Origin of the sequence: Dactylosporangium sp. NPDC006015, assembly GCF_040614215.1 — a bacterium.
Lineage (GTDB): Bacteria > Actinomycetota > Actinomycetes > Mycobacteriales > Micromonosporaceae > Dactylosporangium > Dactylosporangium maewongense.
In genome coordinates this window covers 57,672-102,986 of sequence record NZ_JBEXUD010000045.1, presented here as the reverse complement: position 1 = coordinate 102,986, position 45,315 = coordinate 57,672, and the positions used below count along the sequence as shown (strand labels likewise).

Sequence of the window (45,315 nt, the reverse complement as noted above, 5' to 3'; positions counted from 1 at the left end):
CGGGGGGGGGGGGGGGGGGGGGGGCGGGGGGGGGGGCCCCCCCCCCCCCGGCGCCGCGGTCTGCGCAACTACACGCGGACGTGCAGGGAGGGCCGCCAAGGCCCGACCGTTGACTGCGGGAGCAACGGCCGTGCCCACGACGGACCGGAGCCATGAACTTGGCTCTTTGCTCTTGGCTCTGGCTCCTGGGGCGCTGCTGGGGCGCTGCTGGGGCGCTGCTGGGGTCATGCGAAGCGGGCGGCGCCTCTGCCGAGGTCGCCGCCCGCCGGTGTCGCGGTGTTACAGATATTGGCCGGTGTTGGTGGCGGTCTCTATGGACCGGCCGGCCTCCGCGCCCTTGCCGCCGGAGACGAGCGTGCGGATGTAGACGATCCGCTCGCCCTTCTTGCCGGAGATGCGGGCCCAGTCGTCGGGGTTGGTGGTGTTGGGAAGGTCCTCGTTCTCGCGGAACTCGTCAACGCAGGAGTCGAGCAGGTGCTGGAGGCGCATGCCCTTCTGGCCGTTGCTGAGGAAGTCCTTGATCGCCATCTTCTTGGCCCGGTCGACGATGTTCTGGATCATCGCGCCGGAGTTGAAGTCCTTGAAGTACAGGACCTCCTTGTCGCCGTTGGCGTAGGTCACCTCGAGGAACCGGTTCTCCTCGGTCTCGGAGTACATCCGCAGGACCACCGCGTCGATCATCGCCGCGACCGTCGCCTCGGGCGAGTTGTCGTGCTCGGCGATGTCGTCCTTGTGCAGCGGGACGGTGGTGAGGATGTACTTGGAGAAGATGTCCTTGGCCGCCTCGGCGTCCGGTCGCTCGATCTTGATCTTCACATCGAGCCGGCCGGGGCGCAGGATCGCCGGGTCGATCATGTCTTCCCGGTTGGACGCGCCGATGACGATGACGTTTTCCAGGCCCTCGACGCCGTCGATCTCGCTCAGCAGCTGAGGCACGATCGTGTTTTCGACGTCGGAGGAGACGCCCGAGCCGCGGGTCCGGAACACCGAGTCCATCTCGTCGAAGAACACGATGACCGGGGTGCCCTCGCTCGCCTTCTCACGGGCGCGCTGGAAGATCAGCCGGATGTGCCGCTCGGTCTCGCCGACATACTTGTTGAGCAGCTCGGGACCCTTGATGTTGAGGAAGTAGCTGGTCCTGCGCTCCTCGCCGCGCCGCTCGGCGATCTTCTTCGCCAGCGAGTTGGCGACCGCCTTGGCGATCAGCGTCTTGCCACAGCCGGGAGGGCCGTAGAGCAGGACGCCTTTCGGCGGACGCAACAGGTGCTCGCGGAACAGCTCCGCGTGCAGGAACGGCAGCTCCACGGCGTCGCGGATCTGCTCGATCTGCGAGAAGAGGCCGCCGATGTCGGTGTAGTCGACGTCGGGCACCTCCTCCAGCACCAGCTCCTCAACCTCGCTCTTCGGGATCCGCTCGTAGGCATACGCCGAGCGGGGCTCGATCATGAGCGAGTCGCCGGCGCGCAACGGCGCTTCGGCGAGGGTGTCGGCCAGGTGGACGATCCGCTCCTCGTCGGCGTGCGAGATGACGAGAGCGCGGTCACCACCTTCCAGGATCTCCTTCAACATGACGACCTCGCCGGCCCGCTCGAACCCGAGCGCGTCGACGATGTTCAGGGCGTCGTTGAGCAGGACCTCCTGGCCTCGGCGCAGCTCCTCGACCTCGATGGCCGGGGAAACTGCCACGCGCAGCTTGCGCCCACCGGTGAAGACGTCAACGGAACCGTCTTCGTGGCGGGCGAGGAAGACGCCGTAACCGCTCGGCGGCTGTGCCAGGCGGTCAACTTCCTCCTTCAGCGTCACGATCTGGGCGCGGGCCTCCTTGAGGGTGGCCACGAGCCGCTCGTTGTTTTCGGTCAGCCGGGCAATCTGCGCCTGCGCTGCGGCAAGCCGCTCCTCGAGCTGTCGCACGTGTCGCGGGGTTTCCGTCAGCTTGCGCCGCACCAGGGCGAGTTCCTCCTGGAGGAAAGCGACCTGCGTGGAGAGATCGTGGGCGTCCTTCTCCCATCGTGCGGCGCGCGTCTCCGCGTCGTCGCTGCGTGCCACGTCCCACCTCCCCGGGGGCTTTGAACGTTGTGCTCTAACACTAACTGCTGTTCGCCGGTCTGGGCCCCTTCGAACCCGTGCGCCACAGGGCTTTTACAAATCGTGCGGCCTGGAGGCGCTTTCCACCAGCCCTGTAATGTTGCAGCGTGAGCGCTCTTGAGGTGTGGGTTGACCAGGACCTGTGCACCGGTGACGGCCTGTGTGTGCAGTACGCGCCTGAGGTATTCGAGTTCGACGTCGATGGTCTGGCCTATGTGAAGGGGACCGACGGCGAGCTTCAGCTGGCCCCCGGCACCCGCGTCGACGTGCCCGAACACCTCCGGCTCGAGGTCATCGACGCGGCCAAGGAGTGCCCCGGCGACTGCATCCACGTGCACCGGGCGGCCGACGACGTGCCCGTCGCCGGACCCAACGCCGACTGATTCCTCACAGCATCGGCTTGCCCACGAGAGAAGAGACCAGCCGGGCAAACTCCTCCAAACGGGCGATCTGTCCGGCGCCGCCGTCGTCGAGAGTTTTACCGAAGCGCAACGCGTCGTGGCGGATGATCGAGCCGGCCTCCTCGGCGGCGACGTTCGCCTCGTCGAGCGAGGTCAGCAGCAGGTAGACATCGACGCTGTCTACTCTCGCGTGCCCGTTGGGGTTGCGGCTGAGCCGGCGGCGGCAGCCGACCTCGGTCACCGCCGACAGCGCCACGACCCGCAGCGACGACGTCATCGAGCCCGGCGGCGCCTCCTCAGGCGGGATGTCCTCGCCGTGCCACAGGATGAGCCGGGTGCCGTCGCAGACGACGACCTCCTGCCAGACCCCGTTGACGTCGTTGACGAACCGCTCGAGCGTGAAACCGAGCACACTCTGCCCGCGCAGGACGCCGGCCATCGCGTCGAGCGCGATGTCCGGGTCCCGCAGGTATGCCCTGGCCGCCGACTCGAGGTCCGGATAGGGCGACCAGTCCGGAAATACGGCAGGTAGGTCACTGAAGCTCGGACGGCTCATCCTTTGCCTCCTCCTCCCGTGCGACCGCGGCGGCTGCCAACCGCCGCGCCGCATACGCTTCGGCGCCCTTGCTCGGCTTGCGGCGCCGCGGCGGCGCCGTCACCCCCGGCGCCAGCTTCCGGGCACTGACGAGGAACGCGGTGTGCGCGATCATCCTGTGATCGGGCCGCACCGCGAGACCCTCGACGTGCCAGTCACGCACCAGGCTCTCCCAAGCCCGGGGCTCCGTGTAGCCGCCGTCCTCGCGCAGCGCCTCCACCAGCTCGGACAGCTGCGGCGTGGTCGCCACATAGCCGATGAACACCCCGCCGGGGATCAGCGCCCGCGACACGAGCGGCAGGATCTCCCACGGGGTCAACATGTCTAGGATTATCCGATCAAAACCGACATCTTCGCAGCCCGCTACGTCACCTACCCGCAAGGTCCACCCCGCCTGGGGCCCGCCGAGGAAGGCCTCGACGTTGCGCCTGGCGATCGCTGCGAAGTCTTCGCGCATCTCGTACGACGTGACGCTGCCGCTCGGTCCGACCGCCCGCAGCAGCGAGCAGGTGAGGGCGCCGGAGCCGGCCCCGGCCTCCAGGACCCGGGCACCGGGGAAGATGTCGCCCATGGCGACGATCTGCGCGGCGTCCTTCGGGTAGATGACCTGGGCGCCGCGGGGCATGGACAGCACGTAGTCCGACAGCAGCGGCCGCAGCGCGAGATACGCCGTGCCGCCGGCGCTCGTCACGACGCTGCCGTCGGGCGAGCCGATCAGGTCGTCGTGCGGGAGGGCGCCGCGGTGGGTGTGGAACTCCTTGCCCGGTTCGAGCACGATCGTGTGCATCCGCCCCTTGGGGTCGGTCAACTGGACCCGGTCACCCGGCTGGAAGGGTCCCCGGCGGGTGGTGGGGAGGTCGAGGGACACAGTCACGTGCGATTCCTTCTGCTGGTGGGCCTGCTGGTGGATCTGCGTGTTTCGAGCAACGAGAGCAGCTCGGCGCCGCGCAGGACGCCGTGCACATCCTCACCCGAGACCACCAGGTAGTCGCCGCCCGGGTCGTCCCGGATGGCGTGCAGCAGGTCGGTGCCCCGCAGATCCCCTGCCAGGACGTGGTGCTCGTCGATCCGGCGGGTGACGTCGCCGATCGGCACCCACGGCCGGCGCTCCGCCGGGACCGCCCGTGCCGAGGCGCCGTGCACGAACCCGAGCATCGCCCCGGCCCCGTCCACGACGGCGAGTGGCTGGCCGCCGCTCTGCTGGGCGATCCGCTCCGCCTCCGCCAGCGGCGTGGCCGCGGCGACGGGGATCACCGGCCTGGCCAGCTCCCGCGCGTTGAACGGCGGCAGGCTCGACGCGACCCGCCCGTGCCGGATCGCCTGACCGGCGCCGACCCACATCGTGATGCTGACCAGCAGCGTGAAGAGCAGGCCGAAGATCCTGTCGAGGACGCCCTGGGAGTACAGCACGACCACGGTGGCGGCGGTGGCGACCGCGACCAGCCGCCCCGACCAGCCGGCGACCCGCCGGCCGAGATTCGGGTCACCGCTGATCTTCCAGACGAGGGCCTGCAGCGCCCGCCCACCGTCCAGCGGCAGGCCGGGCAGCGCGTTGAACACCGCCACCACGATGTTGCTCAGTGCCAGCTGGAACGCGAACGTCTCGGCCAGGCTGTGCGCCGGCAGCACCAGCGCGACGCCGCCCGCCAGCAGTCCCAGCAGCAGCGACACGGCCGGCCCGGCGAGCGACACGAACAGCTCCACGCCCGGCCGCGGCGCCTCCCGCTCCATCTCCGTGTAGCCGCCGAGCATCTCCAGCGTGATACCGCTCACACCGATCCCGCTGTGCCGGCTCGTCACTGCGTGGCCGAGCTCGTGCAGCAACACCGACAGCAGCAGGCACACCACGAACCCGAAGCCCAGCACGAACCCGGTCGTCATCGGCAGCGTCCGCTGCGCCGACAGGAACTGGCTATACGTCAGCGTGATCAGCGCGGCGAGCAGCAACCAGGACGGGGCGAGGAAGATCGGGACGCCGAACAGCCGCCCCAGCGGGATCCCGGAGCCGCGCTCCGGCGGCCGGGTCCGGGCAGCCGACGACGCCGGCGCGGGTGCCGAGCGGTAGTCGTCCATTGCCCATGATGCTACGTGTAGTCCGCGCCGAGGGGTCGGTCCGCGAAAACTGTCGTACCCGTGGCCTAACCTTCCACGCATGACGGAGACCATCACCACCCTGCCTACGTTGTCGCCGTCGCGCGCCGCGGACTTCAAGACGTGTCCGCTGCTGTACCGGTTCCGCAGCATCGACAGGCTTCCCGAGCGCCCGACGCCCGACCAGATGCGAGGCACGCTCGTGCACGCCGTGCTGGAGGCGCTGTTCGAGGAGCCGAGCGGCAGCCGCACTCCCGAGCGGGCCGCCGCCCTCGTCGCGCCGCAGTGGCAGCGCCTCGTGGAGACCGAGGAGGGCCTCGCCGACCTGTTCGCGGACACGGAGGCGTTCCTGGAGTCCAGCCGCGAGCTGCTCGGTGGCTACTTCGCCGTGGAGGACCCCAACCGGCTGGAGCCCGCGGAGCGGGAGGCGTTCGTCCAGGCCGAGGTCGACGGCAAGCTCGTCATCCGCGGCTACATCGACCGCCTCGACGTCTCCCCCGCCGGCGACCTCCGCGTCGTGGACTACAAGACCGGCGGCGCGCCCCGCGAGGCCTTCGAGGCGCGCGCCATGTTCCAGCTGAAGTTCTACGCGCTGGTCCTGTGGCGGACCCGCGGCGTGGTGCCCCGCGTGTTACGCCTCATGTACCTCAAGGACCGCGAGGTCTGCGACTTCTCCCCCGACGCCGACGAGCTGGCCAGGTTCGAGCGGACGCTGCTGGCCCTGTGGCAGGCGATCGAGCGGGCGACGGCCGAGCGCGACTTCAGGGCCCAGCCGAGCCGGCTGTGCGGCTGGTGCGCCCACCAGGCGCTGTGCCCGGCGTTCGGCGGGACGCCGCCGCCGTTCCCCGAGCCGGCGACGGCTGCCGCGCTGCCCTTGTCGACGGAGGAGGAGCCCGCCGCGGGCCGCGACGAGTGACCCTTGCCGTTGCTCCCGGTTCGGCCCGGCGCGGTGTGTCGGTCGACCCGTTCGGGGCCGGCACGGCGCGGATGGCACGCCTCCGGATCGAAACCGGACGCGGTGCGGGGCGACAGGGTCGACGCGCAGCGCTCAGAGCACGCACCGTCAGGCCGACGCGGTGAGTCCAGCGCCGTCCCGTGAGGGGTGCCACCCGGCGCGGTGACTTGGTGCGTCGGCACAGCCCCAGGTCTTCCCGCGGGCACGGCGCAGCACGACCCGGGCACCACGCGGTGCCGGGGCGGCGCCGGGTGCAGGCGGGCACGGACGTGACATGGAGCGGGACGGGCGGTGTGTCGCTCGATTCGCCCGGAATCGGCACGGGCCGGATCGAGACCGGACGCGGTGCGGGGTGGCAGGGTCCGAGCGCCGCGCGATGCGCTCAAGGCTCACTCCGTCAGGCCGGTGCGGCGAGCCCAGTGCCGCCCGGCGACGGGTGCCACCCGGCACGATGACCTAGCTCGTCCCGTGAGCCTGGCCGAAGTGCGGCACGCGCATTGCACGGGTGTGGCCACAGCGCGGACGCGGCACAGACACGGCCCGGGTCGACTGTGGGCCGGATGCGGGGGCCTACGCGGGTGCGGACGCGGCACTGCGCGGGTGCGGACACTGAGCAGGTGTGGGCACTGAGCGGGTGTGGGCACGGCACAGGCACGGGCACCGCGCGACGCTGGTGCGGCAGGGCGAGTTCGGACCGTCGCGATCGTGGGTCGGGCGCAGCCGGTGAATGCGGTGGGCAAACCGCAGCCCGGGCGTGGATCAGATGTGGGCGGTCCGGCCGGGCGCGGCGCAGGTGCGACCCGGCACCGCACGGCGCGGGCAGGGGCATGGCACGGGAGTGAGCATCGCACGCGTCTCAGCCAGCAGTCCGCCGCGGTCAGCCGGCCGGCTTCGGTCGTCTCGGCGAGCAGCCCGGCGACGCGTCCGAGTGGCCGGGGTCCGTATCCCAGCCCGGCCGCCCGGTCCGTGCTCGACGAGCCGCTGACCGTGCCACCGCGGCAGGCCGGGGCGGCCCCGCTCCGGCGCCCAACCCGGGCCCGGCACCTGGCCCGACCGCCGTCGACACGCGGATCGGCCTCGAGTTGCCCGAGCCGCCGTGTGCCAGCCGGGTGCCATGCCGCTGCGAGCCCCGGCCTGATTGATCAAAGGACAGGCCCGGCCGCCAGCACGACCAGAACCGGCCTTCGATCTCCAATCACGAACCTCACATCCGTCAGCGCTCGAGTTGCCGCGGGGGTCGGTGCCAGTCGGGTGCCGTGCCGCTGCGGGGCGCGGGCTGATTGATCCAAGGACGGTTCTGGCCGTCGGGACGACCGGATCCGGCCTTGGATCACGCGGGCGCGGACGGCGCGTCGCGGTAGGTGGGGGGACGGGCGTCTCATCCTCAAGCAGGAGGCGCGGGTCGGACGCGGCGACGAATCCAACCAGGGTTGGAGCCGATAGCGTACGAAGAGTGCTGAAGCGCGTGTTGAGCCGCCGAGCGGACCCGTTGGTGCAGGACATCGTGCTCGCGGTCGTGCTCGCTGTGGTCGGCGGGAGTTCGACGGCGCTCGCGGAGCAGGTGCTCGATGCCGGCAACCTGGCCCTGCAGGTGACGTTCGACACGGTCGGGTTGCTGGCGGTGGCGGTGCGGCGGCGGTGGCTGTGGGGGGCGGTGTGGTTCACGGCGGCGCACACCGTGGTGCCGTTCCTCGGGGTGCTGCCGGTGATGTACGGCGGGTTCGCCGTGATCGTCCTCACGTACACGGCGGCGGCGTATCTGCCGTTGCGGCGGGCGATCGCGGCCGGGCTGCTGATCTGGGCGCCGGGGATGGTGCTGGCGACGGTGCTGGGGCGCACCAATGACGAGCCGCTCGGGCTGACGCCCCAGGTCTTCCTGCTGTTCAACGCGATGAGCGCGGCGGTGTGCTTCACGGTCGGGCGGATGATGGCGACGCGGCGGGCGTATGTGGCGGCGCTGGAGGATCGGGCGAGGACGGCGGAGACGAGCCAGCGGGCGCTGACGGAGCAGGCGGTGGCCGACGAGCGGCGGCGGATCGCGCGGGAGCTGCACGACGTCGTGGCGCACCACGTGAGCGTGATGGGGGTCCTCGCGACCGGGTCGCGGCGGATGCTGCAGCGGGATCCGGGCGCCGCGGACGAAGCGCTCGCGACGATCGAGGAGACCGGCCGGACCGCGTTACGGGAGATGCGGCGACTGCTGACGGTGCTGCGCACGGAGGCGGAGCCGGCCGGTGAGCTGGCGCCGCAGCCGGGGCTCGCCGGCGTGGAGGGGCTGGTGGAACAGATCCGGGAGGCCGGTCTGCAGGCGGTGCTGCGGGTGGAGGGCGTGCCGGGGCAGCTGGACCCGGGCATCGCGCTGACGATCTACCGGATCGTGCAGGAGGCGCTGACGAACGCGTTGAAGCACGCCGGCGCGGCGACGGTCGAGGTGAGGATGGTGTTCAGCCGCTCGGACGTGGTCGTGGAGGTGTGCGACACCGGACGCGGGCCGCAGCTGGGCACCGCCGCGATCGGGCACGGACTGCTGGGCATGCGGGAGCGGGTCATGTTGTACGGGGGGACGCTGCGCACCGGGCCGCGGCCCGGCGGGGGTTACCGTGTGCACGCGAGGATCCCCATCGAACAGCATGCGGACAGCGTGGAACGGCTGCCCGCATAGGAAAGGCGCAGAGCTTGAACGAGAGGCCAATCCGGCTCCTGCTCGTGGACGACCAGCCGCTGCTGCGCACCGGGTTCAGGATGGTGCTCGGCGGCGAGGCGGACCTCGACATCGTCGCGGAGGCGGGTGACGGCGTCGAGGCGATCGAGCTGGCCCGGCGGCTGCTGCCCGACGTGGTGCTGATGGACATCCGGATGCCCCGCATGGACGGCGTGGCGGCGACCCGCGCGATCGTCGAGGCGAAGCTGCCCGTGCGTGTGTTGATCCTGACCACGTTCGACCTCGACGAGTACGTGGTGGGCGCGCTGCGGGCCGGCGCGAGCGGGTTCCTGGCGAAGGACGTGCCCGCCGACGACCTGGTCACCGCGATCCGGACGGTGGCGGCCGGTGAGGCGGTCGTCGCGCCGCGGATCCTGAAGCGGCTGCTGGACAAGTTCGCCGACGCGCTGCCCGACCCGGACGCGGAGCCGCCGCGGGACCTGCGGGTGCTGACGGACCGGGAGCGGGAGGTCCTGGTGCAGCTGGCGCGGGGGCTGTCGAACTCGGAGATCGCGCGGGCGCTGTCGGTGAGCGAGACGACGGTGAAGACGCACGTCGGGCACGTGCTGACGAAGCTCGGCCTCAGGGACCGCGTCCAGGCCGTCGTCCTCGCGTACGAGACGGGTCTGGTCCGACCGGGATCATAGGTCTCCTTCCCAAGGAGTACCCCCGACCGGCACCCCGGGAGGACGGCACACCCACGATCACCCCGTAGCGTGAGTGCATTCACGAAACCAGAGGGGGATCGAGCGTGACCACGACAGTCACGACCGGGCAGGCGGTCGCCGCCCGCGCGGTGGATGTGTGGAAGGTGTACGGCAGCGGCGAGGCCCAGGTCATCGCGCTGCACGGGGTGAGCGTCGAGTTGGAGCGCGGGCAGTTCACCGCGATCATGGGCCCGTCCGGGTCCGGCAAGTCGACGTTGATGCACACGCTCGCCGGGCTCGACTCGGTGACGCGCGGTGAGATCTTCGTCGGTGACACCCGGCTCACGGGGATGTCCGACGGGGACCTGACCAACCTGCGCAGGACCAAGGTCGGGTTCATCTTCCAGCAGTTCAACCTGCTGCCGACGCTGACGGCGGAGGAGAACATCCTGCTGCCGCTGTCGATCGCGGGTCGCAAGGCCGACCCGAAGTGGTATGACACGGTGATCGAGACGGTGGGGCTGCGGGACCGGCTGAAGCACCGGCCGAGCCAGCTGTCCGGCGGCCAGCAGCAGCGTGTCGCTTGCGCGCGGGCGCTGGTGGCGCGGCCGGAGGTCATCTTCGCCGACGAGCCGACGGGCAACCTCGACTCGCGGTCGGGGGCGGAGGTGCTGTCGTTCCTGCGCAACTCGGTGCGCGAGTTCGGGCAGACGATCGTCATGGTGACGCACGACCCGAATGCGGCCTCCTACGCCGACCGGGTCATCTTCCTGGCCGACGGCCGGGTCGTCGACGAGCTGCTGTCCCCGAGCGCCGACGCGGTGCTGGACAAGCTCAAGGGCCTGGACGCCCACCTGGAAAACAGGGTCGAGAGCGCCACCGACGCGCCGCAGGCGGGCTGAGCCGTGCTGCGCGCGACGCTCAAGAGCCTGCTGGCGCGCAAGCTCCGGCTGATCCTGTCGACCCTCGCCGTGGTGCTGTCGGTCATGTTCGTGTCGGGGTCGCTGGTGCTCACCGACACGTTGGGCCGCACGTTCGACAACGTGTTCTCCAACATCTACAGCTACACCGATGTGCAGGTGACGGCGAAGTCGCAGACGGCCGACGAGGCGTCCGGCAACAGCCAGGCGATCCTGCCGATCCCGGCCGACGAGGTGGCGCGGGTCGAGAAGGTCGACGGGGTGCGCTCGGCGACCGGCCAGGTGTTCGTCACCGGCGCCCGCGTCGTCGGCAAGAACGGCAAGGTGGTCATCAGCCAGTCCGGGCAGTTCGGCGGCAGCTGGACCGGCGAGGACGAGCTGACGAAGCTGATCGCCGGGAAGGCGCCGGCGGCCGCGGACGAGATCGTCATCAACAACGGGCTGGCGAAGCTGGGGAAGTTCGCCGTCGGCGACTCCGTCGACATCATCGCCCGCGCCGAGGCCCGCAAGACCTACAAGATCACCGGCATCATGCAGTACGCGGGCGGCCGCGACTCGATGGCCGGCGAGACGACGGTGCTGTTCACCGAGGCGACCGCGCAGAAGGTGATGCTCGGCGAGCCGGGCGTGTTCAACGTCATCGACGTCAAGGGCAACTCGGGCGTCACCGACAACCAGCTGCGCGACAACATCAAGGCGGCGCTCGGCCCAACGTTCACCGTGCAGACCGGTGAGGAGCTGTCGAAGGCGTCCAGCGAGGCGATCCGGGGGCTGCTGAAGTACTTCAACTACTTCTTCCTCGGGTTCGGCACGATCGCGCTGCTCGTCGGCGTGTTCCTGATCCTCAACACGTTCTCGATCATCGTGTCGCAGCGGACGCGGGAGCTGGCGCTGCTGCGGGCGATGGGCGCGAGCCGCTGGCAGATCATCCGGTCGGTGCTGCTGGAGGCGCTGCTCATCGGCGTCGTCGGGTCGCTGTTCGGGTTCCTGGTCGGCATGGGGCTCGGCGCGGTCGGGGCGAGCGCGTTCACGGCCCTGGCCAACATGGAGTCCGCGGGCCTGGGGCTGCCGGTGGCCGCGATCGTGACGTCGTTCACGATCGGCATCCTGGTCACGATGATCTCGGCGGTGCTGCCTGCGATCAAGGCGGCCCGGGTCGCGCCGATCGCGGCGATGCGGGACGCGGCGACGACCGACAAGCCGCTGACCGGCATCACCATCGCCGGTGCCGTCGTCACCGCGGTCGGTGTCGGCTCGCTGTCGTGGGGCCTGGCCGGCGCCGGCGACGCGACGCTGCTGCTGGTGTTCGGCGGGGTGCTGCTGACGCTGATCGGCGTGGCGCTGCTCGCGCCGATGGTCAGCCGGCCGCTGGTCGCCGGGCTCGGCGCGGTGTTCTCCTTCTCGGTGCCGGGCAGGCTTGGGCGGCGTAACTCGTCGCGCAACCCGCGGCGCACCGCGATCACGGCCGGCGCGGTCATGATCGGCATCGCGATCATCACGATGATCTCGACGATCTTCTCGTCGCTGTCGACGGCGATCGGCGAGTCGGTGGAGAAGGACCTGCAGGCCGACCTCGTCGTCTACGGGCAGCAGACTTCCGACGTGCCGCCGGTCATCCAGCCCGACGAGCTCACGCAGATCAAGGCGCTGCCGCAGGCACAGACGGTCGCCGCCGTGACCTACGACGGCGTGCAGGTCAACGGCAAGCAGGACTTCGTGTTCGCCTACGACGACTCGTCGGCCGCGATCACCGTCCTGAAGCTGCGGCCGGTCGCGGGCCGGATCGACCGCCTCGCCAGCGGCGAGTTCACCACCGACGAGAAGACCGCGAAGGACCGCAAGTACACGGTCGGCACCACCATCACGGTGACGTTCGCGAAGGGGCAGACGAAGACGCTGACGATGGTCGGGATCAGCAACTCGACCAGCAACGGCAACGGCGTCGTCATCTCCAACGCCGACGCGCAGACCGGGTTCGCGTTCCCGCAGCCGATCCAGGCCATGGTCAAGGTCAAGGACGGGGTCACGATCGCCGACGCGAAGGCCGCGGTCGAAGGGGTGCTGAAGAACAACCCCGAGGTCAGCGTCCAGACGAAGGACGAGCTCGTCGGCTCCAGCCGGCAGCAGTTCGACGTGGCGCTGGTCATCGTGCAGGTGCTGCTGTTCATCGCGCTGGGCATCTCGGTGCTCGGGGTCATCAACACGCTGCTGCTGTCGGTGATCGAGCGGACCAGGGAGCTGGGGATGCTGCGGGCGATCGGCCTGCGGCGCCGGCAGACGTGGTCGATGGTGACGATCGAGTCCGTGGTGATCACGCTGTTCGGCACGGTGCTCGGGCTCGTCGTCGGGGTCGGGCTCGGCGCGGCGACGGTCACCGCCCTCAAGTCGGTGATCGGCTTCGGCGCGGTCACGCTGCCCTGGGGGTACATGATCGCCTACATCATCGGGGCGCTCGTCGTCGGCGCGGTCGCCGGCCTGATCCCCGCGATCCGGGCGGTGCGCCTCAACGTGCTCAACGCCATCGCGTATGAATAGGCACCAGCGCTGACAAAGCCGGTCGGGGGTCTCCCCCGACCGGCTTTTCCGCTTTTCCGGAGCCCTTTCTGTGAAGGCTGAGAAACGCGGGCTAGGGGTTGACCCTGATTTCCGCTCCGGGCCAAACCCCCGCCCAAAACCGGTGGTCGGGTCGCCCTGCGGGCGGACGAGACGAGCCGGAACCGCCCCGAGGATGAAGGCACACCATTCACCAGGGGGAATCATGACTGCATCGGTTGCGACGCGCACCGAGGTGGCCGCGAAGGCGGTCGACGTCTGGAAGGTCTACGGCACGGGCGAGGCGCAGGTCAACGCGCTCGGCGGCGTTTCCGTGGAGCTCGAGAAGGGCCGGTTCACCGCGATCATGGGCCCGTCGGGCTCGGGCAAGTCGACGCTCATGCACTGCCTGGCCGGGCTGGACGCCGTGTCGCGCGGCGAGGTCTACATCGGCGACTCGAAGATCACCGGCCTGTCGGACCGGGGCCTGACGAACCTGCGCCGCACGAAGGTCGGGTTCATCTTCCAGCAGTTCAACCTGCTGCCGACGCTGACCGCCGAGGAGAACATCCTGCTGCCGCTGTCGATCTCGGGCAGGAAGCCGGACGCCGCCTGGTACAACACCGTGATCGAGACCGTCGGCCTGCGGGACCGGCTCAAGCACCGGCCGAGCCAGCTGTCCGGCGGCCAGCAGCAGCGGGTCGCGTGCGCGCGGGCGCTCGTGTCCCGGCCGGAGGTCATCTTCGCCGACGAGCCGACCGGCAACCTCGACTCGCGGTCCGGCGCCGAGGTCCTCGCGTTCCTGCGCAACTCGGTCCGCGACTTCGGCCAGACCATCGTCATGGTCACCCACGACCCCAACGCCGCCTCCTACGCCGACCGGGTCGTGTTCCTCGCCGACGGGCACATCGTCGACGAGCTGTACGCGCCGACCGCCGACGCCGTCCTCGACCGTCTCAAGCGTCTCGACAAGGCGGCCTGACGATGCTGCGCGCCACACTGAAGAGCCTGCTCTCCCGCAAGCTGCGGCTGGTCCTGTCCGGGCTGGCCGTCGTGCTGGGGGTGATGTTCGTGTCGGGGGCGTTCGTGCTCACCGACACGATGGGACGCTCGTTCGACAGCCTGTTCGCGTCGGTGTTCGAGGACACCGACGTCCAGGTGACGCAGAAGCCGAAGGTCGACGGCCAGGACATGGGGCCGTCGCAGGCGTCGAACATCCCGGCGGCGACGCTGGACAAGGTGAAGAACGTGCCAGGCGTCGCGAAGGTCGTCGGCGAGGCCAATTCCGACGGCGCCCGCGTCATCGGCAAGAACGGCAAGGTCGTCACCACGTTCGGCCCGCCGCGCCTCGGCGAGAACTGGGTCGGCACGTCCGACCTGATGCAGCTGCGGGAGGGCCGCGGCCCGCAGGCCGACGACGAGATCGTGGTCAACGCGACCACGGCGAAGGCCGCCGGCATCAAGGTCGGCGACGACGTCGGCGTACTGACGCTGCAGCCCGGCAAGAAGGTGTTCAAGCTCGTCGGCATCGTCGGCTACAGCGGCGACCGTGACTCCCTCGGCGGCTCGCTCGAGGTCTTCTTCACCACGCCGGTCGCGCAGGAGCTGATGCTCGGCGAGAAGGACGTGTACAGCTCGCTGAAGGTCACCGCGGCGCCCGGCGTCACCCACGACCAGCTGCGCGCCGACGTCGCCGCCGCGCTCGGCGGCGAGAGCGGCCAGGCCGGCGGGTTCCAGGTCAAGACCGGCAAGCAGCTGCAGGACGAGACGACGAAGGACTTCCGGGAGGGGCTGTCGTTCTTCAACAACGTCCTGATCGGCTTCGCGGGTGTCGCCCTGTTCGTCGGCACGTTCCTCATCCTCAACACGTTCTCGATCATCGTCGCGCAGCGGACGCGTGAGCTGGCGCTGATGCGGGCCCTCGGCGGCAGCCGCGGCCAGACGCTCGGCTCGGTGATCATCGAGGCGGTCGCGATCGGGCTCATCGCCTCGGTCCTGGGCCTCGCCGCCGGCGTCGGCGTCGGTGTCCTGCTCGCCTGGGTGTTCGGCAACGTCAGCGGCGTCGCCCTCGCCAGCGTCGGCGTGCCCGCCGCCGCCGTGATCAGCGCGTTCGTCGTCGGTCTGCTGGTGACGGTCGTCGCCGCGGTCCTGCCGGCGCTGCGCGCCTCCCGCATCCCGCCGATCGCGGCGCTGCAGGAGGTCGCGACCCCGGACCGCCCGCTGACCAAGCTCACCGTCAGCGGCGCCCTCATCGGCGCGGCCGGCGGCACCATGCTCGGCCTCGGCCTCGCCGGTCAGGGCGACAACACGCTGTGGCTCATCCTCGGCGGCGTCCTGATCAGCTTCATCGGCGTCGCGCTGCTCACGCCGCTGCTGGCCCGGCCGGTGGTCGCGCTGCTCGGTCGGCTGTTCTCCTGGTCGGTGCCGGGCAAGCTGGGCCGGCTCAACTCGGGCCGCAACCCGCGGCGCACCGCGATCACCGCGGCCGCGCTCATGGTCGGCCTCGCCCTGATCACCGGCGTCAACGTCATCCTCGCCTCGGCGAAGCAGAGCCTGTCGTCGCAGGCCGCGACCCAGGTCACCGTCGACCTGATCATCTCCGGCGACGGCGACGACAACGGGCCGGCGAAGTTCGACCCGGCCGTGATGGACGCCGCGGCGAAGCTGCCCGGCGTGGCCAGCACCGCCAGCGAGTACTGGGACTTCGGGCAGCTGGAGGGCGGCGGCGGCACCGGCATCTCCGCGACATCCGACATGGCCGCCTACGCCGGCATGTTCAAGATGACCCCGACCGAGGGCACGCTCAACTGGACTGGCCCGAACCAGGCCGTCGTGGACACCGAGAACGCGCAGAAGCGCGGCCTGAAGCTCGGCTCGACGATGACGATCCAGTTCAGCCGCGGCGCGCCGCACACGGTCACCGTCGTCGGCCTGTACAAGCGCAGCGACGTCATGGGCGGCACCATCGTCTCCGGTGACGTGGTGAAGGACTTCCGCAGTCCCCAGCCGTCCTGGGGCTACATCAGGGTCACCGAGGGCACGGCGGTCGCCGACATCCAGCGGCAGGTCGACCAGCTGCTCGTCGACAACCCGGAGGTGTCGGTCGCGAACCGGGCCGAGTTCGTCGACGCGCAGTCCGCGCAGTTCGACCAGCTGCTCACCATGATCCAGATCCTGCTGGCGCTGGCGATCCTCATCGCGGTCCTCGGCATCGTCAACACCCTCGCCCTGTCGGTGCTGGAGCGGACCCGCGAGCTCGGGCTGCTCCGCGCCATCGGGATGCGCAGGGCGCAGACGATGCGGATGGTCACCGTCGAGGCGGTCGTCATCTCCACGTTCGGCGCGCTGCTCGGCCTCGCGGTCGGCACCGGCCTCGGCGCGGCCGTGGTCCGGGCGCTGAAGGACGACGGCTTCTCGAAGATGGCCTTCCCGTGGACGCAGATGGCGACGTACCTGCTGCTCGCCGCCCTGGTCGGGGTCCTCGCGGCGATCCTGCCGTCGATCCGGGCCTCGCGGGTCAACGTCCTGCAGGCGATCGCGCACGACTGACCACGTCGCACGGACCAAGGGGCGCCTGCTCGGGGAGGCGCCCCTTCTCCGTTTCCGGTTTCCGCGTCGGTACGGACACCCGCGGCGCGACCGGTCCGCACAGTGATCCGCGACCTCGCCAGGCGACCGAAGACCGGACGCCGTCCCGCCGCCGGCGCGCGCCGCTACGCGACCAGTTTGCGCAGGTAAGCGACGTCGACGTCGAGCAGCGACTCGACGAGGGTCACGCCGGTGGGGTCCAGGTCGACCTCGCACGGCACGGCGAGGACCGCGCAGCCGGCGGCCCGGGCGCTGCGCACGCCGTTCGGCGAGTCCTCCACCGCGACGCAGTCCATCGCGACCGCCCCGACGAGCCGCGCCGCCGTCAGGTACGGCATCGGGTGCGGCTTCGTCTGGTCCACCTCGTCGCCGGCGACGACCGCGTCGAAGTTGTCCGCCCCGATCGTCAGCAGGGCCACGTCCACCAGGTGCCGGTGCGTGGCGGTGACCAGCGCGAGCGGTACACCCTCCGCACGCAGCGCGGCGAGCAGCTCCTTCGCGCCGGGACGCCACTCGACGCCACCGTGGAAGAGCTCCTTCACCCGCGCCTCCAGCCACCGGACGCTCGCGTCGGTGCTGATGCTGGCCGGCAGGCCGAGGTCGGCGTGCAGCAGCCGCATCGAGTCGGTCATGTTGCTGCCGACCATCGCGTGCCTGGCCTGCGCGGACAGTTCACCGCCGTAGTGCGCGGCGAGCTCGGTCAGGCCGACGGACCACACCTTCTCGCTGTCGACGAGGGTGCCGTCCATGTCGAAGAGCACGGCCGCGAGCCGGTCGTCAGAAGCCACCTGACGGATCCTGCCTGAGCGGGGCGGTCACCGGCCGTCATTCGTGCTCAAACTCACGGCGTGCAGAAACTCCGCCGGCGTCATCGAGCCCGGCCGTGCGCCCGACCGGGCCGCGCGCTGCACGAGCCGCCGCGCCGTCTCGTTCGCCGGGGTCGGCACCCCGTGCAGGCGGCCGAGCAGCACGATCTCGCCGTTGAGGTAGTCGGCCTCCACGGTGCCGGTGCCCCTGGCCAGGCTCTGCCACGACGACCCGCCGGCCCGCCCCACGCCCCCGGGCCAGCGCATGATGTCGCCGCGGCGCTCCCGGTCCTCCGCCGCGGACGCCACGTCGATCCCCGCGTGCCGCAGCACCGCCTCGCCCTCCGCCCGGACCGGCTCGGCCGCCTCGTCGACGCCGTCGACCCGGCCGCACAGCGCCTCCACGGCGTTGCCGAGGTTCATCAGCAGCTTGCGGTACTTCCAGCGCATGATGTCCGGCCGCGGCTGCGACACGAACCCGGCCGACTCCAGGTCGCGGGCCAGGGCCTGCGCGGTCGCGTCGCTGCCGGACGGGAACCGGCCGAGGTCGAGGATGCCGGGGACCGGGGCGCAGTGCGCGGTCACCACGCCGGGCTCCAGGTGGCTGCCGGGCAGGATCACGTGGACGCCGTACACCTGGGCGAAGTGCCGCAGGGCGGCGCGCTCGTTGGCGACCCCGTTCTGCAGGCACACGACCGGCCCGTCGAACCCTTCGAGGGCGACCAGCGCGGCCGCGGTGTCCATGCTCTTCATGCCGAGCACGACGACGTCCTTGTGCGTGTCCCCCGGGTGCTCGACCGCGTCGAGCTTGACGACCGTGTCACCCGACGGCTGGCGCAGCGTCAACCCGTCGCGGCGGATCGCCGCCAGGTGCGCGCCCCGCGCGACGACCGCCACGTCGTGCCCGGCCATCGCCAGCCGGCCCGCGACCACACCGCCGACCGCACCCGCCCCGTACATCAGCCATCGCATCGACCCAGGGTATTCGCCGCCGGCCGGACCGGACGTGATCTTGAAAATCGACACCCTGGGCGCGGCCGGCAAGCCATCCGGCGGTGTCCAACGTAGGCTGGGACCGTGACCGAGTTCGACGGCCTGCCCGTGCTGCGCTCCCCTGTCGCGATTGCCGCGTTCGAAGGGTGGAACGACGCTGCCGACGCGTCGACCGCCGTCGTCGAGCACCTCGAACAGGAATGGGGCGCCGAGCCCATCGCCTCGCTCGACCCGGAGGACTTCTACGACTTCCAGGTCAACCGGCCGACGGTGATGATGTCCGAGGGCGAGACCCGCCGCATCGAGTGGCCCACCACCCGCTTCTCGGTGGCCACGCCGCCCGATGCGGAGCGTGACATCGTCCTCATCCGCGGGATCGAGCCGAGCATGCGGTGGCGCACGTTCTGCGAGCAGGTCCTCGAGGTCTGCCACAGCCTCGAGGTGAGCCGGATCGTGCTGCTCGGCGCCCTGCTCGCCGACGTGCCATACACCCGCCCGCTGCCCGTCAGCGGCTCCGCGCCCCGCGGCGCCACCACCGGCGACGCCGGCGAGCGGCTCGGCCTGACGCCCACGCGGTACGAGGGACCGACCGGCATCGTGGGGGTCCTGCACGACGCGTGCGCCCGCGCCGACCTGGAGGCCGTGTCCTTCTGGGTGCACGTGCCGCACTACGCCAACAACCCGCCGTGCCCGAAGGCGACCCTCGCGCTGCTGCACCGCGTCGAGGAGGTCCTGGACCTGCCGGTGCCGACCGGCGACCTGGCGAAGGAGTCCTCGGAGTGGGAGGAGCGGCTCAAGCAGGCCGCCGAGCAGGACGCCGAGCTCGCCGAGTATGTCCGCGAGCTGGAGGAGCGCTCCGGCGACGCGGGCCTGCAGCCGCTGTCGGGCGACGAGATCGCACAGGAGTTCGAGAAGTACCTGCGCCGCCGCGGGGGCCAGGCCGGCCCTTCCGCGACGGGCGCTTGGTAGCGGCTACGTTGGTCAGACCTGGCGGTACGTGCTGAGGAAGCGGCCGATCCGCCCGATCGCGTCCTCCAGGTCGGACACCCGCGGCAGCGTCACGATCCGGAAGTGGTCCGGATTGTGCCAGTTGAACCCGGTGCCCTGCACGACCATGAGCTTCTCCTTGCGGAGCAGGTCGAGCGCGAACTGCAGGTCGTCCTTGATCGGGTGCACCTCGGGGTCGATCCGCGGGAACATGTAGAGCGCGCCCTGCGGCTTCGTGCACGACACGCCCGGGATCTCGTTCAGCATCCGCCACGCGATGTCACGCTGGGCGAGCAGCCTGCCCCCGGGCAGGATGAGGTCGTTGATGCTCTGGTACCCGCCGAGCGCCGTCTGCACGGCGTGCTGCGTCGGCACGTTGGGGCACAGCCGCATGTTGGCGAGGATGTCCAGGCCCTCGATGTAGCTGGTCGCGTGCTGCTTCGGCCCGGACAGCACCAGCCAGCCGGTGCGGAAGCCCGCCACCCGGTACGCCTTGGAGAGCCCGTTGAACGTGAGCGTCAGCAGGTCCGGCGCGACCGCGGCCGTCGACACGTGCGTCGTGTCGTCGTAGAGGATCTTGTCGTAGATCTCGTCGGAGAAGACCAGCAGGTTGTGCCGGCGGGCGACCTCGGTGATCCGCTCGATCATCTCCCGCGAGTACACCGCGCCGGTCGGGTTGTTGGGGTTGATGACGACGATCGCCTTGGTGCGCGGCGTGACCTTCTTGGCGATGTCGTCGACGTCCGGCATCCAGTCGTTGGTCTCGTCGCAGATGTAGTGCACGGCCCGCCCGCCGCACAGGCTGACCGACGCGGTCCACAGCGGGTAGTCCGGCGAGGGGATCAGCACCTCGTCGCCGTTGTCCAGCAGCGCCTGCAGCGCCATCACGATGAGCTCGGAGACGCCGTTGCCGAGGTACACGTCCTCGATGTCGACGCCGTAGACCTGCTTCTGCTGGTAGTACTGCACGACCGCGCGCCGGGCCGACAGCAGGCCCTTGGAGTCGCCGTAGCCGTGGGCGGAGGGCAGGTTCAGGATGACGTCCTGGAGGATCTCCTCCGGCGCATCGAACCCGAACGGCGCCGGGTTGCCGATGTTGAGCTTCAGGATGTGGTGGCCTTCGGCCTCCATCTGCTTGGCGGCGGCCATGACCGGTCCGCGGATGTCGTAACAGACGTTGGCCAGCTTCGCGGACTGAGTCACCTGCATGCAGCCACAGTACGAGGCCCGCTCCCATGCCTCAGTAGCCACTTCCCATCATGTGGCGCATGACGTGTTCCGTGAACCACCTTGCCTCCAGCTTCCTAGGAGGCTAGTCTTCTATGTATGACCATCAACCCTGGGGCCGCGGAGTTCCCGCACCGGCAGATCGCCGCGCAGCTCCGGGCCCGGATCCACCGTGGCGACTGGGCCCCCGGTGAGCGACTGCCGTCGATCCCGTCGCTCGCCACCCAGTTCGGGGTCGCCAAGCAGACCGTCCAGCGCACCATCGACCAGCTGCGGATCGAGGGCCTGCTGATCACCCGTCCCGGTTCGGGGACGTTCGTCCGCGGCACGAAGCGCCGGATGAACCGGCTCTCCCGCGGGCGCTACGGCGCGGAGCGCGGCTACCACGCCGAGCTCGCCGCCCGCTACCGCCAGCACCTGATGCAGGTCGGCGCCATGCCCTGCCCCCCGGACGTCGCCGAGGCCTTCGGCATCGACGTCGGTGTCCACCTGCTCGTCCGCCGCCACCTCGTCCGCACCGGCGACGCCCCGGTCGAGGTCGGCGCCTCCTGGTTCCGCCCCGCCGACGTCCGCGGCACCTCCATCGAGCGCCCCGACGTGTTCGACCGCCCGCTGTACCAGGAGGTCGAGGCCGAGACGGGCCGCCGCTACACGAGCGCCCGCGACCAGGTCAGCGCCCGCCTCCCCACCCGCGAGGAGGCGGAGCTGCTGCAGATCCGCCCCGACACGCCCGTCCTGGTGCTGCTGCACATCGCGTACGACGCCGAGCACAAGCCGATCGAGGTCGCCCAGGCCGCCTGGCCGGGCCCGATGACCTCGCTGACCGAGGAGTACAAGATCCCCGGCGTCCGCCCCGGCCTCCCCACCGACGAGCCCGACCTGGCCCTCGGCTAGCCCCACCCGGACTCTCCGCCGGTCCCCCACCGCCGCAGCCGGTCGTCGCACGACGACCGGCTCCCGATGCGACGCCGCAGGTCAGGCCGGTCCGGCACACTTGCGACCGCACATCCCGAGAAAAGTTCCGGCGGGCGTGCAGCGTTCGGGTGGGCGGGGACCGTTCTATCCGCGGCGGAGGGAGCGGCCCTTTGAAGGCAGAGGATCCGGACGGGTTCCGGGAGTTCGTGGCGGCGCGGATGGCGGCGCTGCGAAACCTGGCATACGTCACGTGCGGGGACTGGCACTCGGCGGAGGACGCCGTCGCCAACGCCCTGGCCAAGTTGTATCCGCGCTGGTCGCGGCTCGACCGACCGGACCTGTACGCGCAGACGATGGTCGTGCGTGCGGCGATCGACGAGACCCGGCGGCCGTGGTGGCGGCGGGAACGGTCCGCCGGCGACCAGGTGCCGGACGTCGCGCAGGCCGATCCCAGCGGTGTCGCCGACGAACGCCTGACCGTGCGCAGGGCGCTGCAGGCGGTGCCCGTCCGGCAGCGGGCGGTGCTGGTGCTGCGGTACTACCTGGGCATGACGGCCGAGGAGGCCGCGGAGGTGCTCGGGATCCGGGCCGCATCGGTCAGGAGCCAGACGACCAGAGGTCTGGCGAATCTCCGGGCGGCCCTCGCCGCCGGAGGCGTGGTCTTGGATGAACCGTCTGAACTCGGAGAGTGGACCAATGCAGATGCAGGACCTGGTGGAGCTGGCGACGTCAGAGCCACCGCCGCTGCGGCACGACGCTGACCAGATCCTGGCGGCGGGCCGGCGGGTCCAGCGCCGCCGCCGGGTGGCGACCGGTGCCGCCGCGGCCGCGGTACTGGGGGTGATCGCCGCCGCCGTCGCCGTGCCCGCCCTCGGACGGGGCGGCGAGGAGGCACAGCTCCAGATGGGTGCCCCGGAGAACAACCAGCCGGTGCCCGCGACGGCGGAGCCGTTCACGTTCACGTTCGGTGGTTACAAGGTCGGGAAGCTGCGGGTGGCGCAGCCGGTCGACGTGTCGACGGCGTACCAGCTCGCCTCCGTGTACGCGGACGGGCTGACCACCACCGACAAGGCCGCCGACCCGAACGCGCCGGCGCAGGACGGCAAGAAGCTGTACGCGTACCTGACCGTGTACCGGGCCGGCGCGTACGACCCGTCGAAGCTGACCGGCACGCAGCCGGTGACCGTCGGCGGGCGGCCCGGGCTGGAGGCCGGCGGCCCGTACCTCGGCTGGGCGACGCGGCGGACGCTGGCGTGGCAGTACAACACGGACGCGTGGGCGGTGATCCAGGCCAGCTCCGACGACGCCGCGTACCCGTCGGCGAAGGACCTGCGCGACCTCGCCGCCGGGCTGCGCGGCCAGACGCCGGTGCCGGCGAAGGCACCGGTGAAGCTGGGCTACGTGCCGGCCGGATACCGCCTGCAGGAGGCGTCGATGCACGCCATGACGGGGCTCAACGGGATCGCCGCCGCCCGCGACGGCGACTACGCGGGCCTGCTGTTCAGCAACCCGGCCCTGCCGACGGCCGGGCTGACCACGCCGTTCGGCGGTGAGGACGGCGCCGACCCGAAGGGCAGCTTCGTGGTGTACGTCGTGCCGGCCGCCAACTCCAACCAGCAGCCGTCGCCGGGCGTGACCTGCGGCAACGGCTTCTGCAACCGGTGGGTCGGCGGCGTGAACATCCAGGTCAGCAGCGGCGGACGGCTGACCGACACGGAGATGACGAAGGTCCTCGACGGCGCCACCCTCGCCGACGTGAAGAACGAGCGCACCTGGACGCCCGTCCCGGCCTGACGTCCCTGACGACGGCGACGGCCACCCACCGGTCGGTGGGTGGCCGTCATCGTTTCCGGGCGTTGTTCAGGTGATCGGTCAGGTGATCGGGTCGGGGGCGACCTCCGGCTTGGTGGCCGGGCGGGCGGTGTCGACGCGCGGGTCGCCCTCGTCGGCGAAGTAGTCCGCCGCGCTGGTGTCGTCGCCGCCGTCGGTGACCGACGCGGCCCGCAGGATCAGCGTGAGCAGCGCCGCGACGATCAGGTTGACCGCGACCGCGACGAAACCGACGTAGATCGTCTTCGCCGAGTCGAAACCGAACTCCTTCAACGGGAACGCCGAGCCGCCGAAGTGGGCGCGCTTCGTGGCGGCGTTCGGGATCTGGTACAGCATCCACACGCCGAGGCCCATCCCGGCGACCCACCCGCCGATCAGCGCGCCGCGGTGGAACCACCTGGTGAACAGGCCCAGCGCGACCGCCGGCAGGGTCTGCAGGATGATGACGCCGCCGATGAGCTGCAGGTCGATGGAGAACTGCGGGTCGACGAAGACGACGAAGACCAGCGCACCGACCTTGACCAGCAGCGACGTCACCTTCGACACGGTCGCCTCCTGGTGCGGGGTGGCGTCGCGCTTCAGGTATTCGCGGTACACGTTGCGGGTGAACAGGTTCGCGGCGGCGATCGACATGATGGCGGCGGGGACGAGCGCGCCGATGCCGATCGCGGCGTACGCGATGCCCGCGAACCAGTCAGGGAAGAGCTTGTCGAACAGCATCGGCACGACGGTGTTGTTGTCGTTGGTGCCGTTCGGGTTCTTCAGCGGGGTGACACCGGCGGCGATCGCGGCGTACCCGAGCAGCGCGATGAGGCCCAGCAGCAGCGAGTACGCCGGCAGCGCCGACATGTTCCGCTTGATCACGTCGCGGCTCCTGCTCGCCAGTACACCCGTGAGGCTGTGCGGGTAGAGGAACAGCGCGAGCGCGGAGCCGAGGGCGAGGGTGATGTACTGCAGCTGGTTGTTGGCGTTGAGGAGGATGCCGTCGGTCGCCGCCGGGGTCTTGTCGAACTTCGCGTCGGCGGCGTCGAAGATCGCGCCCCAGCCGCCGAGCTTGTACGGCAGGTAGAACACCGCGACGAGGATGACGACGTAGATCAGGGTGTCCTTGACGAACGCGATGAGCGCCGGCGCCCGCAGGCCGCTGGAGTAGGTGTAGGCGGCGAGGATCGCGAACGCGACGATGATCGGCAGGTGCCGGGCGATCGCGCCCTCACCGGTCACCCCCATCGTCTTGAGCACGGACTCGATGCCGACGAGCTGCAGCGCGATGTACGGCATGGTCGCCACGATTCCGGTGACCGCGATCAGCAGCGCGAGCGTCGGTGACTGGAACCGGGCCCGCACGAAGTCGGCCGGCGTCACGAACCCGTGCCGGTGCGACACGGACCACATCCGCACCAGGACCAGGAACACGAGCGGATAGATGATGACGGTGTACGGCACGGCGAAGAAGCCGGCCGCGCCGGCCGCGAACAGCAGCGCCGGGACGGCGACGAACGTGTAGGCGGTGTACAGGTCACCGCCGACGAGGAACCAGGTGATCCAGCCGCCGAAGTTCCGGCCGCCGAGTCCCCACTCGTCGAGGTGGTTGAGGTTGTCCGGGCGGCGCCAGCGGGCGGCGACGAAGCCGACCACGCTCACCCCGACGAACAGGATGACGAAGATCGCGATCTCGACCTGATGGTCACGCCACATCGCCGGTCACCGCCGCTTCGTCATCTGGTAGACCAGCGTCGTGGTGCCGACGCCGACGGCGATGATGGCCAGTTGCATCCAGTAGAACCGGGGGAAGCCGAGCAGGCGGGGACTGTCGGCGTTGTACCAGACGGTGACCAGCGGCAGCACGATCGGGATGAACAACAGCCAGTTCCACGGGCTCTTGTCCGCGGCCCGGGGGGTGTCGGGGCGTTCGGGACCGGTCACGGCCAACCTCCTTCACGAGGGTTGTGCGCGCCTGGCGGGCGGCCAGGTAGATCGACGTAACCTGATCGGCGTCCCGGCCGCTGACCGGTGGGGTCACGGATCGGCGAACGGTCGGTTCCGCGCGCCGGACGGTGTCCTGGATCACACCAACGGGGTCCCGTTCGGTCCCTGCGGCCCTTCCGCGGCCCCCTTCCGTGTGCCTCTCGCGGGCCCCTTCCGCGGGCCTTTTCTGTGTGCCCGGCGCGGGCGGGCGGTCATCGCGACAGTTCGGCGGGCGTGGCGTTGCCGCCGGTCAGGATCACCGCGACCCGCTCCCCCATCAGGTCGGGCCGGGCGAGGACCACGGCCAGGGCGGCGGCGCCGGCGCCTTCCGCCTGGGTGTGCGCGCTGCCGGACAGCACCTGCCGGGCGTCGTCGATCGCGTCGTCGTCGACGAGCACGAAGTCGGCGAGCAGGTCCCGCAGGATCTTCTGCGGCAGCTCGAACCCGCGCCCCGTCGCCAGCCCGTCGACCCTGGTCCGGTTGTCCCGCCGCACACAGGCACCGGACCGCCACGAGTCGTGCGCGGCCGGCGCGGCGCTGGACTGCACGCCGACGACCCGGCAGCCGGGCGCGACGGCGGCGGCGACCATGCAGGCGGCGGCCGCCCCTGTACCGCTGCCGACCGGCACCACCACCGTGTCGAGGTCCGGGTGCCGTTCGAACAGCTCCAGGTAGGCGGTCCCGACGCCCGCGATCACGGCCGGCTCGTCGCCCGGGCTGACCAGCCGCCCGCCGACCGTCCTGGCGTGCGCCTCGGCGTGCGCCTCCGCCTCGGCCATGTTCGCCCCGTGCGGCGTCACGGTCGCGCCGAGCGCCCGCACCGCACGGATCTTGAACTCCGCTGCCCCGGCAGGCATCACGACGTGCGCCGGGACGCCGAACGCGCGGGCGGCGTACGCGATCGACCGGGCGTGGTTGCCGGTCGAGTACGTGACGACGGGTTCCCCCGCGTCCAGGCCGGCCATGAGGTTGAGCGCACCGCGGACCTTGAACGCGCCGGTCGGCTGCGCGTTCTCGTGCTTGACCACCACCCGGCGGCCCGCGACCTCGTCCAGCAACGGATACGACCAGGACGGTGTCGCCGGAAGGTGCGGGTCGAGCACCCGCCGGGCACGCAGCACATCGTTGAGACTCACCATGCGCTCCAGCTTGGTGCCGGTACCATATATAAATCCAATGCCGAGTTTCTTGGAAACTCATAGGTGGGATCTATGCTTGACGTGACGCGCCTGCGGGTGCTCGCCGCGGTCGCCCGGCACGGCTCGGTCACCGCCGCCGAGGCGCTGCACTACGCCCAGCCGTCGGTCAGCCACCACCTGTCGCGCCTCGAGGCCGAGACGGGCGCGTGTCTCGTGCAGCGCGTCGGCCGCGGCGTGCGCCTCACGCCCGCCGGCCGGCTCCTCGCCGAGCGCGCCGAGGAGATCCTGGGCCGGCTCGACGCCGCCGAGGCCGAGCTCGAGTCGCTGACCGGCCTGACGTCCGGCCGGGTGCGGCTCGCCGCGTTCCCGTCGGCGCTGGGGTCGTTCGTGCCGCTCGCCGCCGCCCGCTTCGCCGCGTCGCACCCGGGCGTCGCGCTGAGCCTGGTGGAGGCCGAGCCGCCGGAGGCCCTGCGGCTGCTCAAGGCCGGCGAGGTCGACCTGGCGGTCGTCTTCGACTACGCCGCCGGCGACCCGGGCCCGGACGACGGCGTCCGGCTGACCCCGCTGTTCGACGAGCCGCTGCACCTCGTCACCGGCCTCGCCGAGACCCGCGACCTGGCCGGCCTCGCCGGCGCCCGCTGGATCGGCGGCTGCGAACGCTGCCGGACGAGCCTCGTGCGGCGGTGCGCGGCGGCCGGGTTCACGCCGGAGATCGCCTTCACCACCGACGACTACGTCGCCGTGCAGGCCCTGGTCGCCGCCGGCCTGGGCGTCACGATCCTGCCGGACCTGGCGCTGCGCGCGCACCGTTCGGCGGGCGTCCGGGCGCAGCCACTCCCCGGCCCGGGCCGCCGCGTGACCGCCGCCCTCTACGGCACGCCCCCGGACCCGCCCGCCCCCGCCGCCCTGCTCGCCGCCCTCCTGGCCACCGGGCCGCCCGCATAGCCGTCCGGGCCTCCGGGTGGCACGCCTGCCGTACAACGGAAGCCGGCGGCAAGTTCTTCGGACCGGTCGTGGACCTTGGTGCTGGTCACCGCACGGCGCTGTTCACGGTCTGCAACGTCCGCCGCGCAGACCTCGAACACTTGCCGCACCTCAACGACTCCGAAACCGGTCTGCTCTGGCTCCCCGTCGTTTGGCGCTTGGAGGCCACAGACCGGCCCGTTACCTGCGGCGATGAGAGGGGACCGGCAGACCCGGTGGCCGCCACGCCCCCGCACCGTTCCGGCAGGCAGGCAGGCAGGCTGACAGAACAACGACCGACCATGCGCCCTCGCGACCGTTCATGACGTAGCCCGGCCGGGGCACGGAGGTGAAGCAGCGCGGGCGGGGGGCCTCCGCCGGGCGGCGACCCGGGGCGTCCGACGGACCCGGGCGCGGCGATCAGGCCTGCCCGCCCGCGCAATTCCTTCAACGGTTCAACGACGCGGGCCCGGGCTTGATGCCCGGCGGCGCGCCGGCGGTGGGAACCGCTTACAACTTGATGCCCAGCAGGGCGTCGACGGCGAGGCGCAGCACGGCGGGGGCGTCACGGTCGTCGCCGGCGTCGGCCAGGGTGGCGTCGACCCAGGCGTCGACGGCGGCCAGGGCGCCCGGCGTGTCGAGGTCGTCGGCGAGGCGGTCGCGGAGCTGGTCGAGCAGCTCGATGCCGGACGGGCCGATGGTGGCCTTGGCGGCGGAGCGCCAGCGGGAGAGGCGCTGCTGGCCGGTCTTGAGGACGTCGTCGGTCCACTGGCGGTCGTTGCGGTAGTGGTCGGCGAGGAGGGCGAGGCGGACCGCCATCGGGTCGACGCCGTCGCCGCGGAGGCGGGAGACGAAGACGAGGTTGCCCTGGCTCTTGGACATCTTGTCGCCGTCGAGGCCGATCATGCCGGCGTGCACGTAGTGCGTGGCGAAGGGGGTCTTGCCGCTGAGGGCCTCGGCGTGGGCCGCGGAGCACTCGTGGTGCGGGAAGAGCAGGTCGTTGCCGCCGCCCTGGACGTCGATGGTGTCGCCGAGGAGGCTCTGGGCGATGACGGCGCACTCGATGTGCCAGCCGGGGCGGCCGGGGCCGAGGTCGCCGCCGTCCCACGCGGGCTCGCCCTCGCGCAGGCCGCGCCAGAGCAGCGGGTCGAGCGGGTCGCGCTTGCCGGGGCGCTGCGGGTCGCCGCCGCGCTCGGCGGCGAGGCGGAGCATCTCGGTGCGGGACAGGTTGGACTCGCTGCCGAAGCCGGGGGCGGTCGCGACGCTGAAGTAGACGTCGCCGGTGCCGTCCTCCAGCGCATACGCGTGGCCGCTCGCGATCAGCCCGGACACCTTGCGCGCGATCTGCGGGATGGACTCGACGGCGCCGACGTAGCGCTTCGGCGGGATGATCCGCAGCGCCTCCATGTCCTCGCGGAAGAGGGCGGTCTCGCGCATCGCGAGCACGACCCAGTCCTCGCCGTCGCGGGCGGCGCGCTCCAGCAGCGGGTCGTCGATGTCGGTGACGTTCTGGACATAGTCGACCTCGTGGCCGGCGTCGCGCCAGACCCGGTTGGCCAGGTCGAACGCGAGCATCGTGGCGGCGTGGCCGAGGTGGGTGGCGTCATAGGGGGTGATGCCGCAGACATACATGGTGGCGGGCCTGCCCTCGATCCGCACCGGCGCGATCTCGCGGCGCGCGGAGTCGAACAGGGCGAGGGTGGTCGCACCGGCAGCGGTGCGGGGCAGCGTGGGCACCGCCGGTGCCGACCATGAGTCCATCCGCCAAGACTATCCGCGGGGTACGACCGAAACATCGGGGAAACCGGTGTGACGAACCTAGCGTAGACAGGGCCTTACATCGGCGGCCACGGAATGGCGTGGCGGTCCTCGTCGGGGGCCGGATACCGCTTCTCCTGCAGCAGCTGGGTGATCCGCAGCGCGACGGTGCCGACCTCGGCCGCGGTCAGGTGGTCCGAGAGCGACTCGGCCAGCCCGGCGGTGTACTGGGCGCGCAGCTTCTCCAGCACCTCGATCGCCTCGTCGGGCAGCGGCTCGCCGGCCCAGCCCCACAGGATGGTGCGCAGCTTGTCCTCGGCGTGGAAGCAGATGCCGTGGTCGACGCCGTACACACGGCCGTCGACGGTGTCGATGATGTGCCCGCCCTTGCGGTCGGCGTTGTTGGCGACGGCGTCGAAGACCGCCATCCGCGCGAGCCGGGGGTCGTCGTCATGGGCGAGGACGAACGGGCGCCCGCGCTCGTCGCGCGCGCTGAGGATGCGTTTCCACGTACGTGGGACCTTGGCGGCGGGCACGAAGCCGAGGATCGCGTCGTCGGTCTGCAGCTCGTCGTCGATCCACAGCTGGACCATGCCGGTGCCGAGAGGCCCGTCGCGCAGGACGGTCGGCGGGACCACGGACCAGCCGGTGGCCTCGGACAGCAGCCAGGCCGCGTACTCACGGCCGGCGAGGGTGCCGTCGGGGAAGTCCCACAGCGGCCGCTCGCCGCTGACGGGTTTGTACACGCACCGGGCGACGGTCGACCCGTGCGTGATGACGGCCCGCAGGGTCGCGTTGGACGCGTCCATCAGCCGGCCTTCGATCTCCATGGTGCCGTGGCGGAGCAGCTCCAGCGCCTCGTCCTGGGGCAATGCCGGCACGGCGTCTACCGGCGGTAGCCGTTGTGACGCGGGCAGAGGTGCCCGCGGGCGTCGAGGGGCTGGCCGCACAGCGGGCAGGGCGGCCGTCCGGACGCGACAACCCGCTTGGCCCGGTCGATGAACGCGCGGGTCGCCTGCGGCGTCAGCCGGACCCGCAGCCGGTCCCGGTCGGCGCTGCTGAGCTCGTCGTCGTCCTCGTCCTCGGCTTCCTCGGCCTCCTCCTCGCCGACCGCGATGGCCTCGATGACCACGGTCGCGGTGTCGACGTCGAAGGCGAGGCCGAGCGTGCCGACCCGGAACTCCTCGTCGAGGGGCGTGTCGAGCGGCTCGTTGTCGCTGGTGTCGACGGCCGCGGTCTCGGGCAGGTCGACGCCGAAGCGGCGCTGGGCCTCCAGCAGGAGCTCCTCGAGCTTCTCGGCCAGGAGGGTCACCTGCACCTTCTCGAGGGCGACGCTGACCAGCCGCCCCCCGCCGCGCGCCTGCAGGAAGAAGGTCCGCTCCCCCGGCGCGCCCACGGTCCCCGCGACGAACCGCTCGGGCGGCTCAAATGCATACACCTGGTGGCTCACACCGTCACCTCCGCTGCGCTCCGGCGCCGGCGTGAGCGCAACCTGAGCCGCTGATTCACGGCTCCTCCGCTACGCTCCGGACCGCTCATGCCCGTCACCTCCGCTGCGCTCCGGCGCTCCACCTGAACTGCCGATTCACGGCTCGTCCGCGACGCTCCGGACCGCTCATGCTAGAACTCTATCCGCATGCTTCGGTCAGCGCTCACGCCAGGCAGCAAGATCACACAGAACCGCCCGAACCGCCCCCGACGGCGGCATCCGACGTCGGCTCCTCGTCGATCTTGGGGACGAACGGCGACAGGTCTCCACCGGTGTCGTTCAGCCGCAGGACGAAGGACCGCAGCGGGGTGTACCGGATCACCGTGACCGACGCGGGCTCGACGGCGATGCGCTGGAACAGGTCCAGGTGCATGCCGAGCGCGTCGGCGACGATCGCCTTGATGATGTCGCCGTGGCTGCACGCGAGCCAGACCGCGTCCGCGCCGTGCGACTCGGTGAGCTTGGCGTCCCACGTACGGATGGCGGCGATCGCACGGGCCGACATCACGGCCATCGACTCGCCGTCGGGTCCGGGGAACACCGCCGCGGACGGGTGCGCCTGCACCGTCGCCCACAGCGGCTCCTTGGCGAGCTCCTTGAGCGGCCGGCCGGTCCAGTCACCGTACCGGCACTCAACGATCCCCTCATCCACCGAAATGTCGGAAAAGTCGGGAAGAGCCAGCGACAGCGTCTCCCGGCAGCGCGGCAACGGGCTGGACACCACCGCCGCCAGGGGCAGCTTCGCCGCGGCGAGCCGCTCCCCGACCGCCAGCGCCTGCGCCTGCCCGACCTCGTCGAGCCCGACGGGCTGGTGGCCGGCGAGCACCCCGCTGGCGTTGGTGTTGGTCCGGCCGTGCCGGAGCAGGAGCAGTGTCGTCACGCGGACAAGCCTGCCATCTCGTACGCGCGCATCAGCTGCCGCATGGTCTGCGTGCCGTGCTCGTGGTCGCCGAAGAGCAGCGCCGCCAGCTCGGTGACACCGGCCTCCTTGTAGGCCTTGAGCCGCTCCGCGATCCGCTCGACGGGCCCGATCAGCGACGTGCGGTCGATGAACTCGAACGGGATCGCCGCGGCCGCCTCGCGGTGCTTCTTCGCCAGGTACAGGTCCTGCACCTCGCGGGCCGCGTCGCCGTACCCCATCCGCGTGGCGAGCGCGTTGTAGAAGTTCTGCTCGCGGCTGCCCATCCCGCCCACGTACAGCGCCGCGTACTGCCGCACCAGCTCCGCGCACATCTGCGGGTCGTCGCCGACGACCACCGGTACACCGGCGCAGATCTCGAAACCGTCGAGCGTCTTGCCGGCCTTGGCCCGGCCCGCCTCGATCGGCTTCAGCGACTCCGCGGCGAACTCGGGCGAGAAGAAGATCGCCAGCCACCCGTCGGCGACCTCGCCGGCGAGCTCCAGGTTCTTCGGCCCGACCGCGGCGAGGTACACCGGGACGTGGTCGCGGGTCGGGTGCAGGGTCAGCTTGAGCGCCTTGCCGGGGCCGTCGGGCAGCGGCAGCTGGTAGTGCTGCCCGTCGTAGGCGACCGTCTTGCGGGTCAGCGCGAGGTTGACGATGTCGATGTACTCGCGGGTGCGCTGCAGCGGCCTGCCGAACCGGACGCCGTGCCACCCCTCGGACACCTGCGGGCCCGACACGCCGAGACCGAGCCGGAACCGGCCGTCGGACAGCTTGTCGATCGTCGCCGCGGTCATCGCCGCCATCGCCGGCGTCCGGGCCGGGATCTGGAACACCGCGGAGCCCAGCTCGATGCGCTCCGTCTGGCCCGCGAACCACGCGAGCATCGACGGGGCGTCCGACCCGTACGCCTCCGCCACCCACACGCAGGAGAAACCGAGGCGGTCGGCCTCCTGCGCGAGGGCCAGGTGCCCGGCCGGTTCATTCCACGCCGCGAGATATCCGAGGTTCAACGCGAGCCGCACAACTGCCTCCCAGGGTCCCCCGCGCGACCCTGCACGGGCGGCACCAAGGGTAGCGGGGTGCCCACCTACCCGCCTTCGGTGGGATCCGGCCGTATCGTTCCACCTATGCAGCAGCGACCGCTCGGCCGTAGCGGGCTGGCGGTATCCCGGCTGGCCCTCGGCACCATGACCTGGGGCCGTGACACCGACGCCGACGATGCGGCCGCCCAGCTCAAGACGTTCCGCGACGCGGGCGGCACGCTGCTGGACACCGCCGACGTCTACGCCGACGGCGAGGCGGAGTCGGTGATCGGCGCCCTGGTCGGCCGGCTCGTGCCCCGCGAAGAGCTGGTCATCGCCACGAAGGCCGGCCTGCGACCCGGCATGGCGCGCCGCCGCGACGGCTCCCGCAGCCACCTGCTGCGCGCCCTCGACACCTCCCTCGAACGCCTCGGCACCGACCACGTCGACCTGTGGCAGGTCCACGGGTACGACCCCGACACGCCCCTCGAGGAGACCCTCAGCGCGCTCGACACCGCCGTGCAGACCGGCCGCGCGCGCTACGCGGGTGTGTCCAACTTCTCCGGCTGGCAGACCGCCCGCGCCGCCACCTGGCAGGCCGCCTGGCCCGGCCGCGCCCCGCTGGTCTCCACGCAGGTCGAATACTCGCTGCTCGAGCGCGGCATCGAGCGCGAGGTGATCCCCGCCTGCTCCGCGCTCGGCATCGGCCTGCTGCCCTGGTCGCCCCTCGGCCGCGGCGTCCTCACCGGCAAGTACCGCGGCGGCGTCCCCGCCGACTCGCGCGCCGCGTCGCCGCACTTCGAGCGGTTCGTCGCCCCGTACCTCGACGACCGCTGCGCCGGCATCGTCGAGGCGGTCGCCACCGCCGCCGGCGGCCTCGGCGTGTCACCCCTCGAGGTCGCGCTCGCGTGGGTGCGCGACCGGCCGGGCGTCGTCGCCCCCGTCCTCGGCGCCCGCACCGTCGGCCAGCTCCTCGGCGCGCTGCAGACCGAGGAGATCGAGCTGCCCCGCGAGATCCGCGCCGCCCTCGACGACGTGTCGGCTCCGACGTCGGGCTATCCCGAGCGGCAGACATAATCAGCAGATCATGATCCGATCCGCGTTGTCGTCCCTGGTACTGGTAGCGCTCCTCGCCGCGTGCGACTCCGGGGCCCCGGTCAGCCACCCGGACGCGACGGTCCCGACCCCCACCTGGGCGCCGGCACCGTCCGTCTCACCCGCCGGGACCGTCGCCCCGGCCGGCGGACCCGCCTCCGCCGTCGCCGTCTCCGGGTCACGGACAGCCGTCGGGCTGCAGTCCGGCCTCGCCGTTCTGGACACCTCAGGCACTGCGCTGTTGCCCACGTCGGCTCCTGTACGAGCCGTGGTGGCCCTTCCGTCCGGCGGCTTCCGCGCCGTGGCGGGCAGCACCGTGGTGACCGTCGGCGGCGGTGGCGGCACCACGGACCGCTGGGAGCTCCCGGCCCCCGGCACCGCCCTCGCCGTGCACCCGTCCGGTTGGACCGCGGTCACCGTCCCCACCCTCGGCGACGTGATCATCCTCTCCCCCACCGGCGCCGTCACCCGCACCATCCACACCGGCGGCCGCCCCGGCAGCGTGGCCCTCACCGGCGACCTCATCGGCGTCCTGGACCCCGCCGAGACGTCACTCACCGTGTACGACGCCACCTCCGGCACCCGCCGCGAAGGCCTCCGCGCCGGCGACGGCGCCGTCACCGTCACCACCGACGACACCGGCAGGTTCGTGGTCCTCGACGCCCGCGACGGCGAACTCCTGGTCTTCGAGACCGGCCCGCTCCTCCTGCGCCAGCGCTACCCCGTCCCCGGCGGCCCGTACGCACTCACCTTCGCCCGCTCCACGTTGTGGGTCACAGTCACCCAACGTAACGAGCTGGTCGGCTACGACCTGAGCGGCGGCACCCCCCGCGAGGTCGCGCGCCACCCTACCGTCCGCCTGCCGATCGCCGTCGCCGCCGACCCCTCCACCGGCACGATCGCCGTCGCCGGGTCGGCTGAAGGGCTGGTGCAGCGCATTTCGCCGTAGCAATATCGGTTCATGGACTACGAATACGTGCCGTTGCGGCTGCCGTCGAACGTCGACCGGCTCACCGCCAACGCACAGCTGACGATCCAGGCCGAATACGGCGGCTGGGAGCTGGCCAGGGTCCGCCTCTACGCGGACGGCACCCGCCAGGTCATGCTCCGCCGCAAACTCACCAGCGACGCCATGCCCGGCCTCAGCACGTAGGCCCACGGTCCCACCGATCCACCCTCATCGTGCGCGCCCCAGCCGCACGCCGACCACCCACGGCCGGTGAACAACGGGCGCCTAACCGATGACGGCCAGCACCGCCGCAAGGATGTCCGCCCGCTCAGGATGCGCCCCGCGATACCTGGCCGCGACCCCGTCCCGCCACTCCGGCACCTCAAGCACGGCCAGCACGGCCGCGTTCTCCCGCATTCCCCGCAGCCGGACCTCCCCGTCCAGCCACTCGCCGATCTCCAGCCCCCGCTCCCGGCGCTCCCGCACCGCCCGCCGCGCCTCCCCCAGCGTCGAGACCATCACCGCTCTCGATGGCGGCACAGCCATCCCCGCCCCGAGCAGCCCAGTGACCGCCTCACTCCGCCGCTCCCACACATCCCACTCAGCCACCACCCGTCAATCCTCGCAGCCCCAGACCCACCCAACGACCGACAGCGCCCCACCCCCATGATCGAAGGCCACCTCCGGCCACCCGGACGGCCACCGCCCGACTTCGATCACACGCCCCACCTGCACAACCACCGCCAGGACCGGCGATCGAACCGATGCGCACTGGTCACCAGCGCGCAGCATCGAGCAACACCGTCGACAGCACTGGACCAGGCGAGAACAGCCGCCGGCGAACATCACCGCGACCCCGGCACGGACCGCAACCACCCGCCACCATGATCGAAGGACGCCCCGGGCCGCCCGGGCGACCACCACACGACTTCGATCACAAGCCCTGGCCGCGCAACCAACGACGGCTTCGGCAATCGACCTGATGCGCACTGGTCACCGGCGCGCAGCATCGAGCGACACCCTCAACAGCGCCCGACCATCCGAGAACGGCCGCCAGCGAACATCACCGCAACCCCGGCACGGACGCGCAACCGCCCACCACCATGATCGAAGGACGCCCCGGGCCGCCCGGACGACCACCACACGACTTCGATCACACGCCCCGGCTGCGCAACCAACGCCCGGCAACACCGGCGCCAGCGATCGAACTGATGCACACTGGTCACCGGCACGCAGCATCGAGCAACAGCCTCAACAGCGCCCGACCATCCAAGAACGGCCGCCGGGAAACATCACCGCAACCACGGCACGGACGGTGACCACGCCACCTGGCGCCCGGTCCCCAGCCGGGCGGAAGAACCCCACCTCCGTGCTGGCCTGACCTGTTACCCACATGGATCGGCGAACCCGCACGCGGACAGCACCCAACTCCGCCTACCGAGGACGGTGAGTGCCGACCAGATTCGCCCGCGGCCCCACCGCCGGACCTGCACCGCCTGGTCGAAGGCCGGGCGGCCATGAGCAGCGGAGCGGGTCGTGGTCAGCGGCGGGCTTGGTGGTCTGGTTCGGAGGCGTCGCCGCCGGACCCGTTACGTGGTCTGGAGCGACGGCACCAGCGACGAGATGCGGCCGAACGGCCGCGGGGCCGGCGCGCCGCGGCCGGGCCGACACGGCAGGTGCGGGGCCCGGCTGCGGCGGTCGGTCAGCGGTCGGCCGACTCGGTGTTCTTGTCGGAGGCCTCGCCCGTGGCGGGCTCGTCCTCGTCGAGGTCCTCGTCCAGCTCGACGAACGCGTGCTCGTCGAGGCGGTCGACGACGCGGTCCTCGGCGCCGACGGCGAAGGGGCCGGTGCCGTCGTTGTCCTCATACGCCTCGGGGTCGAGCGGGGTGGCCACCTCGGCGACGACGACCACGCCGTCGAGGGACTCCAGCTCGGGGATGTCGAGGGCGCCGAGCGAGCCGTCGCCGGCCTGCATCAGCTCGAGGACAGCCTCGCCGACCGTCTCGACGGAGGCGGTGTCGCCGTCGCCGGGGTTGGTGCGGCGGGCGGCGTCGGCGAGGCGGAGCAGGGCCGCGACGCTGGGGACGCGGTAGTCGCGGCGCTGGCGGACGGAGATGATCTGCGGGTGCGGGTCTTCGGCCTCGGTGCCGTCGACGCCGCCGATGCCGACGCCGAACTGGCGGTCCGCCTCGTCGGGGTCGATGGCCTCGACGTCCCACGGGGTGACCTCGCCGAAGGCGTCGAGCAGGAGCTCGTCGTAGCCGTTGGAGGCGTTGTTGAGCTCGACATAGGCGCGCCACACCTCGTCGTCGTCGGCCCGCCCGTCGGCGGCCTTGACCGCGGCAAGGTGGTCGCGGGCCGCCGTGATCACGCGCTCGAGCGCGGCGTCAAGCTCCGCGTGCCGGTCGGTCATGATGGGACTCCCCCTGATATCGGTGGTGGGACGGTCGGGTTGATCAGGATTGCTGCAGGAACCTGTCGAGGACTCGCACGCCGAACTGTAGTCCCTCCAGGGGAATGCGCTCGTCAATGCCGTGGAACAACGCGCCGAAGTTCAGGTCGGCGGGCAGCCGCACGGGTGAGAACCCGAAGCAGCGGATGCCGAGCTTGTCGAACTGCTTGGCGTCCGTGCCGCCGCTGAGCATGTACGGCACGGGCAACGCGCCGGGGTCCTCCGCCTTGAGCGCAGCCGTCATCGCGTCGACGAGGGCGCCGTCGAAGGTGGTCTCCAGCGCGGCCTGGCGGTGAATGTACTCCAGCTCGATGTCGGGGCCGACGAGCTCGCGCAGCTGCTGCTCGAACAGCTCCGACTGCCCGGGCAGAGTGCGGCAGTCGATGGTGGCGGACGCGCGGCCGGGGATCACGTTGTCCTTGTACCCGGCGGCGAGGCGGGTCGGGTTGGCCGTGTTGCGCAGGGTCGCGCCGATGATCATCGCGATCGGCCCGATCTTCTCCACGGCCCGCTCGGGGTCGTCGAGGTCGAGCTCGATGCCGAGGATCTCCGACACCTGCTCCAGGAACGCGCGCACGGTCGGCGTCATGATCACCGGGAAGCGGTGCCGGCCGACCCGCGCGACGGCCTCGGCGACCGCGGTCACCGCGTTGTCGTCGTTGATCATCGAGCCGTGCCCGGGGCGCCCCTTGGCGTGCAGCCGCAGCCAGTCGATGCCCTTCTGCGCGGTCTCGATCAGGTAGAGGCGCTGGTCGCCGCCGACGCTGACGGAGAAGCCGCCGACCTCGCCGACCGCCTCGGTCACCCCGTCGAAGTAGTGCGGGTGCTTCTCGACGAGATACTGCGCGCCATAGGTGCTGCCGGCCTCCTCGTCGGCGACGAAGGCGAGCACCACGTCACGCGGTGGCTTGCGGCCCTCGCGGCGCATCTGCCGTACAAGAGCCAGGACCATCGCGTCGAAGTCCTTCATGTCGACGGCGCCCCGCCCCCACAGGTAGCCGTCCTTGATCTCACCGCCGAACGGGTCGACGGACCACTCGGAGGCGTCGGCGGGCACGACGTCGAGATGCCCGTGGATCAGCAGCGCGTCACGCGTCGGGTCGCTGCCCTCGAAGCGGGCGACGACGCTGGCCCGGCCCGGCGCGCTCTCGTGGATCTGCGGATCGAGGCCGACCTCGGCGAGCTTCTCGGCGACATACTCCGCGGCGAGCCGCTCCCCGGCGCTCGTCTCCAGGTCGCCCGTGTTGGTGGTGTCGATGCGCAGCAGGTCGCGGCAGAGCTCGATGACCTCGTCGGTGGCGTCCATGAAGAAGTCATACCAGGCGCCTGTGACAATTTCGGCGGGTGGTCCGGTGGGCTACCACGAAGCGTCACCGGACCACACGGACTTCACCAGCCGAAACCGGCCGCGTAGCTCACCGAAGCGAGCACCGCCTGCCCCGACGCGTTCGGGTGGAAATAGTCCCAGGTCGAGATCTGCGACAGCTGGAACGGGTAGCCGAAGACGGCGCCGCCGTCGTACTTGCAGCTGGCGCCGTACGCCGCGCAGGCCGACGCCAACTGGCCGTTGAAGTCGGCGACCCGCTGCCGGACGCGGTCGCGCCGCGCAGCGTCGGCCGACGCGGTCGACGTCGGGTTGGCCAGCATCGACTGACAGATGCCGAACAGGCCCCAGGCCGTGCGCGCGCCGGAGGTGTCCTTGCCGACCTGCCAGAGCCGCTTCAGGTCAGGCACGCTGATGAGCAGCACCTTCGCGTCGGGCAGACCGGCCTTCAGCGTGCCGAGGGCCGCGTCCAGCGACGCCCGGAACGCGGCCACGCTGGTCATCGTCGACTCCGACGAGGTGCAGGCGTCGTTGGCGCCGATGAGGATCGTGACGTAGGCGACACGCTGCGAGACGGCGGTCTGGGCCTGACCTGGCATGTCAGCGGCTTTCGCCCCGCTTTTGCCGTCATTGTACGAGTGGCCGTCGATCGCCGGGTTCACCGTGCGGATCCGCAGGAAGTGGCTGTTGACGGAGGCTGTGCTGCCCGTGCTGAACGAGCGGGACGGGCAGTCGGCGAACCATCCGCACGCGTTGAACCCGCGGGTGATGGAGTCGCCCATGCTGGCGATCGATCCGGGTGGCGGCCCGGCTGCGGCGTACGCGGGAGCGGTGGCTCCCAGCAGCACGACCAGGGTGGCGGCGAGGACGGTCAGTCCCCGCCTGGCGAGGGACATGGCGGCCCCTTTCCGTAGCAGGTGGCGGCCGGCTTCCATCGAAGGCGGTACATGGGAGCGTACTGGCCGGTAACCACTCGTTTCAAGAAGTCGCGCCTCGGGTACCGACGCGGCAACGACAACAAACGATCGAGGAGGCGCACGTGAGTGCCGCACCGCTGCCGCCGCTACCGCCGGTGCCGGGCATCGAGGACGACGAGGTCGTCTTCGGCGGACCGAGCATGCTCGACCTCCTCGACGAGGACCACCAGCAGCTCGCCCAGCTCTGCGACCGGCTCGCGACCCCCGACGAGCAGGAGAAGGCCAGGCCGCAGGACATCGAGGACGTCCTGGTGGCGACGCTTGCGCGGCACCTGTCCGCCGAGGAGCAGTACCTCTACCCGACGGTCAAGGCCGTCCTGCCCGACGGCGACCCGATCGCCTCACAGGAGGTCGCCGCGGACGCGGAGCTGCTCCTCGCCCTGCAGCGGCTGCACGCGACCCCCGCCGCCGCAGGTACCGCGTACCACGACGCGCTGGAAGCGGTCGCCACCCACGTCCGCTCACACGCGGACCGCACCGGCAAGGGGGTGTTCCCCCGTCTCCGCGAACAGTGCAGCGACACCGAGCTCGTCCGGCTCGGCAACCGCGTCCTGATCGCCCGCGGCGCCGCACCCACCCGACCCCACCCCAACACCCCGGCCAAACCACCGCTCAACAAGCTCGTCGACCCGGCCGTCGCCGTCGTCGACAAGGTCCGCGACGTCCTCACCCGCCGCACCACCTGGCCCGAGGACCTGGCTGGCTGACCGGCCGGCTGAATACGTTTATCGATCTCTCCCCGGAGGTACCAGACCATCATGGCTACTGTTCTGTGGATCATCGCGGTGCTCATCGGCATCGCTGGCGTCGTCGCTCTCCTCCGCCGGCAGATCCTGTGGGGCATCATCCTCATCGTGGTCGCCCTGCTCGTAGGCCCGGGCGGCGTGAGCATCTTCAACGTTTGACGTCGGGCGGCCGGCACCCCCCACCGGCCACCCAGGCGAAAAAGGCCCCGGCGGTTCCCCCCTCCGCCGGGGCCTTTCGCGTGTCGCACCCCCCGATTCGCCAAGATCCGCGTAGACCGTGTAACGTCTCCGTCGGCCATCCGGGCGGTGAGAAAGCGACCGGGTAGGATGGTCGGAGCAAGTCGAAGTGGCGGAATGGCAGACGCGCTAGCTTGAGGTGCTAGTGCCCGCAAGGGCGTGGGGGTTCAAGTCCCCCCTTCGACACAGATCTTGGTGGAAACTCACCAACGTAGTATCCCTGCAGCATCACCGGCGGGCACGCCGGCCGACCCGAGCGGGTGACAACCCGGTCGGCTATCTGCACGTCAAGGCCCTGATCGGGTCTCGACGATGACCGGCCCGAGGCGCAGCAGCCCGGCCACGACAGAGCAGATGATCGCGGCGCTGATACCCGCTCCACTCCCCCGCCCCAGGCCGCAACCTCCGCCGCTGCCAAGCCTGCCGGACCCGCGCACCTCGCCCACGCAGGCGCTCCCGGCACTCGACATCGCCCGGCTGGACCGTTCCGGACGGGTGTCGGCCCGGCTGCTCCTCGAACGGCTCGGCTGGGGTCCCTGCCAGCAGCTGCGCACCGACGTCGCCGAGCGCACAATCCTGATCTGGCCGGACGACGCAGGTGCCGTGCTGGTCGGCGCCCGCGGCGACCTGACCCTGCCGGCCGCGGTCCGGCAGATGTGCGCCATCGAGACCGGCGACCTCGTCGTCCTCGCCGCTGACCTCCACCGCGGTCTACTCGCCGTCCATCCCGCGGAGACTGTGGCGCGGCTGCTCGCCGACCTGCACGTCCGGCTGATCACAGACGGCCATGGCCGCTGACCCGGCGAGACTCGCCGCCGCCTGGGCCTGTCTGACCGAGCTCGGGATCACCCTCGCCGACCTGCAGCACGACGCCCGGCCAGCATCACCGACGTTCGACGACTACCTCCCCCAGGTCCTCGCCGGGGCCGGTCCCGGCGCGTTACGCGCCTACCGGAGCTACTGGCAGCGCATGACCAAAGCCTGGGGAAACCAGGCAATCGACACCGTCACTGCCAGCGACCTACAAGCGATGCGACAACACGTCACCAACAGCGCCCGAGTCCGGCGCAACAGCCGCGGCGGACGCCACGCCGGCGAACTGTTCATCGCCGCCGCCCGCGCCTTCTACAACCGAGCCATCGCCGACGGCCTCATACCGAGATCAACCTGGTCGCCCGCACCACCGGCCTCGACGCTGAACGCGGCCTCCTGCTGCTCCGAGAAAAGGGCGGCACGGTCCGCTGGCAGCCGATCAGCCCCGACCTCGCCACCGGCCTTGCCCAGCATGCCGCAGTCCGCGGCGCGGTCCTGCCCACCGACTCCCTGCTGCGGTACCGCAACGGCTCCGTCCTGACCAGCCGCCGCTACGACCAGCTCTGGCACCGCATCGGCCAACACCTGCCCTGGGTCGCCGCCCACGGCATCACCATGCACTGGCTGCGGCACACCACCCTGACCTGGGTCGAACGGCACTTCGGGTACGGCACCGCCCGCGCCTACGCCGGTCACACCGACACCACCGGACCAGCCACCACCACCACCTACATCCGCGCCGACCTCCAAGCCGTCGCCACCGCGCTCGCCGCGATGACAGGCCAGCCACACCCGCTCGCACAGCCCATCGACAACGGTCCGGGTGGTCTAGCGCGGCTTTGAACACACCTGCATCGCAGCGCTGCGGTACGGCGTCGCCGAAGCATCCGGACCCAGCGTGGACACGACCTGCACACCAAGGGCTGGTTCCTCGTCGAGGACGAGGTGTCCGATACGCCCGTGGTCGTCTGCGACACCACCTTCCGCCACGAAGGCCGGGTTTACCTGGGCGAGCCGCGCGCCGGCGACGACCTGGTGACCGTGCCGGCCCTGGGCAGGATCTGGGCGGGGCTGGGTTCCGATCCCGCAGATGTTCGGTCCGGGGACGGACACCGCGGACCGGGCTGGCATCGCGCCGCCCGAGAACAGCGAGCCGAGGTGTGCCTCTGATCGGACCCGGCCCTGAAGCGTCGCGCGACTCCGGCCCCGTCTCGGTCACAGTGAACGATGAACGCTCAACCTTCGCACGCGTTCCTGCTGGGGCGGGTTCGCCGGGTTTCACCGGCTCGGCAGCTTCCAACGGCTGGTGCTGTGCTGGCGGGTCTTCGGCCGTGACCGCGTGGACGGTGAACTCGGCCAGCTCCGCCGGGTTCTGGGCGGCTGGGGCTACCAGCTCGGCCGGGCCGACGACCCACTGCTGCCGTTGACCGTCGCGCAGCTGATGCTGGTCAACGGCAGCCCGCACCTGCAGGACATGACCACCGGCCTGTTCGACCGGGTCCGCGAGCAGCGGCTGCTCGAGGGCGCCCGGCTCAACACCATGCACGCGGTGCAGCGAGCGGTCGCCGAGCGCGGTTCTGCGCGGCACCGCTCGGTCGCACCGGCCAGCACGCGAGGGCCACCGGCGTCGCCGAGACCTGTCAGCAGGCCGACGACCGTTGGTATGACACGTCCCGCTCACCCGGCGGGTCCGCGGCAGTGTCCGCGCGAACCTACTCAAGGTCGGCCGGTGGCTGGCTGCGGAACACCCCGAGGTCGCCGACCCGGCGGCGTGGACGCGGCAGACCTGCGCGACGTGGATCGCCGCCCTGGACCGCATGCGGGTCGGGGACTTCGTCCAGCGCACCGCCGGCCTCGGGGACCGGCTGGGCCAGCCGTTGACCGCGGCGACCAAGGCCGGGCAGATCAGCGCGATGCGCAGGTTCTTCGGGGACTACCAGGAATGGGAATGGCTGCCCCGCCGGTTCGACCCGCAACGCGCACTGTCCGTCCCGCGCAGCATCGCCGCCCTGCTCGGCCCGGACCCGCGCGTGATCGCCGATGACATCTGGGCGAAGCTGCTCTGGGCCGGGCTCAACCTGACCGCCGACGACGAACGTAGGCGAGCCGGGTGCTTCCGTTCGATTCTGACATTTCGGTGGCCATCTGATCACGGTACTTCCTGTGTTGATGTGAGCCGGACCGTCGGCACCGACGACGGTGAGCTCGGCCGGCTACGCCGTTCCCGCTCAAGGCGCGCCTCGGTAACCGGTATCGGCGCAGATTCCCGACCACACCATCCGCAAACGCCACGCCACCGTTTGGCGACAGGCCACGATCCGAGCGAGCGCGCTGCGAGTAGTCGGGGTGCACGGCGGCGAGGCGCGCATACGACGAGGCGTCGACCATCGCCGTCTTCATGCCACCGAGGGAGACGGCAACCACGGCGACCAGTCCCCCTCTGGGTCGGTGGTCTGCCCCACCTCGATCAGATAACCGTCGGGATCGCGGATGTAGCAACGCATCTCGTACTGGTGCTGCTTCGGCGGCGTCAGGAATTGAGCACCCCGGGCGCTCCATTCGGCGTACACGGCCTGGATGTCCGCGACCCGAATATTGAGGAAGCTGCTGACCCGGTCGGGGTCGCGTGGCGTCTCCAGGGTGACCGCGGGCTTGTCGTCGGTCGGGCCGCCACCAACATTGATGACGATCCAGCTGTTGGCTAGCGCGACATAGGTCGGCTCTCCGGAGAAGACCACCCTGCCGCCGAGTACTTCGGTGTAGAAGCGCCGAGAGCGCTCGACATCGTCCGAGACGATGAAATGGGCCAGCACAATTCCCCTTGCGGGCGGTGTGACCTCGGCCATCTAATTAGCACCTCCACTGGTTGGGACTCATGCCCCGCTTACGGTCTGCAGGCGATGTTGCGGTGATCGGGGTTCGGCGCCGGTGATGGCGCGCCATCGAAGTCGCACGTCATTCACCCGGCATCACACTCCAGGTACAAGTGCCGGCCGCCGCAGGTCACCGAGCAGCAGCACCCCTGCGTCCAGTCCGCCGCGCACAGCGCGGCTTGCTGCCGGCCCGGCGCAGGCCCACCCGGGCGACGGCGACCCGCGGTCCGGGCCGCGATCCAAGCGACGGTCGCGATGGCGGCGGTCAGCACGTCCAGCCGGGCCAGCGCGGGGGTAGGCGACGGCGATCTCCCGGGTAATGGGCGGCCCGCCGGAGGTGCTGCTGGTGGTTCTTCGGGCAGGACGCGCCGCGCGAGAGCACGAGGATCATCGGGTTGATCTCTTGCAGCTCGCTGAATCGGCGCCTGGTCTTCGGTGTGGCCGGTGGTCGGCCCGTAGTCGGGGAAGGTCCCGCCGGGTGCGATGTCCCGCGCGCATGGCGTGCTCCTGACTGAATGTGACCGGCGAGGGCACTGTCCTTGGCGTTCCCCGCGTAGTCGGCGGATGTCATAGCGATCCCTCCGTGGCCGGCTCGCGGGCGGCCGTGATCTGGCCGCGGAGAGCCTTCAGCGCGGCAACGTAGATCTCTGAGAAGGTGGGGAAGGGCTGGATGACGTCCCGCAGCACTGGCAGCGGCACACGGGCGCGGATGGCCAGGGTGGCCTGCTGCAGCCACTCTCCGGCCTCGGGCCCGAGCGCGTAGGCGCCCGTCAGCCGGTCGCCGTCCGACAGCAAGGTCAGGAAGCCGTTGGAGGTGGCGTAGGCGTGGGTGTAGGTGGCCGTCTTGGCCACCTCGGACACCGGGACGGTGGCGCTGAAAGCGGCCTCGGTGGCGCCGACTGCGGCCGCTTGCGGGTCGGTGTAGACGACGTCCGGTATGGCCTCGTAGTGGGCCTCGCGGGGCTCGCCCAGGATGTTCGCGGCGACGACCTCGCCCTGGTATTTGCCGACATGGGTGAGCAGCCGTATACCAGTGACATCCCCGATGGCCCACAGCCGCTCGCCGGCGCGCAGGTGCGCGTCGACTCCGATGCCGTGCGGGCCAGCGGTGACGCCCACCGAGTCCAGGCCGGCGGGCATCCGCGGACGCCTGCCCGTGGCCAGGAGCAGGTGGTCGCCGCGCAGCTCGCGACCGTCATCGAGGGTCAGGACGTAGTCCGCGCCGTCGCGCCGCGCGGCGGTCGCGCGCATGCCCAGGAATAGCTCGGCGCCGTCGGCCCGCAGGACCTCGCCGAGCGCCCGACCCAGCGGCTCGGGCTCGCGGGCCAGCACA

General features: G+C 71.2%; 42 protein-coding genes and 1 tRNA gene (1 of these 43 cut by a window edge). 21 read left to right on the top strand and 22 right to left on the bottom strand.

The window, feature by feature from the left end; translation table 11 throughout:
• Nucleotides 1–279: 279 nt before the first annotated feature.
• Nucleotides 280–2,046 carry a proteasome ATPase gene (arc, locus tag ABZ321_RS46640; protein WP_344502168.1) on the bottom strand — a complete coding sequence of 589 codons (1,767 nt, stop codon included), beginning with the start codon at nucleotides 2,044–2,046 and terminating at the stop codon, nucleotides 280–282.
• 146 nt (nucleotides 2,047–2,192) lie between these two features.
• On the opposite strand from arc, the gene ABZ321_RS46635 reads away from it, so the two are divergent.
• Nucleotides 2,193–2,468 (top strand): ferredoxin, encoded by a 276-nt coding sequence (locus tag ABZ321_RS46635; RefSeq protein ID WP_344502167.1) that lies wholly within the window; start codon nucleotides 2,193–2,195, stop codon nucleotides 2,466–2,468.
• A 4-nt stretch (nucleotides 2,469–2,472) separates the two neighbouring features.
• On the opposite strand, the gene ABZ321_RS46630 is transcribed toward ABZ321_RS46635, so the two are convergent.
• From ABZ321_RS46630 to ABZ321_RS46620, 3 genes are read right to left on the bottom strand one after another with little or no spacing between them, the layout of a single operon-like run.
• Nucleotides 2,473–3,042, bottom strand: a complete 570-nt coding sequence (locus ABZ321_RS46630) for a hypothetical protein (RefSeq protein ID WP_354902715.1) — start codon at nucleotides 3,040–3,042, stop codon at nucleotides 2,473–2,475.
• Nucleotides 3,020–3,955, bottom strand: coding sequence for a tRNA (adenine-N1)-methyltransferase (locus tag ABZ321_RS46625; protein WP_354902713.1), 936 nt, complete (start codon nucleotides 3,953–3,955; stop codon nucleotides 3,020–3,022). Before ABZ321_RS46625 ends, ABZ321_RS46630 begins: the two co-directional genes overlap by 23 nt.
• Complete coding sequence (locus ABZ321_RS46620; protein ID WP_344502342.1) at nucleotides 3,952–5,064, bottom strand: site-2 protease family protein; 1,113 nt, start codon at nucleotides 5,062–5,064, stop codon at nucleotides 3,952–3,954. The genes ABZ321_RS46625 and ABZ321_RS46620 overlap by 4 nt, the downstream gene beginning before the upstream one ends.
• 169 nt (nucleotides 5,065–5,233) lie before the next feature.
• On the opposite strand from ABZ321_RS46620, the gene ABZ321_RS46615 reads away from it, so the two are divergent.
• The 7 genes from ABZ321_RS46615 to ABZ321_RS46585 all read left to right on the top strand — a co-directional run bounded on the left by ABZ321_RS46615 (nucleotide 5,234) and on the right by ABZ321_RS46585 (nucleotide 16,476).
• Nucleotides 5,234–6,088 (top strand): RecB family exonuclease, encoded by an 855-nt coding sequence (locus ABZ321_RS46615; RefSeq protein WP_344502165.1) that lies wholly within the window; start codon nucleotides 5,234–5,236, stop codon nucleotides 6,086–6,088.
• Nucleotides 6,089–7,580: 1,492 nt separating this feature from the next.
• On the top strand, nucleotides 7,581–8,789 hold the full coding sequence (locus tag ABZ321_RS46610; protein ID WP_354902711.1) for a sensor histidine kinase: 1,209 nt from the start codon (nucleotides 7,581–7,583) through the stop codon (nucleotides 8,787–8,789).
• Between the two features lie 14 nt (nucleotides 8,790–8,803).
• Nucleotides 8,804–9,475, top strand: a complete 672-nt coding sequence (locus ABZ321_RS46605; protein WP_344502163.1) for a response regulator transcription factor — start codon at nucleotides 8,804–8,806, stop codon at nucleotides 9,473–9,475.
• 104 nt (nucleotides 9,476–9,579) lie between these two features.
• Entirely contained in the window at nucleotides 9,580–10,377 is a 798-nt protein-coding gene (locus ABZ321_RS46600) for an ABC transporter ATP-binding protein (protein WP_344502162.1), read from the top strand.
• Between the two features lie 3 nt (nucleotides 10,378–10,380).
• Nucleotides 10,381–12,930: an FtsX-like permease family protein gene (locus tag ABZ321_RS46595; RefSeq protein ID WP_354902709.1), complete on the top strand. Its 2,550-nt coding sequence runs from the start codon at nucleotides 10,381–10,383 to the stop codon at nucleotides 12,928–12,930.
• Between the two features lie 223 nt (nucleotides 12,931–13,153).
• Nucleotides 13,154–13,909, top strand: a complete 756-nt coding sequence (locus ABZ321_RS46590) for an ABC transporter ATP-binding protein (protein WP_344502160.1) — start codon at nucleotides 13,154–13,156, stop codon at nucleotides 13,907–13,909.
• Between the two features lie 2 nt (nucleotides 13,910–13,911).
• Nucleotides 13,912–16,476 (top strand): FtsX-like permease family protein, encoded by a 2,565-nt coding sequence (locus ABZ321_RS46585; RefSeq protein ID WP_354902707.1) that lies wholly within the window; start codon nucleotides 13,912–13,914, stop codon nucleotides 16,474–16,476.
• A 164-nt stretch (nucleotides 16,477–16,640) separates the two neighbouring features.
• On the opposite strand, the gene ABZ321_RS46580 is transcribed toward ABZ321_RS46585, so the two are convergent.
• Together ABZ321_RS46580 and ABZ321_RS46575 are read right to left on the bottom strand one after the other, a co-directional pair.
• Nucleotides 16,641–17,276 (bottom strand): HAD family phosphatase, encoded by a 636-nt coding sequence (locus ABZ321_RS46580; protein WP_344502341.1) that lies wholly within the window; start codon nucleotides 17,274–17,276, stop codon nucleotides 16,641–16,643.
• Between the two features lie 54 nt (nucleotides 17,277–17,330).
• The gene (locus tag ABZ321_RS46575) at nucleotides 17,331–18,293 is read right to left on the bottom strand and encodes a 2-dehydropantoate 2-reductase N-terminal domain-containing protein (RefSeq protein WP_354902705.1); all 963 of its coding nucleotides are present in this window, start codon (nucleotides 18,291–18,293) and stop codon (nucleotides 17,331–17,333) included.
• A 105-nt stretch (nucleotides 18,294–18,398) separates the two neighbouring features.
• Between ABZ321_RS46575 and ABZ321_RS46570 the strand changes: the two genes are divergently transcribed.
• Nucleotides 18,399–19,283 (top strand): PAC2 family protein, encoded by an 885-nt coding sequence (locus tag ABZ321_RS46570; RefSeq protein ID WP_344502157.1) that lies wholly within the window; start codon nucleotides 18,399–18,401, stop codon nucleotides 19,281–19,283.
• A 12-nt stretch (nucleotides 19,284–19,295) separates the two neighbouring features.
• Here the strand turns inward: ABZ321_RS46570 and ABZ321_RS46565 are convergent, their stop codons facing one another.
• Nucleotides 19,296–20,510 (bottom strand): pyridoxal phosphate-dependent aminotransferase, encoded by a 1,215-nt coding sequence (locus tag ABZ321_RS46565; protein ID WP_344502156.1) that lies wholly within the window; start codon nucleotides 20,508–20,510, stop codon nucleotides 19,296–19,298.
• Between the two features lie 117 nt (nucleotides 20,511–20,627).
• Here ABZ321_RS46565 and ABZ321_RS46560 point away from each other — a divergent pair, with 117 nt between their 5' ends.
• From ABZ321_RS46560 to ABZ321_RS46550, 3 genes are all read left to right on the top strand, one after another.
• Nucleotides 20,628–21,422 (top strand): GntR family transcriptional regulator, encoded by a 795-nt coding sequence (locus tag ABZ321_RS46560; protein ID WP_344502155.1) that lies wholly within the window; start codon nucleotides 20,628–20,630, stop codon nucleotides 21,420–21,422.
• Nucleotides 21,423–21,613: 191 nt separating this feature from the next.
• Nucleotides 21,614–22,204, top strand: coding sequence for a SigE family RNA polymerase sigma factor (locus ABZ321_RS46555; RefSeq protein WP_344502154.1), 591 nt, complete (start codon nucleotides 21,614–21,616; stop codon nucleotides 22,202–22,204).
• Complete coding sequence (locus ABZ321_RS46550) at nucleotides 22,140–23,237, top strand: hypothetical protein (protein WP_354902701.1); 1,098 nt, start codon at nucleotides 22,140–22,142, stop codon at nucleotides 23,235–23,237. Before ABZ321_RS46555 ends, ABZ321_RS46550 begins: the two co-directional genes overlap by 65 nt.
• Before the next feature lie 78 nt (nucleotides 23,238–23,315).
• On the opposite strand, the gene mctP is transcribed toward ABZ321_RS46550, so the two are convergent.
• From mctP to ABZ321_RS46535, 3 genes are all read right to left on the bottom strand, one after another.
• The gene (gene mctP, locus ABZ321_RS46545; RefSeq protein WP_354902699.1) at nucleotides 23,316–24,971 is read right to left on the bottom strand and encodes a monocarboxylate uptake permease MctP; all 1,656 of its coding nucleotides are present in this window, start codon (nucleotides 24,969–24,971) and stop codon (nucleotides 23,316–23,318) included.
• A gap of 6 nt (nucleotides 24,972–24,977) precedes the next feature.
• Nucleotides 24,978–25,199, bottom strand: coding sequence for a DUF3311 domain-containing protein (locus tag ABZ321_RS46540; protein ID WP_033357190.1), 222 nt, complete (start codon nucleotides 25,197–25,199; stop codon nucleotides 24,978–24,980).
• 254 nt (nucleotides 25,200–25,453) lie between these two features.
• A complete protein-coding gene (locus ABZ321_RS46535; protein ID WP_354902696.1) occupies nucleotides 25,454–26,377 on the bottom strand; it encodes a pyridoxal-phosphate dependent enzyme in 924 nt (307 codons plus the stop codon).
• Nucleotides 26,378–26,452: 75 nt separating this feature from the next.
• On the opposite strand from ABZ321_RS46535, the gene ABZ321_RS46530 reads away from it, so the two are divergent.
• On the top strand, nucleotides 26,453–27,325 hold the full coding sequence (locus ABZ321_RS46530) for a LysR family transcriptional regulator (protein WP_354902694.1): 873 nt from the start codon (nucleotides 26,453–26,455) through the stop codon (nucleotides 27,323–27,325).
• A 528-nt stretch (nucleotides 27,326–27,853) separates the two neighbouring features.
• Here ABZ321_RS46530 and mshC read toward each other — a convergent pair.
• The 5 genes from mshC to ABZ321_RS46505 all read right to left on the bottom strand — a co-directional run bounded on the left by mshC (nucleotide 27,854) and on the right by ABZ321_RS46505 (nucleotide 32,516).
• Nucleotides 27,854–29,104 carry a cysteine--1-D-myo-inosityl 2-amino-2-deoxy-alpha-D-glucopyranoside ligase gene (gene mshC / locus ABZ321_RS46525; RefSeq protein ID WP_354902691.1) on the bottom strand — a complete coding sequence of 417 codons (1,251 nt, stop codon included), beginning with the start codon at nucleotides 29,102–29,104 and terminating at the stop codon, nucleotides 27,854–27,856.
• 74 nt (nucleotides 29,105–29,178) lie between these two features.
• The gene (locus ABZ321_RS46520) at nucleotides 29,179–29,982 is read right to left on the bottom strand and encodes an SCO1664 family protein (protein WP_354902688.1); all 804 of its coding nucleotides are present in this window, start codon (nucleotides 29,980–29,982) and stop codon (nucleotides 29,179–29,181) included.
• Nucleotides 29,983–29,987: 5 nt separating this feature from the next.
• Complete coding sequence (locus ABZ321_RS46515; RefSeq protein ID WP_344502147.1) at nucleotides 29,988–30,551, bottom strand: DUF3090 domain-containing protein; 564 nt, start codon at nucleotides 30,549–30,551, stop codon at nucleotides 29,988–29,990.
• Nucleotides 30,552–30,771: 220 nt separating this feature from the next.
• Nucleotides 30,772–31,470, bottom strand: coding sequence for an MSMEG_4193 family putative phosphomutase (locus tag ABZ321_RS46510; RefSeq protein WP_344502146.1), 699 nt, complete (start codon nucleotides 31,468–31,470; stop codon nucleotides 30,772–30,774).
• Nucleotides 31,467–32,516, bottom strand: coding sequence for an LLM class F420-dependent oxidoreductase (locus ABZ321_RS46505; protein ID WP_354902685.1), 1,050 nt, complete (start codon nucleotides 32,514–32,516; stop codon nucleotides 31,467–31,469). Before ABZ321_RS46505 ends, ABZ321_RS46510 begins: the two co-directional genes overlap by 4 nt.
• Nucleotides 32,517–32,621: 105 nt before the next feature.
• On the opposite strand from ABZ321_RS46505, the gene ABZ321_RS46500 reads away from it, so the two are divergent.
• Genes ABZ321_RS46500 through ABZ321_RS46490 form a run of 3 tightly spaced genes read left to right on the top strand, consistent with a single transcriptional unit; the run spans nucleotide 32,622 to nucleotide 34,764 of the window.
• Nucleotides 32,622–33,593 carry an aldo/keto reductase gene (locus ABZ321_RS46500; RefSeq protein WP_344502144.1) on the top strand — a complete coding sequence of 324 codons (972 nt, stop codon included), beginning with the start codon at nucleotides 32,622–32,624 and terminating at the stop codon, nucleotides 33,591–33,593.
• A 10-nt stretch (nucleotides 33,594–33,603) separates the two neighbouring features.
• Nucleotides 33,604–34,560 (top strand): hypothetical protein, encoded by a 957-nt coding sequence (locus ABZ321_RS46495; RefSeq protein WP_354902682.1) that lies wholly within the window; start codon nucleotides 33,604–33,606, stop codon nucleotides 34,558–34,560.
• Between the two features lie 12 nt (nucleotides 34,561–34,572).
• Complete coding sequence (locus tag ABZ321_RS46490) at nucleotides 34,573–34,764, top strand: DUF5703 family protein (RefSeq protein WP_327010753.1); 192 nt, start codon at nucleotides 34,573–34,575, stop codon at nucleotides 34,762–34,764.
• An 81-nt stretch (nucleotides 34,765–34,845) separates the two neighbouring features.
• Here ABZ321_RS46490 and ABZ321_RS46485 read toward each other — a convergent pair whose 3' ends face one another.
• The 4 genes from ABZ321_RS46485 to ABZ321_RS46470 all read right to left on the bottom strand — a co-directional run bounded on the left by ABZ321_RS46485 (nucleotide 34,846) and on the right by ABZ321_RS46470 (nucleotide 39,232).
• Nucleotides 34,846–35,079 (bottom strand): hypothetical protein, encoded by a 234-nt coding sequence (locus tag ABZ321_RS46485; protein ID WP_354902680.1) that lies wholly within the window; start codon nucleotides 35,077–35,079, stop codon nucleotides 34,846–34,848.
• A 1,183-nt stretch (nucleotides 35,080–36,262) separates the two neighbouring features.
• Nucleotides 36,263–36,973 (bottom strand): hypothetical protein, encoded by a 711-nt coding sequence (locus ABZ321_RS46480; RefSeq protein WP_354902677.1) that lies wholly within the window; start codon nucleotides 36,971–36,973, stop codon nucleotides 36,263–36,265.
• 43 nt (nucleotides 36,974–37,016) lie between these two features.
• Nucleotides 37,017–38,318, bottom strand: a complete 1,302-nt coding sequence (locus tag ABZ321_RS46475) for a M20/M25/M40 family metallo-hydrolase (RefSeq protein ID WP_344502139.1) — start codon at nucleotides 38,316–38,318, stop codon at nucleotides 37,017–37,019.
• Nucleotides 38,319–38,401: 83 nt separating this feature from the next.
• Complete coding sequence (locus tag ABZ321_RS46470) at nucleotides 38,402–39,232, bottom strand: SGNH/GDSL hydrolase family protein (protein WP_344502138.1); 831 nt, start codon at nucleotides 39,230–39,232, stop codon at nucleotides 38,402–38,404.
• A gap of 143 nt (nucleotides 39,233–39,375) precedes the next feature.
• Here ABZ321_RS46470 and ABZ321_RS46465 point away from each other — a divergent pair, with 143 nt between their 5' ends.
• From ABZ321_RS46465 to ABZ321_RS46450, 4 genes are all read left to right on the top strand, one after another.
• Nucleotides 39,376–40,020 carry a hemerythrin domain-containing protein gene (locus tag ABZ321_RS46465; protein WP_344502137.1) on the top strand — a complete coding sequence of 215 codons (645 nt, stop codon included), beginning with the start codon at nucleotides 39,376–39,378 and terminating at the stop codon, nucleotides 40,018–40,020.
• A gap of 51 nt (nucleotides 40,021–40,071) precedes the next feature.
• Nucleotides 40,072–40,218 carry a GPGG-motif small membrane protein gene (locus ABZ321_RS46460; protein ID WP_169788941.1) on the top strand — a complete coding sequence of 49 codons (147 nt, stop codon included), beginning with the start codon at nucleotides 40,072–40,074 and terminating at the stop codon, nucleotides 40,216–40,218.
• A 181-nt stretch (nucleotides 40,219–40,399) separates the two neighbouring features.
• Nucleotides 40,400–40,482 (top strand) — tRNA-Leu (locus ABZ321_RS46455).
• Nucleotides 40,483–40,608: 126 nt separating this feature from the next.
• Nucleotides 40,609–41,094, top strand: a complete 486-nt coding sequence (locus tag ABZ321_RS46450) for a hypothetical protein (protein ID WP_344502136.1) — start codon at nucleotides 40,609–40,611, stop codon at nucleotides 41,092–41,094.
• A gap of 327 nt (nucleotides 41,095–41,421) precedes the next feature.
• On the opposite strand, the gene ABZ321_RS46445 is transcribed toward ABZ321_RS46450, so the two are convergent.
• Nucleotides 41,422–41,715, bottom strand: a complete 294-nt coding sequence (locus tag ABZ321_RS46445; RefSeq protein ID WP_354902673.1) for a hypothetical protein — start codon at nucleotides 41,713–41,715, stop codon at nucleotides 41,422–41,424.
• Between the two features lie 9 nt (nucleotides 41,716–41,724).
• Here ABZ321_RS46445 and ABZ321_RS46440 point away from each other — a divergent pair, with 9 nt between their 5' ends.
• Complete coding sequence (locus tag ABZ321_RS46440) at nucleotides 41,725–41,952, top strand: hypothetical protein (RefSeq protein WP_354902670.1); 228 nt, start codon at nucleotides 41,725–41,727, stop codon at nucleotides 41,950–41,952.
• A 1,553-nt stretch (nucleotides 41,953–43,505) separates the two neighbouring features.
• On the opposite strand, the gene ABZ321_RS46435 is transcribed toward ABZ321_RS46440, so the two are convergent.
• Both ABZ321_RS46435 and ABZ321_RS46430 read right to left on the bottom strand, forming a co-directional pair.
• Nucleotides 43,506–43,955, bottom strand: a complete 450-nt coding sequence (locus tag ABZ321_RS46435) for a VOC family protein (protein WP_344502134.1) — start codon at nucleotides 43,953–43,955, stop codon at nucleotides 43,506–43,508.
• Nucleotides 43,956–44,549: 594 nt separating this feature from the next.
• Nucleotides 44,550–45,315, bottom strand: partial view of an NAD(P)/FAD-dependent oxidoreductase gene (locus ABZ321_RS46430; protein ID WP_354902667.1) — the 3' portion only. It continues 590 nt past the right edge of the window; the window shows 766 of its 1,356 coding nt (coding positions 591–1,356); the start codon falls outside the window, past its right edge — the gene reads right to left on this strand; the stop codon is at nucleotides 44,550–44,552.

What these genes read in the sequence shown, in the direction of transcription:
- ABZ321_RS46560 (WP_344502155.1), top strand. Translation starts at nt 20,628, where the DNA reads ATGACCATCAACCCTGGGGCCGCGGAGTTCCCGCACCGGCAGATCGCC.
- ABZ321_RS46585 (WP_354902707.1), top strand. Translation starts at nt 13,912, where the DNA reads ATGCTGCGCGCCACACTGAAGAGCCTGCTCTCCCGCAAGCTGCGGCTG.
- ABZ321_RS46495 (WP_354902682.1), top strand. Translation starts at nt 33,604, where the DNA reads ATGATCCGATCCGCGTTGTCGTCCCTGGTACTGGTAGCGCTCCTCGCC.
- ABZ321_RS46470 (WP_344502138.1), bottom strand. Translation starts at nt 39,232, where the DNA reads ATGTCCCTCGCCAGGCGGGGACTGACCGTCCTCGCCGCCACCCTGGTC.
- ABZ321_RS46450 (WP_344502136.1), top strand. Translation starts at nt 40,609, where the DNA reads ATGACCGGCCCGAGGCGCAGCAGCCCGGCCACGACAGAGCAGATGATC.
- mshC (WP_354902691.1), bottom strand. Translation starts at nt 29,104, where the DNA reads ATGGACTCATGGTCGGCACCGGCGGTGCCCACGCTGCCCCGCACCGCT.
- ABZ321_RS46480 (WP_354902677.1), bottom strand. Translation starts at nt 36,973, where the DNA reads ATGACCGACCGGCACGCGGAGCTTGACGCCGCGCTCGAGCGCGTGATC.
- ABZ321_RS46435 (WP_344502134.1), bottom strand. Translation starts at nt 43,955, where the DNA reads ATGGCCGAGGTCACACCGCCCGCAAGGGGAATTGTGCTGGCCCATTTC.
- ABZ321_RS46530 (WP_354902694.1), top strand. Translation starts at nt 26,453, where the DNA reads ATGCTTGACGTGACGCGCCTGCGGGTGCTCGCCGCGGTCGCCCGGCAC.
- ABZ321_RS46565 (WP_344502156.1), bottom strand. Translation starts at nt 20,510, where the DNA reads ATGCAGGTGACTCAGTCCGCGAAGCTGGCCAACGTCTGTTACGACATC.
- ABZ321_RS46630 (WP_354902715.1), bottom strand. Translation starts at nt 3,042, where the DNA reads ATGAGCCGTCCGAGCTTCAGTGACCTACCTGCCGTATTTCCGGACTGG.
- ABZ321_RS46575 (WP_354902705.1), bottom strand. Translation starts at nt 18,293, where the DNA reads ATGCGATGGCTGATGTACGGGGCGGGTGCGGTCGGCGGTGTGGTCGCG.
- ABZ321_RS46440 (WP_354902670.1), top strand. Translation starts at nt 41,725, where the DNA reads ATGCACTGGCTGCGGCACACCACCCTGACCTGGGTCGAACGGCACTTC.
- ABZ321_RS46485 (WP_354902680.1), bottom strand. Translation starts at nt 35,079, where the DNA reads ATGGTCTCGACGCTGGGGGAGGCGCGGCGGGCGGTGCGGGAGCGCCGG.
- ABZ321_RS46550 (WP_354902701.1), top strand. Translation starts at nt 22,140, where the DNA reads ATGCAGATGCAGGACCTGGTGGAGCTGGCGACGTCAGAGCCACCGCCG.
- ABZ321_RS46490 (WP_327010753.1), top strand. Translation starts at nt 34,573, where the DNA reads ATGGACTACGAATACGTGCCGTTGCGGCTGCCGTCGAACGTCGACCGG.
- ABZ321_RS46590 (WP_344502160.1), top strand. Translation starts at nt 13,154, where the DNA reads ATGACTGCATCGGTTGCGACGCGCACCGAGGTGGCCGCGAAGGCGGTC.
- ABZ321_RS46460 (WP_169788941.1), top strand. Translation starts at nt 40,072, where the DNA reads ATGGCTACTGTTCTGTGGATCATCGCGGTGCTCATCGGCATCGCTGGC.
- ABZ321_RS46500 (WP_344502144.1), top strand. Translation starts at nt 32,622, where the DNA reads ATGCAGCAGCGACCGCTCGGCCGTAGCGGGCTGGCGGTATCCCGGCTG.
- mctP (WP_354902699.1), bottom strand. Translation starts at nt 24,971, where the DNA reads ATGTGGCGTGACCATCAGGTCGAGATCGCGATCTTCGTCATCCTGTTC.
- ABZ321_RS46475 (WP_344502139.1), bottom strand. Translation starts at nt 38,318, where the DNA reads ATGGACGCCACCGACGAGGTCATCGAGCTCTGCCGCGACCTGCTGCGC.
- ABZ321_RS46615 (WP_344502165.1), top strand. Translation starts at nt 5,234, where the DNA reads ATGACGGAGACCATCACCACCCTGCCTACGTTGTCGCCGTCGCGCGCC.